The sequence below is a fragment of the Pedobacter ginsengisoli genome, from assembly GCF_002736205.1.
GTDB classification, from domain to species: domain Bacteria; phylum Bacteroidota; class Bacteroidia; order Sphingobacteriales; family Sphingobacteriaceae; genus Pedobacter; species Pedobacter ginsengisoli_A.
Genome location: NZ_CP024091.1, coordinates 5,305,292 through 5,362,962, shown reverse-complemented (window position 1 = coordinate 5,362,962; position 57,671 = coordinate 5,305,292). Strand labels below are relative to the sequence as shown.

39 protein-coding genes and 2 pseudogenes (2 of these 41 running past the window's edge) are annotated in these 57,671 nt (G+C 40.3%); 17 read left to right on the top strand and 24 right to left on the bottom strand.

The window, feature by feature from the left end; genetic code table 11:
- The 10 genes from CPT03_RS22705 to CPT03_RS22660 form a co-directional block, all read left to right on the top strand.
- Nucleotides 1-840: the 3' portion of a hypothetical protein gene (locus CPT03_RS22705; RefSeq protein ID WP_099440947.1), read on the top strand. It extends 111 nt beyond the left edge of the window; the window shows 840 of its 951 coding nt (coding positions 112-951); its start codon lies off the left edge, out of view; its stop codon occupies nucleotides 838-840.
- 94 nt (nucleotides 841-934) lie between these two features.
- Nucleotides 935-2,395 carry a PP2C family protein-serine/threonine phosphatase gene (locus CPT03_RS22700; RefSeq protein WP_099440946.1) on the top strand — a complete coding sequence of 487 codons (1,461 nt, stop codon included), beginning with the start codon at nucleotides 935-937 and terminating at the stop codon, nucleotides 2,393-2,395.
- Between the two features lies 1 nt (nucleotide 2,396).
- Nucleotides 2,397-6,422 carry an FtsW/RodA/SpoVE family cell cycle protein gene (locus CPT03_RS22695; RefSeq protein ID WP_099440945.1) on the top strand — a complete coding sequence of 1,342 codons (4,026 nt, stop codon included), beginning with the start codon at nucleotides 2,397-2,399 and terminating at the stop codon, nucleotides 6,420-6,422.
- A gap of 21 nt (nucleotides 6,423-6,443) precedes the next feature.
- Complete coding sequence (locus CPT03_RS22690; protein WP_099440944.1) at nucleotides 6,444-7,232, top strand: FHA domain-containing protein; 789 nt, start codon at nucleotides 6,444-6,446, stop codon at nucleotides 7,230-7,232.
- An 11-nt stretch (nucleotides 7,233-7,243) separates the two neighbouring features.
- A complete protein-coding gene (locus CPT03_RS22685; protein WP_099440943.1) occupies nucleotides 7,244-8,536 on the top strand; it encodes a serine/threonine protein kinase in 1,293 nt (430 codons plus the stop codon).
- An 18-nt stretch (nucleotides 8,537-8,554) separates the two neighbouring features.
- Nucleotides 8,555-10,099: a serine/threonine protein kinase gene (locus CPT03_RS22680; RefSeq protein WP_099440942.1), complete on the top strand. Its 1,545-nt coding sequence runs from the start codon at nucleotides 8,555-8,557 to the stop codon at nucleotides 10,097-10,099.
- Between the two features lie 40 nt (nucleotides 10,100-10,139).
- Nucleotides 10,140-11,054 carry a LytTR family DNA-binding domain-containing protein gene (locus CPT03_RS22675; protein ID WP_099440941.1) on the top strand — a complete coding sequence of 305 codons (915 nt, stop codon included), beginning with the start codon at nucleotides 10,140-10,142 and terminating at the stop codon, nucleotides 11,052-11,054.
- A gap of 82 nt (nucleotides 11,055-11,136) precedes the next feature.
- Nucleotides 11,137-13,887, top strand: coding sequence for a TonB-dependent receptor domain-containing protein (locus tag CPT03_RS22670; RefSeq protein WP_099440940.1), 2,751 nt, complete (start codon nucleotides 11,137-11,139; stop codon nucleotides 13,885-13,887).
- 1 nt (nucleotide 13,888) lies between these two features.
- Entirely contained in the window at nucleotides 13,889-15,172 is a 1,284-nt protein-coding gene (locus CPT03_RS22665) for a parallel beta-helix domain-containing protein (RefSeq protein WP_157766512.1), read from the top strand.
- Between the two features lie 12 nt (nucleotides 15,173-15,184).
- Nucleotides 15,185-16,249, top strand: coding sequence for an SO2930 family diheme c-type cytochrome (locus CPT03_RS22660; protein WP_099440938.1), 1,065 nt, complete (start codon nucleotides 15,185-15,187; stop codon nucleotides 16,247-16,249).
- A 201-nt stretch (nucleotides 16,250-16,450) separates the two neighbouring features.
- On the opposite strand, the gene CPT03_RS23220 is transcribed toward CPT03_RS22660, so the two are convergent.
- The 3 genes and pseudogenes from CPT03_RS23220 to CPT03_RS23210 form a co-directional block, all read right to left on the bottom strand.
- The gene (locus tag CPT03_RS23220; RefSeq protein ID WP_245869927.1) at nucleotides 16,451-17,782 is read right to left on the bottom strand and encodes a hypothetical protein; all 1,332 of its coding nucleotides are present in this window, start codon (nucleotides 17,780-17,782) and stop codon (nucleotides 16,451-16,453) included.
- Nucleotides 17,783-17,864: 82 nt separating this feature from the next.
- Nucleotides 17,865-19,307 carry a glycoside hydrolase family 2 protein gene (locus tag CPT03_RS23215; protein WP_245869926.1) on the bottom strand — a complete coding sequence of 481 codons (1,443 nt, stop codon included), beginning with the start codon at nucleotides 19,305-19,307 and terminating at the stop codon, nucleotides 17,865-17,867.
- Between the two features lie 163 nt (nucleotides 19,308-19,470).
- Nucleotides 19,471-19,596, bottom strand: a pseudogene (locus CPT03_RS23210) (hypothetical protein); the annotation flags it as partial.
- Between the two features lie 59 nt (nucleotides 19,597-19,655).
- On the opposite strand from CPT03_RS23210, the gene CPT03_RS22650 reads away from it, so the two are divergent.
- On the top strand, nucleotides 19,656-20,108 hold the full coding sequence (locus CPT03_RS22650) for a DUF4143 domain-containing protein (protein WP_317044351.1): 453 nt from the start codon (nucleotides 19,656-19,658) through the stop codon (nucleotides 20,106-20,108).
- A gap of 21 nt (nucleotides 20,109-20,129) precedes the next feature.
- Here the strand turns inward: CPT03_RS22650 and CPT03_RS22645 are convergent, their stop codons facing one another.
- On the bottom strand, nucleotides 20,130-20,318 hold the full coding sequence (locus tag CPT03_RS22645) for a hypothetical protein (protein ID WP_099440937.1): 189 nt from the start codon (nucleotides 20,316-20,318) through the stop codon (nucleotides 20,130-20,132).
- A gap of 49 nt (nucleotides 20,319-20,367) precedes the next feature.
- Between CPT03_RS22645 and CPT03_RS23280 the strand changes: the two genes are divergently transcribed.
- Nucleotides 20,368-20,490 carry a hypothetical protein gene (locus tag CPT03_RS23280; RefSeq protein ID WP_262497709.1) on the top strand — a complete coding sequence of 41 codons (123 nt, stop codon included), beginning with the start codon at nucleotides 20,368-20,370 and terminating at the stop codon, nucleotides 20,488-20,490.
- Nucleotides 20,491-20,684: 194 nt separating this feature from the next.
- Here CPT03_RS23280 and CPT03_RS22640 read toward each other — a convergent pair whose 3' ends face one another.
- The 19 genes from CPT03_RS22640 to CPT03_RS22550 form a co-directional block, all read right to left on the bottom strand.
- On the bottom strand, nucleotides 20,685-21,497 hold the full coding sequence (locus tag CPT03_RS22640; protein WP_099440936.1) for a DUF4249 domain-containing protein: 813 nt from the start codon (nucleotides 21,495-21,497) through the stop codon (nucleotides 20,685-20,687).
- Between the two features lie 5 nt (nucleotides 21,498-21,502).
- The gene (locus CPT03_RS22635) at nucleotides 21,503-23,830 is read right to left on the bottom strand and encodes a TonB-dependent receptor (RefSeq protein ID WP_099440935.1); all 2,328 of its coding nucleotides are present in this window, start codon (nucleotides 23,828-23,830) and stop codon (nucleotides 21,503-21,505) included.
- Between the two features lie 168 nt (nucleotides 23,831-23,998).
- A complete protein-coding gene (locus CPT03_RS22630; protein ID WP_245869925.1) occupies nucleotides 23,999-25,147 on the bottom strand; it encodes an IS4 family transposase in 1,149 nt (382 codons plus the stop codon).
- A 240-nt stretch (nucleotides 25,148-25,387) separates the two neighbouring features.
- Nucleotides 25,388-26,260 carry a pirin family protein gene (locus tag CPT03_RS22625; RefSeq protein ID WP_099440933.1) on the bottom strand — a complete coding sequence of 291 codons (873 nt, stop codon included), beginning with the start codon at nucleotides 26,258-26,260 and terminating at the stop codon, nucleotides 25,388-25,390.
- A 96-nt stretch (nucleotides 26,261-26,356) separates the two neighbouring features.
- Nucleotides 26,357-26,920 carry an RbsD/FucU domain-containing protein gene (locus CPT03_RS22620; RefSeq protein WP_099440932.1) on the bottom strand — a complete coding sequence of 188 codons (564 nt, stop codon included), beginning with the start codon at nucleotides 26,918-26,920 and terminating at the stop codon, nucleotides 26,357-26,359.
- Between the two features lie 11 nt (nucleotides 26,921-26,931).
- The gene (locus CPT03_RS22615; protein WP_099440931.1) at nucleotides 26,932-29,652 is read right to left on the bottom strand and encodes a GH116 family glycosyl hydrolase; all 2,721 of its coding nucleotides are present in this window, start codon (nucleotides 29,650-29,652) and stop codon (nucleotides 26,932-26,934) included.
- A gap of 113 nt (nucleotides 29,653-29,765) precedes the next feature.
- Nucleotides 29,766-31,400, bottom strand: coding sequence for a RagB/SusD family nutrient uptake outer membrane protein (locus tag CPT03_RS22610; RefSeq protein WP_099440930.1), 1,635 nt, complete (start codon nucleotides 31,398-31,400; stop codon nucleotides 29,766-29,768).
- 4 nt (nucleotides 31,401-31,404) lie between these two features.
- Nucleotides 31,405-34,767: a TonB-dependent receptor gene (locus CPT03_RS22605; protein ID WP_216641578.1), complete on the bottom strand. Its 3,363-nt coding sequence runs from the start codon at nucleotides 34,765-34,767 to the stop codon at nucleotides 31,405-31,407.
- Nucleotides 34,768-34,938: 171 nt separating this feature from the next.
- On the bottom strand, nucleotides 34,939-36,099 hold the full coding sequence (locus CPT03_RS22600; RefSeq protein ID WP_099440929.1) for a FecR family protein: 1,161 nt from the start codon (nucleotides 36,097-36,099) through the stop codon (nucleotides 34,939-34,941).
- A gap of 66 nt (nucleotides 36,100-36,165) precedes the next feature.
- The gene (locus tag CPT03_RS22595; RefSeq protein ID WP_099440928.1) at nucleotides 36,166-36,756 is read right to left on the bottom strand and encodes an RNA polymerase sigma factor; all 591 of its coding nucleotides are present in this window, start codon (nucleotides 36,754-36,756) and stop codon (nucleotides 36,166-36,168) included.
- 96 nt (nucleotides 36,757-36,852) lie between these two features.
- Entirely contained in the window at nucleotides 36,853-38,220 is a 1,368-nt protein-coding gene (locus tag CPT03_RS22590; protein ID WP_245869924.1) for an aldehyde dehydrogenase family protein, read from the bottom strand.
- Entirely contained in the window at nucleotides 38,217-38,930 is a 714-nt protein-coding gene (locus CPT03_RS22585) for a gamma-glutamyl-gamma-aminobutyrate hydrolase family protein (RefSeq protein WP_099440927.1), read from the bottom strand. Before CPT03_RS22585 ends, CPT03_RS22590 begins: the two co-directional genes overlap by 4 nt.
- A gap of 12 nt (nucleotides 38,931-38,942) precedes the next feature.
- Nucleotides 38,943-40,091 carry an iron-containing alcohol dehydrogenase gene (locus CPT03_RS22580; protein WP_099440926.1) on the bottom strand — a complete coding sequence of 383 codons (1,149 nt, stop codon included), beginning with the start codon at nucleotides 40,089-40,091 and terminating at the stop codon, nucleotides 38,943-38,945.
- A 32-nt stretch (nucleotides 40,092-40,123) separates the two neighbouring features.
- The gene (locus tag CPT03_RS22575) at nucleotides 40,124-41,482 is read right to left on the bottom strand and encodes a glutamine synthetase family protein (protein WP_099440925.1); all 1,359 of its coding nucleotides are present in this window, start codon (nucleotides 41,480-41,482) and stop codon (nucleotides 40,124-40,126) included.
- Complete coding sequence (gene eat, locus CPT03_RS22570; RefSeq protein WP_099440924.1) at nucleotides 41,479-42,795, bottom strand: ethanolamine permease; 1,317 nt, start codon at nucleotides 42,793-42,795, stop codon at nucleotides 41,479-41,481. The genes CPT03_RS22575 and eat overlap by 4 nt, the downstream gene beginning before the upstream one ends.
- Nucleotides 42,796-42,836: 41 nt before the next feature.
- The gene (locus CPT03_RS22565; RefSeq protein ID WP_099440923.1) at nucleotides 42,837-44,393 is read right to left on the bottom strand and encodes a SusD/RagB family nutrient-binding outer membrane lipoprotein; all 1,557 of its coding nucleotides are present in this window, start codon (nucleotides 44,391-44,393) and stop codon (nucleotides 42,837-42,839) included.
- A gap of 38 nt (nucleotides 44,394-44,431) precedes the next feature.
- Nucleotides 44,432-47,803, bottom strand: coding sequence for a SusC/RagA family TonB-linked outer membrane protein (locus CPT03_RS22560; protein WP_099440922.1), 3,372 nt, complete (start codon nucleotides 47,801-47,803; stop codon nucleotides 44,432-44,434).
- Between the two features lie 189 nt (nucleotides 47,804-47,992).
- A complete protein-coding gene (locus CPT03_RS22555; protein WP_099440921.1) occupies nucleotides 47,993-49,129 on the bottom strand; it encodes a FecR family protein in 1,137 nt (378 codons plus the stop codon).
- Between the two features lie 74 nt (nucleotides 49,130-49,203).
- The gene (locus tag CPT03_RS22550) at nucleotides 49,204-49,797 is read right to left on the bottom strand and encodes an RNA polymerase sigma factor (protein ID WP_099440920.1); all 594 of its coding nucleotides are present in this window, start codon (nucleotides 49,795-49,797) and stop codon (nucleotides 49,204-49,206) included.
- 370 nt (nucleotides 49,798-50,167) lie between these two features.
- Between CPT03_RS22550 and CPT03_RS22545 the strand changes: the two genes are divergently transcribed.
- The 5 genes from CPT03_RS22545 (at nucleotide 50,168) to CPT03_RS22525 (ending at nucleotide 57,166) form a co-directional block, all read left to right on the top strand.
- Nucleotides 50,168-50,782, top strand: a complete 615-nt coding sequence (locus CPT03_RS22545) for a TetR/AcrR family transcriptional regulator (RefSeq protein ID WP_099440919.1) — start codon at nucleotides 50,168-50,170, stop codon at nucleotides 50,780-50,782.
- 128 nt (nucleotides 50,783-50,910) lie between these two features.
- Nucleotides 50,911-52,263, top strand: a complete 1,353-nt coding sequence (locus CPT03_RS22540) for a TolC family protein (protein WP_099440918.1) — start codon at nucleotides 50,911-50,913, stop codon at nucleotides 52,261-52,263.
- 22 nt (nucleotides 52,264-52,285) lie between these two features.
- Nucleotides 52,286-53,320 (top strand): efflux RND transporter periplasmic adaptor subunit, encoded by a 1,035-nt coding sequence (locus tag CPT03_RS22535; RefSeq protein WP_172954211.1) that lies wholly within the window; start codon nucleotides 52,286-52,288, stop codon nucleotides 53,318-53,320.
- Nucleotides 53,321-53,336: 16 nt separating this feature from the next.
- Nucleotides 53,337-56,387 (top strand): efflux RND transporter permease subunit, encoded by a 3,051-nt coding sequence (locus tag CPT03_RS22530; RefSeq protein WP_099440917.1) that lies wholly within the window; start codon nucleotides 53,337-53,339, stop codon nucleotides 56,385-56,387.
- Between the two features lie 107 nt (nucleotides 56,388-56,494).
- On the top strand, nucleotides 56,495-57,166 hold the full coding sequence (locus tag CPT03_RS22525) for a hypothetical protein (RefSeq protein ID WP_099440916.1): 672 nt from the start codon (nucleotides 56,495-56,497) through the stop codon (nucleotides 57,164-57,166).
- Between the two features lie 40 nt (nucleotides 57,167-57,206).
- On the opposite strand, the pseudogene CPT03_RS22520 reads toward CPT03_RS22525, so the two are convergent.
- Nucleotides 57,207-57,671 (bottom strand): annotated as a pseudogene (locus CPT03_RS22520) (APC family permease) (it continues 908 nt past the right edge of the window).

Sequence of the window (57,671 nt, the reverse complement as noted above, 5' to 3'; positions counted from 1 at the left end):
TATAAATATATTATTGAGGAATTTCGGAAATCAATATCAGAACTGTCATTTGCAGAACGTGTTGTTTTCTATCATGAGTTTATTATATGCCTCAATCCCGACGATTATCGTGAATTTATAGATAACAAAAAAGGTATTCTAGGTTTAATCTCCCAGGAGTCGGTCGACAACTTTTACGAAATATTAAACAAACAGGTTGCAGATGGCAAAAAAGTTGAACCCTCAAGTAATAAATGGGTATTCAGATTTGTATCTCACCCAGATTATAAACCAGGAGACATTAGTTTTATAGGAAAACTACTACCAGACAGCACTCAAAAAGAAGAAAACCTGAGGGTAACTTTTATACCACGACAAACCGGATTGGCTCAAACATTTGACATCAATAATGATATTTTAAAAGACTTTATCTTTTACAGTGAAGGTTATTATGAGATCCCCTATGTTGATATACAGAAGCCAGAGGAAAAGGCCATAAGTGATAGTCAAAGAGTTGTGCTGGCACGCTTTGAAACTACCATTCCGGATAAAGCTTACTCCGGACAAAAATTAGAATACCTGATGAAGGCTGACGATATTGTGGTTTCAGGAAATGAGGAGACCCGAGAGGATAATCACATTTTCAGAATCCCATCAGAGTGGGTAAACACCCCTCATCTTAAAATAAGGTATAACAGAGCTGAAGATAAATTCTACGTAGCTTCTTTTGGTGAAAAAACTATTTTAAACGAAAATCTGATTGAAAGAAGTGACATAACAGGCCCCAAATGGTCAGAACTACCGGTTAACTCACGACTTATACTAAATGGAATTATTGGCGTTAATATATTTAAATCCTAATATATGTCGCATGTATTATCTATAGCGTTATTCATTATATGCATCATTTTATTGATTGCACATTTTAGAGACATTAAAAATTCGCCCAAATAAAATGGATAGAAATTACTTTGGACTAACCGATACAGGAAAAGTAAGAGATAATAACGAGGATACCTTTATTGCCGAACCTACGACAGCAAATGATCTTGTTATTGCCTGTGTTATAGACGGGGTTGGGGGTTATTCTGGAGGTGAGATTGCTTCGGGGATTGCAAGACAATCAATTTTACAACACGTGAACAGTCAGCGCAAGGATTTGTCTTCGTTAATGAAGGATGCCATTATTGCTGCCGACGAACAGATTATGGCCGAAAAGCAAAAAGTAAAAGAACATGAAAACATGGCCTGTGTACTTACGCTTGCTGTTATTGATCTTCAAAAAAATCTGCTTTACTACGCGCATGTTGGCGATACCAGATTATATTTATTTCGCGATGGGTCATTAATTAAAATATCAAAAGACCAATCATTTGTGGGCTTCATGGAAGATAGTGGGCGACTAACTGAAGAACAGGCCATGAGCCACCCCAAGCGTAATGAAATTAATAAAGCCCTGGGGTTCGGAGCAAAAATAGCAGCACAGGATGATTATATAGAAACCGGCCAATCTCCTTTCCTTCCGGGTGATATGTTGCTGCTTTGCAGTGATGGCTTATCTGACATGGTTAACAGACAAGGAATTACAGGCATTCTAACCAAAAAAACAACCTTACAGGAAAAAGCAACTGAACTTATACAAGCTGCGAATAATAATGGTGGAAGAGATAACATTACGGTTGTTTTAGTTAAAAACGATAAGCAATCGCTGATACATGAAGCTACAAAACCGGTTGTAAAAACAGAAAGACCAAGACCGGTGGTTAACCATCAACCTAATATATTAACCACTACCAGCAAGGATGTTGCTGTACAAAAAGAGATTACCACGGTTGCTATCCCTGTTGTGCAGAAAAAAAGTAAAGGCTTGTTAATTCTGCTATCTGTATTATGCATTATTTTTCTGTCCTTTGCGCTGTATCTGCTTTGGCAAAACAATACCCGTTCCAATGCCATTAAGCAACAAAAGCTAGCAGCCATACAGCCAATTCGCAATGAGCAAGAGGCAAAACTTCAAGACACCATAAACAAACTGATTGGCAACACACTAATCATCTCAGATTCATTATTCAAATCACCAATTATCCTAAACGAGGATATACATTTCAATAAGGATACCCTTTTCATAATTGCAAAAACACCTATTGTCATCAGAAGTGATTCTGCATATAAAGGCGCTGCTGTTTCAATTAAACCTATCAGCAAGTATGTGTTTTTGGAGAACATTACCTTCGAGAATTTCCAGACTGCAATATTATCGCAAAACAATGTGTTACAGTTAAAAAATGTACAGTTCAACAATTGTGTAAATTCCATACAAGCTACGTATAACCTGCCCGCCAATAAGTATATACAGGGAAAAATACCAGCCAGTTCTTTTAAAACAGATTCATTACCAACCCCTGCAAGTCATTAGTATGGAGAGCAGAAAAATAGAACGCACTTTTATTATACTGATTACCATCGTATTAGGAACATTATTCTTTACACTTTTTAATACACTGCAACGTAATTTTGCCGATGTGGGTTCCCGCTTAGGCAATGGGACGATGATGGATCTGAATGCCAAAAACCCTGGTGAACGCATAAAAACCTTACTCGAAAAAGGCTATTACTTTGAAGACAAAAAAGATGTTAACCTGATAGCGCAGGCAGTTGCAAAGGGAGTTAAATCATTCAAGGAGCCGCTTGATAACGTTGGGGAACTAAATAAAAGTAAATTCTTTGTAGAGGCGGATTATGCTTTTGCCTCTGGAGGACAAAATTTCAAAAAAAGAGCTAGCGACTCGCGTGCATTACTTGGGTATACCGGAGACGACTCTTTGCGTTTTACCCAGGAAAGAAACCGGCCTCCTCAGTTACCTGCTCAAACCGACCTTAAACTAGGAGTCCATAGCATATCGGGTAAGATTATAGATACTGCCAATAAAGCTGTATCCGGCGTTCTGATAAAATTACAAATGATAGTTCCTCAGGACAGTGCTTATATTGATGATGAAGTAGAAGTAAAATCGGCAGGCTTAACATCATACGTAAGAACTGATGCCAACGGCAATTTCGCCTTCCTGAATTTACCAGAGGATAAAGCTTTTGAGCTGCTGCCGCTAAAACCCGGCTTCCAGTTCGGAAGATCTCAAGGTATACAAGAACTTCAAAAAGATGTTTCATTTACGTTCAAACAAACACAACACACTATCAGGCTCTTTTCGGCAAGAGATTTTAAGATCCTTAAGAAGGAAAAGTCTTTAATTGTACGTTCTCCTGACGAATTTAATAAGTGGTTCTGGATCATCACGGGAAGTTTCTTTGCGGGGTTTTTCTTACTGCATTTCCTGTTAAGCATTAAATTCCCTCGGGCAGACCAGCTGATTTTACCCATCATTATGCTAATGACAGGGTTTTCATTTATAGCCTTACTTAGCCTGCAAGATCCATTGAGAGACCGCTTTTTAGCCAAAGATACTCTTATTTTTTTCGGAATGGGGGTTTTCGCTATTGTTATACTAATGCTTATTAAATTCAGGAAATTTAATGTCGACTCCAGATTTTACCGGATGCTTGTACTTAATAAAAACTCAGGAAAAGCAAACGGATGGCAATGGGCCGGGCTGGCACTTGGGCTATTAGCCCTAACCATAGTTTTTGGAAGTGGCCCCGAAGGCAGTGGTGTAAAAGTAAACCTATTTGGCGTGCAGCCAAGCGAGATCGTAAAATATGCTATCATTTTATTCTTAGCAGGCTTTTTTGCCAGTAATGAACGCTTTATTACAGAATACCGAAGCTGGCAAAAAAGATGGTATTTCTTCTCATTTGCACTTGTTGCAATGGGCACTGCTATACTTATGTACCTGATCCTGGGCGATCTGGGTCCTGCAATGGTAGTGTGTTTTACATTTATCATTCTATTTTCTTTTTCGCGTGGCGATTTCATGATGATGCTCATTGCCATCATTACTTACACACTAACCGTCTGGTTTTTGAATATTTGGATCGCCAGTCTGGTTACTGTTATATTGATTGGACTAGCCATGCTGCTCAATAAAAAACAGACCAGCGAATCGGCAATAATGGTAATCATGATCATTGCAGGCTTCCTGCTGATAGACCAGATCCCTTATCTCGATAAGCTTATCCCGGGCCCCGTTAACCGGCTTACAGAGCGTAAATCTATCTGGCAGGATCCATGGAACAATGAAGTATACGGCGGCGATCAGGTAGCAAATGGTATCTGGGCTATGTCGGGCGGAGGTTTAACCGGCCAGGGTGTTGGCGAAGGCTTTGCTAAAACAATACCAGAGGCACATACCGACATGATACTGCCAGCCATAGGCGAAGAATTCGGGTGGACAGGCATTGTAAGTATATTCGTATTATTTCTCATTTTCCTTAACAGATCAATAATTATAGGTAGGCAAACAGGAACTCCTTTTCTATTTTATCTCTGTGCAGGCATCGGGATAAGTATGTTCGTGCAATTTCTGCTCATTGCAGGTGGCTCTACAGGCGCCCTACCCCTTTCGGGTGTTGCATTACCATTTATCAGCTATGGCGGATCTTCACTGGTTGCAAATATGATGGCGGCAGGTATTTTGCTTTCCGTTTCTTTAATCAGGGGAACTGATGTACAGATGGCGTTTATCACTAAACAGCAAGACAAGAATCTGGTTCCTGCACTTTTATCCGCCAGTATAGCGGTATTGCTTTTAACCATTACCATATCAAGATATATCGCTAATAATAAGAAATGGGTAGTACAGCCGTCACTTGTGGCCGACCGAAGTGGATCCCGGATGTTTAGCTACAACCCCCGCATTGCAATTCTAATGAACAAATTAGAAGCAGGTCAGCTATACGACAGAAAAGGAAGAGTTCTGGCTACCAGCAATCCTGATTATGTCAGAAAACAAGCAGACACATTAAAAACATCAGGTGTCAGCTACAACCTCGATTCCGCAATGCATAAACGGGTCGACAGATATTATCCCTTTGAAGAGCAAACTTTTTTCTGGGTAGGCGATGCAAATACAGGTGTATTTAACGGAAGTACAAACGGATACTTTGCTGAATATGAACATGCCGCAGAACTCAGAGGTTTCCACACACCTGTTACCTCTTTCAATACAAAAGCGAATAAATACAGGGAAGATCGCTTTCTGCCCAGAGGGGTAAAAGAGATGACTGTAAGTAAAAGGGATTATGCGGCCCTGGCCCCTTTACTGCTAGCCGGGATCAACAGCAGTGAGGTTGAATCTTTCAAAAAAAGAAACAGAGATGTTAAACTTACCATCGATGCCAGGTTACAATCAGCCATTCAGCATTCTGTTGCTCTGGATACTTCATTAACAAAAAGTAGGGTTTCAGTCGTGATCATGGAAGATTTAACCGGAGATGTATTGGCATCCTCGGTTTACCCCTTACCACCTATTAAAGATTGGGAGCTTCTAACCATGACTACCAACGATCAGAACAAGTTAGCCGGCTGGTATACCAACGCAGATCTTGGTTTTACATATGCAACACAGCCCGGTTCTACTGCAAAGGTTTTAACAGCAATGGCCGCCTTCAATAAATTAGGCATTAACGCAGCTAAAAGATCCTTTACGGTAAGTTCCTTTGAAAGGATCAGAACCAAAGGGATAGAACCCGACGAAACAGGGAACATTACGCTGGAACGGGCAATTGTAAACTCCAACAATGTTTATTTTATTAAATTAGCTAACGAAGAGCATTTACAGGAAGACATGGCCACTTTGTATATGAAAACGGGAATGTTCCTTAGAGGTGTTGGTGGTTATTACTTTGACAAAGACACCAGTAACGCAAAACAGGAGAATAAATGGATGAATCTTTGGCGTAAAACTGAGTTTAATACCAAACCGAAATACGATCCGTCAAATATTCGACGCACCCGGGCTAAAGGTATTTCCGGAATGGCCTGGGGCCAGGGCGAGCTGATAGCTACCCCTGCTTCTGTGGCAAGGTTAGTATCCGGAGTGGCCAATAAGGGAACTTTAGTTGCCAATCGTTATGTTTTAAAGATCAGCGATTCCACCACAAAAGTTAATCCGGGCATTAAACTGGCCAATGACCCGCAATATGCGGCTCTACTTACAGATTATATGCTTAAGCAAAGTGCCAATAAGCGGTACACCTTGGGCATTACAGTAGCGGGTAAAACAGGAACACCAGAAAGGATCTGGAAAAAAGAGCGGATTAATGACGGCTGGTATGTATTCTTTGCACCAAAAAAATCAGGTCCTGGTCATGTGGTTGTATGTATCCGTATAGAGTCTACCAAAGGCTCAAGCAGGGCCGTACAACTTGCCGGAAAACATGTTGTCCCAATATTATTGAACCTAGGTTACATTAAAGATTTTAAGCCACCGGTTGTTAAACCAGTAGCAAAAGAAAACATAGTAGTAAAAAAAGACAGCATCAACTAGTTTAAAGAAAGGATATAGAATATGTTTAGCCTATTTAGCAAAAATACCCCCGAAAAACCACAGGATGTTAAAGCCATCAGAGAAGCTATACTTGTTTTTATTAAACAGGAATTACAAAAAATGGAAGGCGGAGAAGGTAAACACATTAAAGGTTTTCAGCTTTACATAGCCTGTATGCCCGTTGAGAAATATATGTATGAATCCGCAGTATTTGCTGATGAAGAGCATCATTTCAAAAATGAGGTACAGCGAATAGCCGATGATTTTGCGATAGATCTTCCCAAAACCTGGACAATGGAAACTGCTTTTACTGATGAACTACCGCTGCAAGCTATTAAAATGCCTAATCTTGAAGTGGCTCTTTATATAAAAACACCTGAACATGCTGCGGTTCAAAAATCAGGAACAGCGTACATTAAAATTTTAAATGGCGAGGCCGAGCAGGCAGAATACACCATTAAGTCATCTGATGGCAAGATCAATATTGGTCGTGAAAAACAAGCACAGGACAGCGATGGATTTATCAGGGTTAACAATATAGCCTTTCCAGATGCCAGTGCCAATGAGTGCAACAAATACATAAGCAGGCAACATGCCCATATTGAATGGAGTAATGATGCCGAAGCTTTTATGCTGTTTGCTGATGATGGCGGCGTACCTCCGCGTAATAAAGTAAAAGTAAGATCTGTTAAGGAACATAATTCTGTAAAGCTTACCTTCACAGAACTGGGGCACGCGCTTCACGAAGGAGATCAGATAATATTAGGAGAATCAGCTGTTTTAGAATTCAGTTATCATCCTAATCAGTAATTTATAAACAAATGGCAAAAGTATTTACTATAACAGAAGGATTGGAAAATATGGGTGCATTGCGCACGGGTGGACAAGGGTCTGTATATAAAGGTAAAAGAATGGGTGCCATTCTTTCGGCTGTAAAACTATTGCCAACGCCTATACATGCAGAAAACACCGAAGACAAGAATTTCCGGGATTTCCAGAATGAGGTTGAAAAACTGAAGAAAGTTAATGAAGATCCAAGCCCGAATGTTGTCAAAATATTAAACTCAGGCCTAACAGAAAGTGGCTCTCTTCCCTTTATAGAAATGGAATATATAGAAGGACCAGATCTCGAAGATTTGCTAAAACCTCCACATAGTTCGATCTTTACTATAAGGGAAACGATAAAACTGGCAGACCACCTGGCCAATGCACTTGCCCACTGTCATAAAGTAGGGGTTAAACACGGTGATATTAAAAGTAACAATATCAAATTCAATACCGCTACAGGCAACTATATACTTCTTGATTTTGGTTTAGCCGTAATGTCTGATGAACAGCGTCGTTCCAGTTTGCGTCATGCAGGCGCCGTAGAGTTTATGGCTCCTGAACAGCATGACGGCAAGATGCTTTTCCAGTCCGATATTTATAGCTACGGCATTATTCTTTATGAACTTTTAGCCGGCACAGTTCCATTCCCTCTTATCAATAAAACAGAAACCTCGCGCAACATGGTTATGCTTTCGCACATCGAAAAGCAGATTCCTGATTTGATGGAACTCCGTAAAAACCGTTTACCTGCAGATTGGTCAGAAGAGAAAAAGGCCAGTGAAATGATGGTTCCTACCTGGCTGCTCCAGCTTATTGAAAAATGCCTGCAGAAAGATCCGGAGAACAGGTTCCATGACGGTGTGGGTTTATATGATGCTGTTAACAACAGCAAACAGGACATCCTGAATAAAGAGCAGGTTACAACGGTCATTAATGAACTGAAAGCCGAAAACGAAAGGTTAGCCAATCTGGTTCAGAAATATGAAAAGGGCGGTAAAGCAAGAACATTTATCACGGCCGGAATTATATTATTTGTTTGTTTAGCTACATTTGGTATAAATTTAGTCTTAAATCACCGTAAGGGTACTGAAACAGATAGCACTAACGTTGTAAATAAACCAATCCTGCCGATAAAGAAAAATGTAAAAACAGAACCTGAAAAGAAAGTTACACCAGTAACCCCAGATACCTTACAAACTGTTCCGGCGAGTAAAAAGGATACGGTAAAACCAAAAACAACTAAAAAAACAAAGGACGGATTGATTAATGATGTTCCTGAATTTTAATAAAATAACGAAGACACTATGAGCAAAGTATTTACCATAACAGAAGGATTAGAGAACATGGGGGCCTTACGTACAGGTGGGCAGGGTTCTGTTTACAAAGGTAAAAGAATGGGGGCAATCATTACTGCGGTAAAGATATTGCCAACCCCAATTCATACTGAAAATACGGACGATAGAAATTTCAGGAACTTCAAAAATGAGGTTGAAAAACTTAAAAAGGTAAATGAGGTGCCTAACCCGAATGTGGTTAAGATCCTTAATTCAGGACTTACAGAAAGTGGTTCTTTTCCATTTATCGAAATGGAGTACATCGAGGGCCCCGATCTGGAAGAACTGTTAAAGTCGCCTCACAACCCTATATTTACCATCAGGGAAACTATAAAACTGGCCGAACAACTGGCAAATGCCCTTACACATTGCCATAGGGTTGGGGTTAAACACGGCGATATAAAAAGTAATAATGTAAAATTCAATACCGCTACAGGCAATTATATCCTTCTTGATTTTGGCCTCGCAATCATGTCCGATGAGCAGCGCCGCAGCAGTGTACGGCATGCAGGAGCTGTTGAGTTTATGGCCCCGGAACAGCACGATGGTGAAATGTTCTTTCAAACCGATGTGTATAGCTATGGGGTAATATTGTATGAACTTCTGGCCGGAACGGTTCCTTTCCCATTGATCAACAAAGGAGAAACAGCCCGCAACTCGGTAATGCTGGCGCATATGGAGAAACAGGTACCTGATCTGTTAACCTTGCGAAGAGCCCAACTACCGGAAAACTGGTCGGATGATGTTAAAGCAAGGGAAATGAATGTTCCCCTATGGCTGCTCGAACTGATCAGAAAGTGTTTAGAGAAACGTCCGGAAAACAGATTTGCTAATGGAATGGCCCTGCAAGATGCAGTATTGCACTACAGCCATAGCAATGTGCCTGCTACCGAAGCAAAACCCGTGGCAGCTGCAGCAAGCATAATTGCAGCGCCAAATAATACTTCAGGCGTACGCATTTCAAAGCCTGTATTTACTTTAATGATCATAGCCATTTTAGGGCTTGGTGTGCTTTCAGCATATGCCTTCTTTTTTAAAGATCTTGAACCCAAAAAAGAGCTCGCTACTGATTCTTCAAGTGTTGTTCATCAGGATACCACCCACCTTACCGAAGAGGTAATTCCAGATACCACCGAAGAAATTAAACCCATCATTTTAGATACCACAGCACAGCAAACCAATCAGGATAGCTTAAAAAAAGAGTTTGAACGTCAAACTGCAGCAAATGCACCAAAGCCTACACCACCTCCTGTTACCCAACCTAAAGAAGGGCCTGAGGAGCCTGTTATATTTAGTGAAGGCAAAAAATACAGAATCCCCAAAACCACGCTTTATTTTCATGAATCACCTAATAATGATGCCCCAAGGCGTGGAATCTTAGGCTTGTGGGTTAAATCAAAATTTGAAGTAATTGATGAACAGGGCAACTTTATTTATGTAACGCTTACTGATAACGATGGACAGGTGACAAAAGGATGGTTAAAAAAGTCAGACTTGAAGGAAGTTCCACAATAAATACTTAAATTTCAATACCAAATATTAAGTATACTGTTGCATGGCAAGGACAACACCTCTTTCAGTAAATTATACTGTGCTCAAAAGCGCACTTGACCGTCCATTCCTTATACTCAACTCATCCGTAAATAAGACCATATTTATTGCTCTTGTTACTGTTATCAGCCTGCTTTTCATGTATACCTTTGTACCGTTTAACATCAATCGGTGGTACGAGGATGCGAGTAAACTCGATCTATTTAAAATCTTTAGCATCTTTTCCCTGGCCGGAACATTAACCCTTCTGTTTACACAGTTTGGACTATGGAAATTGCTACACATCAAACACCTTAGCTACGGACAATATTTCTTCTGGTTTCTAGGCGAAATAGTACTCTTAACCTTTGCCATAATGGGCTGCGACTGGGTGCTCAACAATCATCCGGAACTGTCAGTAAGTAATTATCTCGACACATTTAATTATACCATACTCATTGCCATCCCTCCCTATGTAATTTCATTATTAATTTTGTTTGGTGTACAACAAAATAAACTTGCGTACAACCTATCATTGGTTGCCACAGAGCATAAAGCACTTTCAGATAATCTTCTTATCGAAGATGAGAATGGAAAAATCATATTAACTCTTCATCCAAATAACGTTTTGTTCTTTAAATCTGAAGACAATTACGTTGATGTTCATTATCTGCTGGGTGGAGAAGTTAAAACAGAACTTATCCGTACCACATTAAAAAAGATTGAGTCTACCTGTAGTTATTCAGGTTTAATAAGGGTACACAGGTCATACACTATCAATATAAAAACCGTTTCATCTTCCAAGAAAACACATAAAGGTTATGTGCTTCAGTTTGATCCTTTGCCCGATCTGCAAATCCCGGTATCGGCATCCCATCAAAAACAATTTGAGCAATACCTTAACAATACAACTTCTACCCTCCCATCCACCCCATTATAGCCCCATTTCGTCCCAAACACGTTATAATCATTGTCTGCTGATGGTTTTGTAATCTATATTGCACTAACCAAAACCAAACACAATGAAAGTAACGAGACTATTTTTATTGATCCCTTTTCAGTTTTTACTTAGCAACCTAAACGCTCAGGTTATTAAGGGAACTATTAAAAACAACATCACAAATGAGGCCGCACCGGCGGTATCCATCCATGTCAAAAATTCTTCCGAAGGGACATATTCAGATGATAGGGGAAGGTTTCAACTCACCGTTAAAAAGAAACTGCCCGTTGTACTCATCTTTTCTTCCCTTGGTTTTGAAACCAAAGAGGTCGAGGTTCAAAGCACTACCACTCCGCTCGATGTTATCCTTAACCCAAACTCTATATTAGGGCAGGAAGTAGTGGTTTCGGCCAGCCGCGTGGTACAGAAAAAACTCTCCTCACCGGTAACCATCGAACAGCTTAGCAGTAAAGACATCAGCAATTCCCCTCAGCTAAACTATATGGATATGATCCAGGGCTTAAAAGGAGTTGATGTAACCGTCTCCAGTATTGGATTTACCAGTATTTCTACAAGAGGCTTTAACACCAGCGGAAACACCAATTTCACCCAGATTGTGGATGGAATGGACAATCAGGCACCCGGCCTTAATTTCCCTCTGGGTTCAGCCATTAGTTTAACTCAGCTTGATGTAGACAATATTGAGGTACTATCCGGAGCCTCATCCGCACTTTACGGTTCAAGAGGCTTAAACGGAACTATGGTAATGACCGGAAAAGATCCGTTTAAATATCAGGGTTTAAGTGTGCTTGTAACTCAGGGCGTAAACCATGTTAAAAGCAGTGGCAGTTATGACCCTGTGAGTGCATCACCATATTATGATTGGGCAATACGCTATGCAACAAAGATCAACGAAAAGCTGGCCTTTAAAATTAACTCTCAATATACCCAGGCAAACGACTGGGTGGCTACCGACAGCACTAATAAAAACGGCCCCGGCAACAGGTTTACCGACCCCAATTATAATGGTGTAAACTACTATGGCGGAGCAACCAATGCAGATATTAATCCGTTCTTAGAGGGAGCATTAGCAGGAGATCCTTCCCTGGCTCCCCTTATTGAACCTTTGCTTGCTAAGCCTAACTATGTGACCAGAACAGGCTATCCCGAATACGGATACCTCGATAACAAGGCAAAGTTATTCAAAGCAAATGCCGAACTAAGGTATAAAATAAGCCCAAAACTGGAAGCTATTATGTCCGGTACATATGGCACCGGAAACATTGTGTACACTAATGATACCCGCTATCAATTAAAAAGCTTTAAAGTAGGGCAATACAAGGCCGAACTGAAAAGCGACAACTGGTTTGTGCGTGCCTATACCACTACAGAAAACTCCGGAAGAACCATAATAGCAGGTCCTACAGCTCAGTACATTAATGAAGCATGGAAAACAAGTTACGACGGCGCTACCGGAGGCTGGTATCCGGAATACACCAGCGCCCTGCTTGCCTCACTTGCCGGTGGAGCCAGCTTAAACGACGCTCATTTAGCTGCCCGTGCATTTGCAGATCAGGGACGTACCCAATTAGGAACTCCACAGTTCAATGAACTTAAGGAAAAGATCTCCAATACGCCTATTTCCGAAGGCGGCACCTTATTTCTCGATCGCAGTAAACTTTACAATGCTGAGGCACAATATAACTTTACCGATGCAGTTAAGTTCATGAGTGTAATTGCCGGGGTAAACTGGCGCCTATACAGTTTGAACAGTAAAAATACGCTATTTCCAGATAAAGACAAACCAATTAATGTAAAAGAATACAGTGCCTATGTACAGCTGGCCAAAAAACTTGCCCAGGATCAGTTAACGCTCAGCACCTCTTTCCGGTACGATAAGAATACACTCTTCTCCTCCCCTAAAGTAACTTCCAGAGCTTCGGCAGTGTATGAGCCTGTTAAAGACAATTTTATTCGCTTTTCTTACCAAAATGCATACAGTTTCCCTTCAAACATACAGGCATTACAAAATACGCTTAACGGATACAACAGCTACTCATCTGGAGGTTCCTCTTTGTTACTGAACGACAACTATCATTTCAATGAATACCCACCATATACACTTGAAAGTGTTTCAGCTTATCAGCAATCGGGAGACGCCTCAGTGTTAAAGAAATTTGAATACAACGACATTAAACCACAATCTGTAAATGCCTTTGAACTTGGCTATGCAGCTTTAATTGGCAAAAGAGTAATGTTTGATGTGTTGGGCTATTTCTCTACATGGAAAAACTTTATCGGCTATGCCAATGTAGCAAACACTCCCGGAACCAGTGATGTAACTGCTTTTAAAGACCACAGCACTTATGTACAGTATAATATCGCTTTTAACGGCGGACAAACCGTAAATACCTATGGCTATGCTGCAAGCGTTAGTGTTGATCTGACACATAATTTTCTAGCAAAAGTCAACTACTTTTCAGACAACATTAAAAACAAAAACAACAGCCAGATAAACAACTTCAACACACCTCATTACCATATAAACATGGAATTTGGCAACAGTGGTTTCGGCAAAAAGCAGGAATGGTCATTTGGTACTACCCTTCGTTATAAACCAGGTTACTTTTATGTTGTTTCAGGCGGCTTAGCCGAGGGCAGGGTGCCAAGTTCAGCAGTAATAGATGCCCAGGTAAGCTATAAACTTATCAAGGCACGTTCCGGCATAAGGCTGGGTGCCACAAACATCACCAACAAATACTATTCAACCGGCGTTGCCAATCCTAATATTGGTGCCGTCTATTATATCACTTATGCATACAACATCCTTTAAAATGAAAACCATAGCATCATTAGTACTTGCTTTCTTTGTTACCATCACTTTGTTTTCCTGCAACGGAAACAAATCAGCCCAACAGGGGAACTATAAAACCGATTTAACATTTAAACCCGGGGAAGAGCAGAAAATAGCAGAAGCCTTTCTGTCTATAAAAGACAGTACCAGGATCCTATTAAAGCAAGGCACCTATAAATTCGACAACCTGAGTATCGCACAGGTAAATCACATTATGATTCAGGGCGAAGGACACGACAAAACCATTCTCGATTTTAAAGAACAAAGTCAGGGTGGCGAAGGCATCAGGGTAACAGATGTAAAAGATTTTGTAATTGATGGCATGACCATTCGCGATTCCAAAGGAGACCTCTTAAAGATCAATAAGAGCCGAAACGTAACCATTACCAACCTGCATGCGGTTTGGAGCAAAGCAGATTCGACCAGTGGCGGGTATGCCATCTATCCCGTTATGTGCAAAAATGTACTGATAGAAAACTGTTATACCGAGGGCTCATCAGATGCCGGTATCTATGTTGGTCAAACCGACAGCGCCGTTGTAAGAAAATGTAAGGCAGCCAAAAACGTTGCCGGCTGCGAAATCGAAAACACATCAAACGCCCAGGTTTACGACAATGAGTTTTACAACAATACTGCAGGCTTTCTTGTATTCGACTTACCTGATCTTTCTAAAAAAGGCGGGCATGTTAAAGCTTACAACAATTACATACACGACAATAATTTCAGGAATTTTGCAAAAGCGGGCAGCTTTGGTACCTCATGGGGTGTAGGCAATGCATCACCAGGCAGCGGAATTATAATACTGGCCGCATCAGACATCGAGATCTATAATAACCGTATTATCAACAACAACTCCTCTTCAATAACCATTGCTTCAGGCTTTGCTGTTGATGAAAAAGCCGGAGAGAAAATAAACAACAATTACTTTCCCATTTCTAAAAACATCAACATTCATAGCAATACTATCGAAATGGGACCTGCATTTCCCGAAGCTGCTTATGAGCACCGCATTGGTAAAATACTTGTAGCCGTTGAACAGCAGTTAAATGCTAGTGATCCGGCCAGAAAAACCAAGCGTATCCCCTTTATTATGTACGATGGTATTTCGAGTAATATCCTAACCAAGGGTACGGGAGCTAACCCAGATTCCATCTGTATAAAACAACCTGGCGACAACCTATTTGTAAATGCCGATTTTTTAAATATCAGCAATCCTAAAAACTGGAAACCCAACACAGACATTACCCCTTATATCTGCAAGTAAAAATTAATATCAATGCGTAAAACTTATCTTTTCGGGTTTATTCTCCTTTTTAGCGTTTCACTTTCCATTTTAAGCCAGCAGGGCTGTAAAAACAAAACCAGCCAAACCATACAAAACAATGGATTTGTGTTTAAGGAAAAGCTTTCTGATTATGGCTTTTTCAAAAACAAGCTGAAAGACCTTGTACCTAACGAAGGAGTTTTGCATTACGACATCAGTACCGCGCTCTTTACAGATTATGCCGTTAAAGACCGCTTTATTGTTTTACCAAAAGGGGCTGCAATTATGTATACTGCATCAGGGGCACTTAATTTTCCTGATTCAACAATCATTGTAAAAAACTTTGCCTACACCAATGTTAATCATCAAAAAATCATGATTGAAACCAGGTTGCTGGTTAAAGATCCTACCGACAAAAACTGGAAGGTGATGAATTACCTGTGGAATAAAGAACAAACAGATGCCATTAAACACATTACAGGTGCAAAAATCCCAATTACACTATTGGATAACGATGGCAATAAGCTTTTAACAAATTACCAGGTACCAAACACCAACGATTGCAAGCGCTGTCATATTAAAAATGATTTACTGATCCCAATAGGGCCAAAGGCTCGAAACCTCAACATAACCTTGCCAGGGCAGAGTACCAACCAACTTAAGGCATGGGCAGCCAGGGGAATTCTAAAAGGATTACCTGATACAGGATCAGTTGCACAACTGCCAAACTGGGCTGATGCCAAACACTATAGCCTGGAACAGCGCGCAAGAGCATACCTGGACATTAACTGCGCACATTGCCACACCAAAGGAGGCGATGCCTACAATACAGGCTTATTTTTAGAATATGAGCAAACTAACCCCAATCATTTAGGTATAAGAAAAGCACCTGTTTCTGCCGGTGGTGGGGCCGGTGGTCTGGATTACGACATCATACCTGGCGATGCCACACATTCTATTTTGGCTTATAGAATGGCAAGTACAGAGCCCGGAACAGCTATGCCTGAACTGGCACGAACACTGCCTCATAAAGAAGGGATAAAGCTGATCAGGGAATGGATAAATAGCTTAAAGTAAAAAAGAACAGCCGGAAAAATATCCGGCCGTTCTAACCTAATTCACAAACTCCCTAAATTGTGAATGCTGTGCACCCATCCAGGTTCACACAGCACTCAGCCTAAATTGTGTTAAACCAAATATGGTATGGCTAAGATCTGGGCTAACCATTTCCCGATCTTATATTAACTAACTATCCGCAGGGAAACAGAAAGATCTTTTTTACAATTTCTCTTTTAATGCCGCGTAGGTCTTTTTATAATCTTCATTATCAGGCGCCTTTTCAGTAAGCATTTTTGCCCAATCCAGCGCCTTACTTAATTCTGCTTTATCAGCACTATGCTCCAGTACAAAATTGGCATTGGTAAGCATGGTTGGCCGGTTATTCTTGTCTTCAAACTTCTCAGTATAATTCACAATTGCCGAAGCAAAAACCTTCCAATCCTTACCGTAATAATAAAAAAGCTTGGCTCTGGTTACTGTGCGGTCGGCGGTTACAGCATCATGTTTTTGCGTTACCGCAGCCGCTATTGCCTGCCAGTCCGGAACTTTATCTTCAGCCTTGGCGGCATCAACAAGAAGATTTATAATTGCATCTGCAATAGCTTTATCCTTTTGTTTTAGATTATCAGCATCAGTTGATTTTGGAGTTGTAGCCACAGCCTTACTTAAATCATCGATAGCATTTCCAGAAGCTCCCTTGTGTTGATCAACAGCACCCTGAAACATTGCGCGATCCTGTTCCGAAAGGTTATTCCCATACTTACTTAGGTAGACCGGCGCTGTTGCTACGTAGTTGGTCCAATCCTGATTGTTATAAAAATGCACTGTTTTGGCACGCAACAAAATCTCATCAGCCGGGGCACCATAGGGTTTTATTTTTGCTTCAATACCTGTCCAGTCTATCTTAGCAGGATCTGCCAGCATAGGTTCCATATCCCCTTTAAAGATCATATTCATCATATTTACGGTATATTGCCTATCTCCCAGTACTTTTTTAAATGCCGCCGGGTTCTCTACCATAAACTTAAACCCAGCATCCTTTGTACTTTTTGCAAATTGCGCTACAGATTGTACGTCCTGTTCACTTAAAGGGGTTTTTAACGTAGCTATGTAAGCATTGCCAGCCAGCACCGCACCCGGCTTATCGCCAGCTTGCGTAGCCATCATTGCCATCTTCTTTAAAAATGCTGCGTCTCTTTTAACATCTATATATTGTTGCAGCATGGTACTATAGGTCTGGGCAGGCTCTGTAAGATCTGCATCCTTAGCGGTAACATCCGGTATAGTTCCCATATCAGGATTCAGCTGGCTGTGGATTTTACGCAACTCCGCAAAAGGGATTTTAACCACTTCCCTGTCGTATGTCATCAATCCATTCTGTTCCCCTTCCACATCAAAAGGCTGGGTATAAATAGAACCGCTCATTCCATCAGCTTCAAACAGTTTTAAGTGCTGGTTCATGATGGTGTATTTTGCCTTTAAAGCAGCCGGTTTCTCCTGAATATAACCCCATGCCGATCCGGCCAGCCATTGGTGATCCGGGATAAACACACCAATACCACCAAACTCTCCTCATACCTGAGCTTTGCCATCCTGCTTTATGGAATTCATTGGATCCGGATAAGCGTGTACATCAGTCATATGTGCCGCCACATATGCAATTTGGAGCAGGAGAACGGAGTTGTTCATTTACATATAACAGTTCACCACTAGGTCCGTTTACAATTCTCGATGGGTCAGTAGTTTTAATCCATTTGGTCAGGCGTTCCTGATCGTATTGTCCCCATTTTTCGTTGAATAGCACCCAGGTTGTAATAGAAGGATAATTATGTAGTTGTAGCAAAATCTCTTTACTCCCTTTTTCAAAGGCTTCTTTTGAACCCTCAGGTACGCCCTGATTGGGGTTTACCATATCCTGCCATACCAGCATGCCCAGTTTATCAGCATGGTAATACCAGGGTGCAGGCTCAACCTTTATGTGTTTACGAATGGTGTTGAAACCCATGGCTTTGATAGCCTTAATATCAAAAGCCAGGGCTTCATCTGTTGGAGCGGTGTACAAACCTTCAGGCCAAAAACCCTGATCCAATGTCCCCAAATTATAATAAGGCTTGTTGTTCAGCATAATGCGGTCTATACCTTTGCTGTCTTTAGCAACCGAGGTTTTACGCATACCGAAATACGATTTTACCTCATCTATAACTGTATTTCCTTTTTTCAGTTTAACAGTCAGGTCATACAAATACGGGCTGGCCGGGCTCCATAGTTTTGCATTTTTTACAGGTAGTTGCAAATTCACACCGGTTGCTCCCTTTACAGTACTTATTACCTTTCCATCTGCCAAAACACTTACCTCTACGGTATAACCGGCAGCTCCATTAGCTGCAATGTTTAACAAGCCTTTATTAATATCAGGCGTCATATAAAGTGAAGAGATCGATGCAGCCGGAACCACTTCCATCCATACTGTTTGCCAGATCCCCGATGTTGGAGTATAATAGATATTTGCCGGATTTAGCACCTGTTTCCCATGTGGACCAACACCTTCTCCAGTTGGGTCAAACACCTTTACCACCATTTCATTGCTTCCCTCTTTAAGCGCCGGGGTAATGTCTAAACTGAACTCCGTATAACCACTTTCGTGCTTTCCTACCTGCTGGCCATTAATAAATACGGTAGCTTCATAATCAACAGCACCAAAATTCAGCTTTATCTTATCTCCTGATTTTGTTTCGGGCTTTTTAAAGGTCCGCTTATACCAAAGATTCTGATTTGGCTTCAGTTCTCTTTTAACGCCCGACAAAGCAGATTCTAATGGATAAGGAACCAGGATCTGTCCTTCATAGGCAGTTGGTTTATTGGCATTTTTAGCGGTTATCGCATAGTCCCATAATCCGTTCAGATTGGTCCATTTTTCGCGTACCATTTGTGGCCTTGGATATTCTTTTAAAGCATTTGTTGGTGATACATCTTTCGCCCATCGGCTTTGAATTGTTACCGGCTGCATTTTCCATCCCGTCTGCGCCTGCACCCCTATGGTAAGCATAAGGGCTGTTACCAAAATTAAGGTTTTCATACTATTTGGTTTCATAGTCGTTTTTATGTGTTAGTTTAATAAGTAGCAATTGCTGATGCAAAACTAGCCACCCTATCACAAATAAAATTGGACTTTAGCACCAAAAAATTGGATTCTAGCACACACTTCTTTGATATTTAGTACTCAGTACTTGAACTTTATACTAAAACACAGTTATCTCACCAACATACACCCCCGTACTTATAGCATTTCCTTCGGCACTTACATAATGCATCCAGCAATGTACCGTATCGTTCTTAAAGTCCTTAGGCATTTGCAGATTTATTTCCTTTGCTGATCTGGTAGTTGCGTTCTGAAAAGTAACAAATTGCTCTTTAGCCGGGTTATATTATATTTCAACTACAGCCTTATCATCAAAATTTTAATAAACGCCTCATAAAAAGTTCTAAGCTTTATTTTTATGATACGGGGTTACTTAATTACTTATTAGGTATCAGAACACCAGAAGATTTTGAACAAAACAGACTTAAGGGCAACCTTTTCGAAAATATGATCATTGCCGAATATCAGAAGAAAAACAATCATCAATATCTCCATCAGGATTATAATTTCTGGCAGGAAAGCAACGGTAGAGAAGTAGATTTATTAATAAAAACACACAATGGCTTTGATATTTTTGAAATCAAAGCAACTCACACAATTTCTTCCTCATTATTTAAAGAGTTGGATTATTTTGAAGAATTAACACCTGGACTATCAATCAAAAAGCACTTAATTTATGGTGGTGATGAAGATCAGAAACGTACTAAATATGATGTCATCAGCTGGAGGAATACTTAATTGTATTCTCCAGCCCATCTATCACTTCAAATGCTCCACCACTACAGCTAAAGACAAGCCAGTATACTCGCAAAACTCCTGCACTGTTAAAGGCACAAATTTTTGCTTATTTAACGACTTTTTGATGGCCATAATTAATCGATGCGCTGCCGTTTTCCCTTTACCCATTAAAACCTGCACATCCTTTGTGTAAATAAATAATCTCGACATTGGTATCTCCCTCTATTACTTATCCGTTTCGGCCGACACCAAATATGGAATGTTCCGTCTTGCGGCTGAAAAGAGGCTTATTTTGGAAACCGTAAGCATCCCGTTGAGTAATATCGCCGATGCCTGGGAAATGGAAGTAACCGATGGCAAACGATTGGTGGTGACCATATAGAGATGACAGGGAAGAATAGTGTGATTGCTAAGTCCAGCTTGAAGACAGCGTCGAGGCAGCATCGACATTCCTTCGGAAAAAGGTATCTGTTTTCCGAAGGAATCCTATCGCAGTTCTTAATTTGCCTTGATTCAGTCGAGACCCAAGTGCCAGCATGTACATATCGAGCACCATACAAAAAGGAGCTTAGCCCCTTACTTCACTACCATTTCCTTTTTACTAACCGTATGGGCACTAAAATATCCTAAAGCATTATTACTGATATTAGATGGCGGATTGCCAGGTGTTACACCACCCCCAGGGCCATTTTGCGATTGCTGACTTAGGGTATTCCAATAGATAAATACATTCTTATCAATACACTGCATTTCAACCTCAACCTTATCGCCTGTTTTTAACTGATTGTCATCGTTATTTTTGCCGGTAAAAAACATCACACTGGGTACATTGTTCCCATCGGTAAAACGGTCATTTTCTGCATAAACACTTCTAGATTGAGCACCATTCACTTTTAGCACAAACCGGTACTGATTGGCAACTCCGGCAGGATCTTTATAATGTACCTGTGCCTGCTTTTGCTTTTCGCTGCCAAAGTTAAACACCTTAACATCCAGCGAATCAATCTTTACGGAATCGGGCATGGTCGAGGTAGCCGTATAAAGCACATTATTTATATTTACTTTAAGGCTATATGTGCGACCCGGTTCTCCTTTGAACGGGCCAAAAGTATAGCTACCAGGTGTGCTTTCGGTAAAGATCCATGAACTACCCTGATCGTCGGTTACATTTACTACTGCACCTTTAACTGCAGGGTAATCGTTAGGTTCTGTATAAGCAACCGATTGGCTTATTTTAATGGTTTGCAACCCCAATTTATTAGTAATATTGCCTTCTATCACTAACTGATTTGGAGAAGTATTAAGCTCAACATCTATCACTTTTTCACACGAACATATGCTAAATGATACGGCAAGCAACAGACTTAAATATTTGATTTTTCTTAGCATCACTGTTAAAATTTAAAGTTATAAGTTACCGAAGGGATAATGCCGAAAAGACTGGTTTGTACGGCTTCAGTACGTGTTGGATCATTTTCTTTGTCGCGGAACTGGATAGAGTAAGGGTTTTTGCGGTTCAGAGCATTGTACACGCTAAATGTCCAGCTTGAGTGGAACTTCTTCGTTTCTTTAGCCTTTAGCGTTGCACCAATGTCCAAGCGCGAAGTATATGGCATTCTGTTCGCGTTTCTTTCTGTATAATAGTAAGTGGTAAGCCCGCCAACATTATATTTTCCGGCCGGGTAGGTTACGGCATTTCCGGTGCTGTAAATATAATTAGCAGATAACGACCAGCGACGGCTAAGGTTGTACATGGCCACCAAAGCCAGGTCGTGCGTGCGATCTTGCTTGGCGTTAAAATACTTGCCTTTATTAATTTCATCAAACTTGCGCTCGGTTTTCGAAAGGGTATAGCTTAGCCAGCCGGTAAGCTTACCTTTGGTTTTTTTACCATAAAGCTCTAACCCGTATGCCCTGCCCTTGCCATACAACAATTCCGATTCAACATCTTTATTGGCGGTTAGCTCAGCCGCATCCCTGTAGTCTATTTGGTTTTGCAACCACTTATAATACACCTCAGCAGAAAACTCATATACATTGCTTTCGCTGTTTTTGAAAAAGCCTAAAGCTACCTGGTCTGCAATTTCGGGTTTGATATTGTTGCTGCTCATTACATATTGATCTGTTGGTGAGCTGGTTCCTGAATTGCTAAGGATATGAATATTTTGGGTATTGCGGTTGTATGATGCCTTTATAGAATTTTGCTCATTTAAGGTATAACTTGCCGAAAGGCGCGGCTCCAGGTTAAAGTAGTTTTTAACAAAGTCGCCGCTTTTATAGGTTTTTGAAGAACTTACCTCTCCAGTGTTGTCGTAGGTATTTATTGTTCCGGGGCCAAGAAGTGAGAACTGGCTTAGCCTTAAGCCGTACAACACATTAAACTTATCGCTTAGAGTCCACTCATCTGATGCGTAAACGGCAAACTCCATTCCGTAACGATTCTCAATAGAAAGTGGGTTAAAAGCAGAACCGGCTGATGTTGTAATATCAGAAGGGGCAATTCTGTGGTGTGTGGCCTGCAATCCGAATCGCAGGATGTGATTATTGCTGTAATACTGCAAGTCTTCTTTAAAATTAAAATCTCTGATCAGGGATTTTACCTTGGCATTGCTGTTTTCATCCAGCAGTTCAATAGCGTAGCTGTATTTGTTAAAAATAAATGAGGTATTGGAAAACAACCTGTTGTTAAACACATGATTTAAGCGGATAGTGGCTGTAGTATTGCCCCAATCGTTGGCAAAAAGATCTTTAATACCAATATTATCCTGACCAAAATAGCCCGACAGATACAGGGTATTTTTATCATCGAACTTATAGTTTACCTTGGCATTAATGTCGTAAAAGTTTAATGTATTGTTCTTTAGCGCGGAATCGCCAGAGGCTTTTAGCAGCAGATCTACATAGGTGCGCCTGGCACTAAACATAAATGAGCTTTTGTTTTTAACTATTGGTCCCTCGGCTTTTATGCGTGATGCAATTAGGCCTATACCGCCTTCCAAACCATATTCTTTGTCATTACCGTCCTGCATTTTAACATCAAGTACAGATGACAACCTGCCTCCGTATTGCGATGGCATACCTCCTTTGTACAAGCTTACGTCTTTTATCGCATCGGCATTAAAGGTTGAAAAGAAGCCCAGCAGGTGAGATGAATTGTAAACTGTAGCTTCATCTAAAAGGATCAGGTTCTGATCAGATGCCCCACCGCGAACAAAAAAGCCGGTATTGCCTTCTCCACCCGCCTTTACACCGGGTAAAAGTTGTATGGTTTTTAAAACGTCTTTTTCGCCAAGCAATACGGGCACGTTGTCAAGATCAGCCATATTAATCTTATTAAGTCCCATTTGCGGGCTTTTTACGTTTTCATTTTTCCTTTCACTTGCACTGATCACTACTTCCTGCAGATCTGAAACAGTCGCAAGCTCTATGTTTATTTTTAAGGCTTTGTTTAAGGTAATTTTTTGGGTATTACTCTGGTAGCCGCTGTAACTTACTATGAGGCTATACTCGCCTTCAGCAGCAGTAATTGAATAAAATCCGTATGCATTTGTGGCAATACCTGAGTTTTGGGTAGCATTTTGCAGTTTAACCGTTGCTCCGATTAGTGTTTCTCCGGTTGAGGCATCCCTTACGGTACCGCTTATGGCATAACGTTGCTGTGCTGATGAAAGAAATGGTATTAAGGTAAAGGCAAATAATAAAGATAGGAAGAATGCTTTCATACTTTTTTGATAATTAACAGCAAAATTATCTTATTAGTATACTAAGGCATTCAAAAATTTGATGAAACGGACAAATTAAGTAATGAAGTGTTCAAAAACCCCATTGAATTGTAAAATAAAAAGGCCCGTTATGACGCACGAATGGTCGGAAGAAATTCCGGCCATTTTTTATGTTTTAAAAAATAGGCCTGGATCGCCGCCGCATTGAATAACAATCATGGCTATAGCCAGATCTCTAACCTCCATGGCAAAACGCCTTTTTGCTGTTTTATAGCCTTGATCATTCCCCTTTTTATAGATTAGTACCAGCATGCTGCTTATTAGTGTCATGTACAGCATCACCTGTAATCCGTTTTTATTAAGTGAAACCAGGTGACTTACGTTGAGTTCCTGTTTAAGAAAGCGGAAGAATACCTCAATGTCCCAACGACTTCGGTAAGCCTGCGCGATTTCTTTAGCGGGCAAATTGAAATCGTTTGTTAACAGCCAGTACTCCTTGCCTTGCTCTGCTTTGCTTTTGACGACAACCAGGCGAAAAGGACTTTCCACCAGTTCTTCTCTGTAATGTATATTTCCCCGTTGGTTGGCTATGGGTGTACCCGTATAAAGCCGTATGATGCTATCTTTTAGCAACATGGATTCGCCCATATCCATGTCTTGTTTTTCATCGATCAGTGATTCTATCAGCTCAAACTTCCTGTTCTCTTTTGCCCGGCAAATGAATGTTATGCCATCTTCACCAAAAGTTTTCATGGTTCTGGTAGATTGAAGACCTCTGTCTAACACATAAATATTCTGATGACCGGGTTCTTTTTTAACATGCGCCATGACGACTTCCGGCAGTGCATTGTCTTCATTTCCATACTTGGGATTGGTGAACACATGGACCAAACCGGGCAGCATACCATCGAAAGCAAGACTGTATTTAACCGCCTTTTTACTGCTGCCGGGATTGACTATACCTTCAGTTAACTTACCGGCGGTTTGACTCACTATCGTGCTGTCTACACGGATCAGGTTATACTGCTTTCTTTCTGTTAAAGTATAAGTCGCGGAAAAGCGCTCGTAAATGTATTCATAGATCTGCCGGAAATAATCAGGATCAACTTTGGACAGTCTTTCGGAAATAGAGCTTCTGCGTATCCTTTCATCCTCATCAAGATTGAAAAGCACTTTGAATACCGAATCATTGAACGTATCCTCAAGCGTTCGTTGGCTAAGCCTGTCATTCTCCAGAATGCCATAGAGCAGCAAATAAAACAGTTTGTTGCCATGCAGAACTTTCACGTAGTGATCGATCTTAGTCGTGAACGACAAGTTTGCTATCAAGGTTTCAGGAATGAAGCTTAAGAGATGTTTTACAGTGACTTTATGATCTTTGAAAATGGCCATATCTTATTGATTTACAGTATTTAATATACTTAAAATCAATAAGAAAAGAAAATAAATAATTGATAATCAGATAGTTAAATAAAAAAACAATTGTAAACAAAAAAGTCGGAAGAAATATTCTTCCGACCATCCGTGGTCATAACGGGCTTTTTTAGTTTATGACTTTTAATCTTCCAATACGCCAAATTTACCCATATTGAAATCAACAATCGCTTCTCTTATTTCGTCTTCTGTGTTCATTACAAATGGTCCGTAGCTTACAATTGGTTCATTCAAAGGCTCACCGCTTAACAGCAACACCACACTTTTCTGGTTCGCTTTGATATGAATTTCCTCTCCATTGTTTTCAAATAAAACAAAGCTATGTTCTCCGGCAATCTCACCATTCACTTCAACACTTCCGTTTACAACCAGCAAAGCTGTATTGTGACCGGCAGGAATGGTGGTGTTAGCCTCGCCACCTTCGTTTAATTTGATGTCGAACAGGTTTACCGGACTATAAGTCTCAGCAGGGCCTGCAACGCCATTAAAGTTTCCGGCAATTACATTTACCTCTCCGCCGTTATCTGCAAGCTGCACTTTACCCATACCATCTTTGGTCAACTCCTGATAATGCGGAGCTGTTGATTTATCTTTTTTAGGAAGGTTAACCCATAACTGAACCATTTCAAATGGCCCGCCTTTTTTAGAGAAAGCCTCTTCATGGTATTCTTTATGCAAGATTCCGTTACCGGCTGTCATCCATTGTACATCGCCAGCATTGATTATCCCGCTGCTTCCGGTGCTATCATGGTGAGCTACGCTTCCTTTATAAGCAATAGTTACTGTTTCGAAACCTTTGTGCGGGTGAACGCCAACACCTCTAAGGTGGTCTGAAGGTCCGAAATCGTACTCAGGATTAAAGTCCAATAGTAAAAACGGACTTATTCTCTCCTGTGGAATGCCTGCTCCCGGGATATAATTAAATACCCTGAACCCATCGCCAACCATATGTGGACGAGTAGAATTAATCACGATTTTTTCAATTAACTTTTTCATTTTTACTTCTCCTTTTTAATAGTATGATACAAAGTTATCCTAAATAAGCGGGCTGTAAATTGATCTAGGTTAAGAACTGCAGGCAAAATGATATGGCTATTGGCCGCTTAATGCATCGCGCAATTGCTTTTCCTTTTCGCCATTCCAGTAACCACAATCGAGCTGTAAAAATACGGAGGTATAGGGAATAGTTTCGTTCGTTTTAATTACCAGAACCTTAAAAAGTTTTGATTCAGTATCCAGTTTCCTGAATACTGAATCGTGGAGCATTGTTTGAACATTTTGATTGGCAAACAGGGCCTTTGATTCCTGTACGAAATGTTTAACCCCTTTAGCCTGATTTTCTGTAATAAAACCTAATTCCTTATCCTGGTAAATGATTGGTTTAACGTGGGAAGATGAATTGACTTGTGCAAGCACCTGTTTTAATACCGGCAACAGATCTTCATTGGCATAGATGTATTCCATCCCCGGCGCGTTTTGCTCCGGAAAGGCCTTATCAACCACAAGAATCCAATTCCTGTGGCCCAACATAGGCAATTTCTGATTGAACTGCTCTTTCCAGTTCAGATCTATACCTGCAGTATCGCCTTTTGTTTTGATTGCAGTTTGCTGGCATCCAAATAAGGCCAACATAGCTATAAACACTAATTTATTCATGCGTTATATGTTTATGAAAAGGTGATATTTAAACTTTCGTTGGTTTTAACATTAATCTTTTTATTGCTGGTAATGCGCAATTCGGTACCATTCTGTTTTAGCTGAACAGGGATACTTTGTGTTCCCAGCATTACCGAAACCGATTTTACAGCACCTGCACCTATTTTGTTAAAGGCCAGTTCCTGCAATTGCAGCTCTCCGTACTTTAAGTTTATGGTGTGTAACTGCTTCGCTCCAGCTTTTTTCTGGGTATAACTACCCCATCCGTTTGCTGAAGTGAAAGGTGCTTTAAAGTTCTCTGAATTCCAGGCTGGCGAGAATTTGATATAACCTTTAGGGCCATGATACTCAAACCCGCAGGCATTAATAAAGGTTCCGTAGCTTGCCATTGCCCTTGCATAGTGATCGCTGCATTCAATTTCATTAAATGGATTTCGTTTAGCGGCATGGTACCTGTCGTGAATAAACCGGGTCAGGATCAAACTTTCTTCTACCATACCTTCGGCCATTAAATGGGCTGCAACCTGATGCTCAAATCCGCTCATACATTCATGAAAGTAACCCAGCTGCCAGCTTACATTCTCTCCGAATGGTTTAGGCTCATTGTGCGGATTGGTGTTCATTACCATTCCACCCTCACCAGGTAAAGCATATGGCCTGCCACCTACATGGGTTTTAATATATGGCCCAACATCAGCAGTAAAGTTATATTTCCATAAAGCTTTTAGCGCGGCAATGGCTTTATCTTTACTCAGCACCCTCGGCAGTCCTACCTGAAATGCCCAGCTCTGGCCATATACCTGATCAATATGACAGGTATTATATGATCCCAGATTTTTACGGCCCTGAACCTTGTCTGGTCTGTGGATAAAGTACTCACCATTAAACAGTTCCTGTTCCATATTTTTACGTCCATTGGCTACGTAGGTCTGGCAGGTTTGGGCAAATGTGGCATCGTTCATTTCTTCTGCCATGGCCTGCCCTGCTCTGGCAGCAGCGATACAAAGGCCCACAATCCATGCAATTTCACCTTCCCATACTGCATCCAGGGTGTTTTCCATCGGGGTATCCGTCATCCCATCCCCATTCTTATCCTGATCTAACATGAACTGGACTGCCTTTTTAATTTTTGGCCAGTTGGTTTGTAAAAATGTATTGTCGCCACTCATCTGATGCTCACGGTAAAACCTGAGCACTGTACCAGCTTGTCCGTCAATTGCTGGCCTGCTTTCGTTTTCTGCACGGAATATAATGGCGCCACTGTCTTCCTTAAACCCAACACCAAGATCTACCCGATGTCTTAAGTCACGTTCCAGTTCAGGAAATATCCTGGCGACAGCCTGTGCATATTGCCATACATGGGTACAGGTTCCTGCACATGCTCCGACACCTTCCCAGCTCCAGAACCGGCCATCTGCAAAACGATAGGTATTTGCCGTTGCAAGTGTATCAATATTAATAAAAGTACGTTCCAGGAACCAGTATGGCAGTGTAGAGTCGTTCCATGTTGTGCTCCATAACTCGGTTGTTTTTGTCAGCTTTTCAAAATTCGATTGCAGGTAAGCACTCACTGCCCCGGCATCCTTAAACCGGGTAGCGTAATGAAATCCCTCTTGTGCATCCTTAACTATTTTCTTAAGGTTCACATTTGCATTGTTAAAATGCCAGCTGATTGAATAATCGGCTTTAAAAGATTTTCCGGGGCTAACAGTTTCTGCTATCTCAATTCCTCCAACCAGTTTTTCAGGTGCATCTGCAGTTGAAGAGCTTGTAGCCGCAGCTCCAAAATGCTTGCTTTTAACCGGCCACGGATCAAGGGCGGTATATGTTTTTCCCTTTGTTTTGTGTAAGGTAAAGCACATTGTACCGCTATCCTGTGCATTTTTCACATCATCGCTGACAGCCTCAAATGAAGAGAAGATGCTACTTGAATTTTCGACTGCCAACACCTCATTTTTCCTTTTTCCGGTTTTCACTTTTCCGGTTAGCTTATTCGCTCCGTTTTCCATCCAGCCTAAAACCGAAACATTTATACTGCTGTTGCTGGTATTTTTTACTTCTACACGCAAAATAGTTGCAGGCAAAGCCGAATTTTGTGCATCCAAAGGAATAAATGGTGAATACACCTCTAGGTATACTGCTACAGGAAAATCTTTACTGCTATATTTTATGGTAGCCATCGGGTAGGCTGGCTTAAACACAATCTCGTCCCAATGTTCCTCGCTTAATTCCTTAATAAAGGTTTTGCCATTAACCACTGCCTTAACCGCAAAGCCTTGCTCCAAAACACGCTTGTTATTAGCAATAGCCGGTTCAATATAGGCCGAGCCATCTCTGGCACGGATCTTTCTAACCTCTACGCCATCATTCCAGTTCACCGTTTTAGGCTCTATTCCCTCCTGTGCACCTTCAAAAGTCTCATTGTATATTTGCCACAACCAAAGTCGCCCATCGCCACCAACATACACCGTTCCAGCATGAAGACCACCCACTGGCATCCCGATATATTTAAATTCATTTTTGCTCTTAAAGTATGTTGTTTCTTCGCCTCGGTTGTAAAGTGTTTTAATCCACTGAGGGTCTATACCCTTGTTTTCGGGGATGTTATGAAGCGGATAATCTAATGCAAATATACTTTTACCCCATACCGGGAATTGCACCGCTGCAAGGCTAGCCGTAAACAAGCCTGCTTTTTTAATAAAATCTCTTCTGTTGGATGGTTTCTTGTGCATGTTAAAAATCTCTATTTCTGTTTAATCTTATACTTGGTTAGCGTTTACATTTAGTGGATTAACGATCCGAAAATGCTTTCGGATCGTTAAGATACAATGAAATTATCAGAGGCTTACCAACCTTTATTTTGTGGTAACAGGCTCTTATTTCTGTCTATTACAGATTGAGGAACCGGCCATATATAATTTTTGTTTACGTTAAATACTCTGTCCTGAGCTTTAAACATAGGTTTTGTCCAATCGCCTACAGGATCAGCAACATTACTGTTAATACCATAAGCAGGTTTGCTTAATACCAATTCGGCAGTTTTCCATCTAAGCAGGTCAAAATATCTTTTGTGTTCTGCTACGAATTCATGGCGACGTTCTTCCCTGATCGCATCCCTCATTTTAGCCTGATCGCCAAGCAATGCATCCACACCGGGAAGCCCTGCTCTTGCCCTCACCTTATTCATTGCCCAGGTAATTTTGGTATTTCCCGGATCTGATTCATTCAATGCTTCAGCAAGTATTAGCAATGTTTCAGAATAGCGATAGATCGGCCAGTTGGCCCAGTTTTCTCCGGGTTTAGGGTTTGTAGGATCATTAAATTTCAAATACATGTAGCCGGTTAAGCCTCCCCCTTCATTGTTCATCCTTTCGGGCATATTATAAGATGGATGTGGCTGATAAGGGGTAAAGGTTCCATTTGGCCTTAACACTGGAACACCCGGAAGCATAAAAGTCATTTTTAGCCTGGCATCTCTGTTCTCGTAAGGTTTGTTTAAATCGTAAAGAGCAGATGTTTTAATGGACTTTCCGTCGGTACATTCATACGAATCAATCAGATCTCTGGTTGGACAAAAACTTGCCCAGCCCTCGCCTGTTATACCTGTTCCGGTTGGAGAGGCCAATACCGCCAGGAACTGTGTAAATTTATCCTGAACATACTGATAGGCTAAAATTACTTCCTTATTGTTGTTGTTTGCTTCTTTTTTGAATAATGACGAATAATCATCTTCAAGATCATAACCCATTGTGGTTACATCATTGGCTGATTTTGCTGCTTCGGTCCATAATGCCGCATCGTTTTGTCCGTTGTGGAACTTTTTCATGCTGGCCATGTACAAATAAATATTAGCCCTTAGCATTAAAGCTGCTGCCTTGGTAATACGACCTTTATCTGCCGCTGCACCGTAAGTAGCAGGTAAACCTGCAATTGCAGTTTCTACGTTTTGCAGTGCATAATCAAGAACCTCTTGTTTTGGGCTGCGTGATAAATTCGATTCTTCCAGTGTAACCGGTTTTTCTTTAATCAGCGGCAGATCTCCGAACAGCTGCGCCATACGGAAATACCTCATTGCCAAAATAAACCTGGCCTCGGCATCAAATCTCTTTTTAAGATTTGCATCAATGGTCATCGTACTTAATTTATCGATAAAGTACAAAGCCCTGCGGATATTATCATATCGCCATTCTTCAGCAATGTAACCATCAGTTGCAGAATAGGTACCCATACTGATATATCCCATTCCTCCTTCGCCCCAGGCATTGGTCATAACTGAGTTGTCGCTGCTGCAATCTCTCCAGAAATCGCGGCTATCAGGTAAAGTAGCATACACGGCATTTAAGCCGGTTTGGGCATCATCTGCCGTTTTCCAATAGGTGGCATCAGAGGACTGATCAAGTGGTGAAGTGTCCAAAAATCCCTTTTTACAACTGCTGGCAACTAAGATCACAGCAAGCAGGTAAATATATTTTCTTTTCATCTCTTTAGAATTTAAGGTTTAACCCGAATGATAATGTTCTTGAAAGCGGATAATATCCTCCTTCGGGATCAAAACCAGTGTAGTTTGTTATGGTTGCCAGATTTTGAACAGATGTAAAAAGTCTGAGCGAGTTAAGTTTTAGTTTGCTCAATACAGATTGCGGCAATTGATAACCAAGCTGTATATTCTGTATTTTGATATAGTCAGCTTTTCTTAACCAATAGCTGGAATACTTGGTATCATTAGAAGTATTCTGGATCGACAACCGTGGGTAAGAAGCATTAGGATTTTCTGGAGTCCAGTTATCTAAAGCAAGTGGGCGGGCATTTTGCGAAAGGAAAAAGGCCCAGCCTTCGTAACCACTCATATACCTCATTCCATTTATTGCTCCGGTTACATTTGCTGAGAGATCAAAGTTTTTCCATCCAAAATTAAGGTTAGAACCAAATCTTATTACTACTTTGTCATTTAAAATCACCCTGCCTTTACCGTCAATAACCTTGTCGTTATTGGTATCCTGATATTTGATATTTCCCGGAAATACGTTAGGCCCCTGATTTGGGCTGTTTGCAATTTCCTCGGCACTTTGAAACAGGCCTATAGCTTTTAACCCATAAGGCAATTGATATTGCAAGCCAACATCGGTATAAGTGTCACCAATTTGCGGGCCTTTACCTGCAAGATCAACAACCTTGTTTTTAGAGAAAGAGGTATTGAAATCAAATCCCCAATTAAAATCGCCCGAATGATCTTTATAGTTTACCAGGAACTCCCAGCCTTTGCTATCCATTTTTAACAAATTGCTGAATGGTGCAGGCAAGCCAAATTCGGCACTTACCGGAGGGTTGTTTAAGATGTTATCTCTTTTGTTCATGAAGTAATCTACACTGATGGCTATTTTCTGACCCAATAGGGACATATCTATACCAATATCAGTTTGTTTAGACTCTTCCCAGCTTATCCCTCTGTTAACAGATACGCCATTATATGCACCCGGAACGGTAACCCCATTAAATCCATAAATGATTGGGCGGTAGGTTAACACCTCGGCTGTTGGATACAAACCAACTTTTTCGGCATCTCCCAATATACCCCATGAACCGCGAAGCTTTAAGCTGCTAACCCATGGCAGGTTAAAGAAAGATTCTTTATGAATATTCCATCCGGCAGAAAAAGAAGGGAAATAGCCCCATTTGTGCCCCTTGGCAAAACGCGAAGAACCATCGGCACGGATATTTGCCTGCAACAGATATTTCCCATCGTAATCATAGTTCAATCGTCCAAAGTAAGACCTGATGGCCACATCAGAAGCTGTACCAGTGTTTTGCATATTGGTTGATGATCCTGTATTTAAAACATCGATGTTCCCAAAAGGCAGGTTATCACGAAATGCACTAAAGCTGTTGTTGTACACATATTCCTGAGAATAACCGGCCAAAGCTTTAAATGAATGCTTGTTTAGGCTATAGCCATAATCGGCAGTTGCCTGAAAAACATTTCTGTAGTTGCTTGAAAAACTTTCGGTTAAGCCTGTTACCAGGTTTTTCTTTGCAGCTATTTCTCCCTTATCATCATACAAATTGTAGGCAAGTAACCTATCGGTAGTACGCTGATCTGTTGAAGTGCGGGCATATGAGCCTTTAATGTTTAAGTTTTCTATTGGTGTATAGATCAAATCGGCTACTCCAAACAGTTCTTTGTACTTGGCATTGTTATATCCGCCCTGATTTAAGCCGGCTATGGTATTGCCCACCATAGAAGAACCTATGCCATATTGGCCCTGTGAAGTATAAATAGGGCTGATAGGTGCAGCACGGGCAGCCTGCGACTGCCATGCATCTGTTCCACCCTGAGGTTGCAGGATATAAGTTTGGGTGTACTGCAGGTTTGTAGCAAGTCTAAGTTTATCGGAGATTTTAATATTTACATCAGGACGAAAAACGTACTTGTTGTAATTGTTATTTGGCAGGGTTCCATCCTGATAATCGTAAGAACCGGAAACGCGATAGGTAATATTTTCGGTTCCGCCGGAAATTGCGATGTTATTGGTGTTAATAATGGTATTGTTTTTATAAATTTCTTTATACCATTTGTTGTCGGCATATTTTCCCGCAGCCAGATCTTCAAGTCCTTTACTGCCGTAAAGCGGTTGCTTTCCATCATTTACAAGAGCCTGATCCCATAGTTTCATATAATCTGCCGAGCCTACAAAATCGAGCATAAATTGCGGTTTTTGTACACCTACACTACTGTTAACCTCAACCATAGGTTTTCCGGTTTTGTTCCCTTTTTTTGTGGTAACCAATAAAACACCATTGGCAGCCCTGGAACCATATATTGAAGCTGATGCCGCATCTTTTAACACAGAGATACTCTCGACATCGTTAGGATTTAAGGTATAAATATTGCCTGGAAAACCATCAATCAATACTAAAACACCCGAACTGCCGCCTATTGTAGAGGTACCACGGATGTTTAGAGAGGCGCCAGAGCCTACTGCTCCTGAACCTTTTGAGATGTTTAATCCGGGAACTGTTCCGGCAAGTAATTCCTGAACATTGGTAACAGGTCTGGAAGTAAGTGATTTTTCAACATTTACTACCCCTACTGCTCCGGTAAGGTCAGCTTTCTTTTGTGTACCAAAACCAACCACTACCAGCTCGCCCAACATTGCGGCTTCTTCGTTAAGCGCAATATTGATGTCGGTGTTTTGCCCATCTGTAATGGTGATGTCTTTTGACTGAGAGGTGTAGCCAATGTAATGCCAGGTAATTTTGTATGCACCCGGTTTTAAATTACCGAAAGTATAATTACCGGCTTCATCAGATGTTTTAGTGAAACTGGCACCTTCGCCATCAAGTTTAATAGTTACCCCTGCCATTGGCAGCCCTGTTTTGCCTTCTGTAACCTTTCCCTTCAAAAAACCCACTGCCACCATATAAGTGGTTCTGATTGAAATAGCGGGTTTGATGACTACTGTTTTGTCGACAATAGTATAAGTAATTGGCTGACCTGCAAAACATTGTTTAAGTACTTCTTCCAGAGAAGCATTGTTAGCCACAACATTTATACGTTTGGTACCCTCAAGCACATCATCGCCATACAGAAACTGATAGCCACTTTGCTTTCCAATTTGTTTAAATACCTCTTTTAAAGCCTTGTTTTTCGCCGACAAAGTAATTCTCTGGGCATTGGCAGCAATGCCCATTTGAATAAACAAGGTGACTAAGAAAACAAAGGTTAATTTGGCACGCATAATTATTTTCCTTGTTAATGGTTGGTTAAATACTACCCTGATAGCTCCAGGATAATATTGTTGATGCATAAGCATAGTTAACTTATACCTCAATAAAGTATAAAATTTCATACATTTGGTTAGGTTAGTTTTTCCTGAATCGTTTTTTCCGGCTGGAATTCTGAAACGATTCAAATAATTTGATTTTGTTTAGTTGCAATGATCAAAATGAAAACCCCTACTTTACCGGGAGTGTTATCAGCGCTTCCGGTATTTTAAGGTCCATTTGATAATAAGTATGGCTTATGGCATAACTATTATTCTCCTTTCTTTAATTTTAAAATGAACCAGATTTGTTAATTCAAGCATGTTTAATACCTGTGTTACATTTGCATAGCGGGAAATGGTTCCTGTAAATTCTTTACCCGAAATACCTCCCTTATATTCAATATCTACATTGTACCATCTGGATATCTGACGCATAATACCTTCAAGCGGCATGCTGTTAAAAGTAAACCTGTTGTTTTTCCAGGCCATTACTTCTTCCAGATCGGCCTTTTCAACTTTTAGCTCTGTGGCCACAACAGACTGTTCGCCAGGTTTTAATATCACATTACGTTTTCCTGTTCCTGTTTGTGCCAGCACCCTAACAGATCCTTCAAGTAAAGTTGTTTTAAGGCTGGTTTCATCAGCATAGTTGTTAATGTTAAAATGAGTTCCCAACACTTCGATTACCTGTTTTTCACTACTCACTCTAAATGGCATTTTCTTGTTTTTTGCAACCTCAAAATAGGCCTCGCCGGTTACTAAGCTGACATTTCTTTGTTTACCTGCAAAGCGGATTGGGAAACGTACTGTGGTTGCCGCATTTAGCCAGATACTGGTTCCATCGGGCAAGGTTACCTGATATTGTCCGCCATTTGGGGTGGAAATGGTATTGTAAGACAAATCATCTCCTAAAAGGTATTCGCGTGCCGGGTTATAGGCCAGCTGGCCATCTTTTGTTTTCCGGATTACTACCCCAAACTGATTGGCCAGCACTCCGCTATCTACTTCATTCAATATGATCTGCTCTCCGTTGCTTAAAGTTAGTGTAGCTTTATTACCGCCAGGATTAATTCCGATAGCGCGATTTTGTTTTACTACCTGCTCAGTTTTATTGATTTTATTTTGAGGGTAAAAGTACAATACAAGCCCTACAGTAATTAGTACTGCTGCCACAGCTGCTATGTTTCTGTAAAGGTTTAATGTTTTTTTCTTTTTAGGGGTATGATTAGGATTTACCTGTGCTGATATTACTTTCCACATTGCATCTTTGGCATGTATTGGATCGGTAATATTTTCGGGAAGTTTACGGTTTAAGACCTCGTCCATATAAAACCGCTCAATAAGTGTCCTTTCTTTTGAAGTACAGGTTCCTGCTAAATACCGGTCTATAAGTTGTTCTACACTATCTTTGTTCATGAGGGCTTGGTCTTAATTTTAGTAAAGACACCTGCCAAAGCCTGAGGGAGTAGGAGAAAATGAAAATTATTTATTTAAATACCAGGTAACCATAATTAGCAGTGTTGCAGGAACGGTAAGACGTAAACGAAGTATGCGGATGGCATTGGCTACCTGTTTCTTAACCGTTTTATCTGAAATGCCAAGCTGGTCGGCAATTTCACGGTGCGACAGGTATTCTTTTCGGCTATATTCAAAAACCTCTCTCATTTTTTGAGGGAGGTTTTTGATTTCAGCTTCTATCGCTGCTGCCAGTTCTCGTTCATTAATCTGATCGATAACAGAATCGTTATTAGTAGCGGCATATGCACCAAGAGCTTCAATAAATTTATCGCTGGTTTTACGTTTGCGAATCGTATTCAAAACTTTATGCCTGCCTGTGATGTAAAGGTAGCCCAGCAGATTGGTCTTAACATCCAGTTCTGCTGATTTTGCCCAGAGGCTCATAAAGAGATCCTGAACAACATCCTGAGCTTCGGCTTCATCCTTAAGCATCTTCAGACAATGCCCATAAAGGATACCCCAGTACCTATTGTAAATTTCTGAAAATGCATTATGGTCTCCGGCTTTTACAAGCTGGATCAGCTGATAATCAGAAAATTCACTATTTAGATTCATTGAAGCACTCCCTATTTGGCCTATCAATTAAAGATAAATACTTTATATGACAGAATTTGGAATATGCCAAAATCGCTTAATATTATGGCAAAATCCTCAACTTCTCAAATGCCAGGCCTTAGGCTTGGTAAACGCACGCAGCCCCTGATGTGATAAGGTAGCTCCGATACCTGAATGTTTTCTGCCACTCCATGGCACACCCGCACTTACCCTATCGCAGCAATTCCAATATCCTGTACCGGAATCAATTTGCGAAAGAATACGTTCAGCTCTGTTCCTGTTATCAGAATAAACCGACGCGGTAAGCCCGTAGCTGGTATCCTTCATTTTCTCTAATGCTTCCTGATCATCTGCTACTTTCATAATTCCAATGATGGGGCCAAAACTTTCCTCCTGCATCACTTTCATATCGTTGGTTACATTGGTTAAAACTGTAGGTTCAAAATAATATCCTTTACCGTCTTTTTGTTTGCCACCTTGCAATAAAGCAGCGCCCTTTGCCAAAGCGTCTTCAACCTGATGCTTCAGTAAGCCTATTTGCTCTTTTCTGGTTAAGGCACCAATATACACCTCATCTTCTGTAGGCAGTCCCGATTTCCAGGAGTTCACTTCTTTTACAAAGGCAGCTACGTAAGCATCGTATACATTTTGATGTACGTAAATACGTTCTACGGCACAGCAGCTTTGCCCATTGTTATAGAAAGCACCATCGGCTGTGCCGGCAGCTACTGCTTTAATATCTTTTACATCATCTGCTACATACAACGGATCTTTGCCGCCAAGCTCCAGCTGGCAAGGAACCATTTTTTTGGCTACTCTTTCGTAAATGTGTTTCCCTGTTTTATAGGATCCGGTAAAGAAATATCCGTCGAAATCCATATCCAGCAAATGTTCTCCTGTTTGTTTAGCACCAATGGCTATTTGAAATACGTTTTCGGGCACACCTGCTTTTTTAAGCAAACGCTCAATTTCCAATCCGGTTAAGGATGCATATTCCGAAGGTTTATACATTACGGCATTTCCGGCAAGTAAAGCAGGTACAAATACGTTTACTCCTACCAGGTAAGGATAGTTCCATGCCGATATGTTACAAATTACACCAAGCGGATCGTAAGAGATTTTCTCCTTCAGCTCATCAGTATCAGTCACCAGTTCATCTGAAAGGTATTTCTCAGCATTGTTCAGCATCCATTGAATCCTTACCCTTGCGCCGTTAAGCTCATTGCGTGACTGCTGCAACGGCTTGCCAACCTCGGAAGTAAGTATTGCTGCAAGCTTCTCCTTTTCAAGATCGAGCAGGTCGTAAAATTTATGAACAACCGAAATACGTTCTGATAAGGGTTGCTGCGCCCAATGTTGCTGACCGGCTTTAAGCAATGCGTATTTCTTATCTAACGATGGTCTGTCGTTTTCTATTAATATGGTAATAATTTCTTCGGTAGCCGGATTTACAACATTCATCATTTATGATTTTTTACTGCTTCAATAAATTGTTCTTTAACTTTTTGAGAGAGTGGATTTGATTCTTTCTCCTTCATTCTTTCGGGATGCCATTGCACACCTATCATAAAAGCTTTATCGGTTTTATCTTTAAATTCTAGGGCCTCGATAATGCCATCGTCAGTAGCCGAATAGGCGCTAACCATTAAATTATCGCCCAGGTAAGCTGGATTAATTCCCTGATGATGGGCACTGTTTACCCATCCTTGTTCTACGCCAGTTACACTATAAAGCAGGCTGTCTTTTATAACATCTACACCGTGGACTTTGTCTTCAGTCCCTTTTTTATGGATCTGGTTTGTCGGCTCGCCATTGTCTTCAAATACTTTGCCCCCTTCCAGGATGTTAACATACTGCATCCCACGGCAAATTCCCAGAAGAGGTACCTGATGGGCTTGTGAATAGCTATAAATCTGTGATTCAAACTGATCTCTTTCAGGTAAAAATACATCCGGTTTATGTGGATAATCCTCTGCACCGCCATACAATTCAGGTACAACATCTATACCTCCGGTTAGTACAAAGCCATCGCATTGCTGAAAATCATCGGTATTGCCCTTTTCGAAGGAAAGCTCAATAAGCTCAATTTCATCACCCAGCTCTTGTGGAGTAAACCAATTCCAATAGTTCTGGAAATTAGTCTCGGTATAGCTTATCCCAATCTTTTTTTTCATGTACGCTATTATTTAAAGTGCCTTTAAATACAATTGTTTAAAATCTTCGCGACTAACAGGCTTAGGATTATTTGGGTGGGCAAAATCGGCAACTGCCAGATCAGCAAGCGTTTCAATATGCTCCGGTTTTACACCAATATCTCTTAAATGGTGCGGGATATTTACTCTTGTATTCAAATCAAAAAGGTACTTTACTACAGCTTCGCCTGTTTCCTCTTTTAACTCAAGGGTTCTTGCTATTCTGCGAAATTTATCTTCAAAACCGGCAATATTAAATTCCATGCCATAAGGGATATTTACTGCATTGGCAAGGCCGTGATGTGTATCAAGCAACGACGAAAGCGGATGGGCAAGGGAGTGCACCACACCCAATCCTTTTTGAAAGGCAATAGCACCCATCATAGAGGCCATTAGCATTTTACTTCTGCTTTCAATATCCGGATTATTTGTAGCCTTTTCCAGCGAATCTTTGATCAACGAAATACCCTCAAGGGCTATCCCATCGCATAGGGGATGCGGATTTTTTGCAAGGAATGCTTCCATATTATGGGTAAGTGCATCCATGCCTGTTGCTGCGGTAATAAATGGTGGTAAATCCATAGTAAGCACCGGATCTGCAAATACGATTTGTGCCATCAGTTTTGGAGAGAACAGGATCTTTTTTTGATGTGTTTCATCATCAGCAATGATAGCACTTCTGCCTACTTCGCTGCCTGTTCCGGAAGTAGTTGGGATAGTAATAAAATGAGGTACATCATTGGTTACATATACATCACCACCAATCAGATCATCGTATTTAAACAGGTCTTCACGGTGATTTACCCTCAATACAATTGCCCTGGCCACATCAAGTGCTGCACCACCACCAATACCTATAATGCTGTCTCTAGAGGTATTGTCCCATACATCGCCACCTTTGTAAACATCGCTTTTTACAGGGTTTTTGTGGATATCACTAAATACTTCGACGGAAATGTTATGAGCCTGAAGGTCGGCAACAATAGCTTTAAAAAAAGGCAGCGAAGCTATAGTTGGATCGGTAACAATCATTGGCCGTTTTAATCCGTTCTTTTGCAGATAGGCTGGCAATTCTTTAATCGCCCCTGCCCCGAAACGGATTGTAGTAGGAAAATTATACTGATATACTTTATCGAATGTCATATGATGTGATTGATATTAATTAATGCAAGGGATTAGATAATTTCAAAATAGCGCTTAAGTTCCCAATCTGTTACTACTTTGGCATATTGCTTCCATTCCCACTCTCTTGTTAACGTAAAATGTTCTACAAAATGATCGCCAAATAACTCTTTTGCTACCGCCGACTGCTTCATTTTTTGGGTAGCTTCATAAAGATTCGCCGGCAATATTCCATTAGAAAGATCGCGGTAACCATTTCCCTCTGTAGCTTCCTTTTCAAGTTTCATTTTATTTTTAACTCCATATAGCCCCGCAGCAAGACAGGCAGATAAAGCCAGATACGGGTTAGTATCAGAACCTACAACTCTGGTTTCTAAACGGGTGGCTTTTGAATTGCATGGCAATGCCCTTAAGGCAACCGTTCTGTTATCAATACCCCAGGTTAAGGTAGTTGGCGCCCAGGCCCCTTCAACCAAACGCTTATAACTGTTTATAGTTGGCGCCACCATTGGCAATATTTGCGGCAAACAATGTAATTGCCCGGCGATATAGCTTTTCATCAGATCACTCATTTTATGAGGATCTTTTTCGTTATAAAATAAATTCTGCTTAGAATCCTTATCCCATAAACTCTGGTGTACATGTCCGCTGCAGCCCGGCAGATTCTCGGTGATCTTGGCCATAAAAGTAGCCAACACACCATGTTTATAAGCTATTTCCTTTACCGCAGTTTTAAATAGTACAGCCTGATCTGCAGCCTGCAAAACAGGGGCGTATTTAATTGCTGCTTCATAAACTCCCGGCCCGGTTTCGGTATGCAGCCCCTCTATTGGCACTCCGAATTTGCTGAGCAGATCAAAAAGATCTGTCATGTATTCATTTTTTAAGGTACTGCGTAAAATGGAATAACCGAACATCCCAGGAGTTAAGGGTGTAAGGTTTTGATATCCTTTTTGATGGGCTGTTTCTGGCGTTTCCGCAAAATTAAACCACTCAAATTCCTGTGAAAAATAGGGCGAAAAGCCACTCTCTGTGGTATCGGCTAATACCTTACGCAGCAATTGCCGGGGGCAGGTATATCCGGGTTTTTCATTATCGTCAACAAAATCGCCCAGAAAAAAGGGAATATCGTTTTCCCATGGTATTTTACGAAAAGTGCTCAGATCAAGCTTTACCGAAGCATCCGGATATCCGGTATGCCAGCCTGTAAATTTCACATTGTCGTATGCTACATCTCCCATATCCCAGCCAAAAGTAACATCGCAAAATCCTAATCTTCCTTCGGCAACTGAAACAAACTTTTCGGCCGAGATGTACTTGCCTCTTAAAACGCCATCAATATCTGTAACTGCTAGCTTTACTTTTCCTGACGGGTGCTGTTTTACATATGCTAATATTTCTTGTGTTGTCATGCATGAGATGGTTTAAAAATTCTGTACAGCAAAAAGGTTACGATCAATATAGAGAAATAAATAAGTCCAAGTTTAAAATTGAAAATGAACATTGCAATAATAGATACTGTTGCAATAATGAGTGAGATGATTGGAAATACCGGGTAAAATGGAGCCCGAAAAGGCCTTGGCAGATCAGGTTCCTGTTTCCTTAGAATAACTATGGAGATCATGGAAATGATATACAATGTAAGTGCCCCAAAAACGGAAACTATAATGATCTCGGATGTTTTGCCGGAAAGCAAAGCCAGAATACCGATAACCATATTTCCTATTAATGCATTTGCAGGTGTATGGAAACGTGGTGATATTTTACCCAGAAACGAAGGGATGTTGTGTACCCTGCCCATTTCGTATGTTGACCTGCCTGCCGCAAGTATAAGGCCATGAAAAGAAGCTACCAATCCGAATAAACCTACTGTAATAAGCAAGTGGTACATAAGGTGATTGCTGCCTGTTATTTTTGCAAGGGCCAAAGGAAGCGGAGAATCTGATGTTTCTCCGCTTATTCCATTTTTATAAACTATTGCTTCCCAGCCAGCAATACCTGTGGCGGCAACAAATATTAATATGCACAATATTGCCAGCGTAAAGATGGCCCATCCAAAACCTTTGCTGATGTCTTTTTGCGGGTTCTTGGTTTCTTCGGCCACATTGGCAATTCCTTCAATACCTAAAAAGAACCATATGGCAAAAGGAATAGCTGCAAAAACACCTCCCCATCCATTGGGCATTGCATTGTGGGTAAGGTTTGCAACCTCGAACTTTGGTAATGCAATGCCTGAAAACAAAAGCAATTCTCCAACTGCCAGCACCGTAATGATCACTTCAAAAGACGCCGCAGCTTTTACACCATATACATTAAGCCCGGTAAACACGAAGTAAATAGCAATAGCACTTGTTAGTATGGGCACCTGCGGAAAAAATGCATTGAAATAAGCACCAATTGCAAATGCAATAGCCGGCGGTGCAAGTATAAACTCAACAATTTGGGCAATACCGGCTATAAAGCCGATATTTTTGCCCATTGCTTTATTTGCATAATCAAATACTCCACCTGCCTTTGGTATAGCACATGCAAGCTCCGCGTAGCTAAATGTGAAAGTAACATACATTACCATTATAGCGATGGTAGCTATTGCCATACCTGCTGTGCCCCCTTTTTCGAGGCCGAGGTTCCATCCAAAATACATACCTGAAATGACATACCCTACTCCAAGCCCCCAGAGCATAAACGGGGTGAGTGTTTTTTTTAAACCTTTGTTTTCTGCCATTTGATGATTTCGGTTACATGATTATAAATATAAGATAATTACTACTTTAACAACCACATTTGCTGATTTGTATTATCATTACCTCCGTATTGAGATTGAACAGCTGCATCAAGGTTGTCTGAATTATAACTCAACTCATTAGATGGATATAACCAGCGTAACGGAAAGTTTGTAGATGGTGTATTTAAATTTGTTGTACTGTTTAAAGTAAATACAGGATATCCGGTTCTCCGGTTTTCGAACCAAGATTGATATTTACCTCCCTGTAAGAAATTGGCCAGATATTTTTGCGTGATGATCTGCTTAATCTGCTCCTCAGTTGACCCTGCAAGCGCAACTCCTGGCTTAGCCGGGAAGGCAAGTATATAAGCTGCATCCATTTTCATGTTGTGGTGATAATCGGCCAGATCAGGTGTATTTATTGCAACTGCGTTCATAGAATTTGTAATACCATCAGCGTAATAAACCTGTGCTGCTGTTCCTGTAATCCATCCGCGTACAGCAGCCTCTGCAAGCGCAAATTGCATATCCCAGCAACTAAATACACTAACCGGCTCAGCATTTACCAGCTGCACATAACGATTATTAAGGTCGGCATAATCTTTACCTACTCTTCTTGTTTGCAAGGCTGAAAAGGCATCAGAAGGTTCTACACCCGGATAAGCGTTATAATCAGACTGCGACACCCCTGCAGTAATTTTAACCGGCGAAGGCTTAGCATAGTAAAACAACCTCCTGTCGTCGGTAGCTTTTAAAGGTGCTAGCAAAGTGTTTGTGAGCATGGTATAGTTCGATTTCACAAATGAGTTACCAGAACCAGCCGGCACATCAGACCATGGGTAATTCTGACCAGCAGTATTGTTATAAACAAGTGCAAAATTATCTCTGTAATCGCGCATCAGCGGACGGTTTGCAACAATATCTTTGAAACGGTCAATAACCTTAAGATCTGCATCTGCTGTTTTTTTATAAAGATTAATTAGCACATGCAGCTCAAAACTATTGGTAAGCCTTCTCCACTTGTCGACGTTACCGGCATAGATAGGGTCACCTTCAAAGTTTGCACCTGTTGCAAACAACTGGTTTGCCTGATCAAGCTCATTCAGAATTCCCATAAAAACTGCTTTTTGAGTATCATATTTAGGCTGCAGTACATTAGTTTCTCCTTTTACGGCTTCTGCATAGGGGATATCTCCTACCTGCATTGTAGCCATAAAGAATTGCCATGCACGGATAAAATGTCCTAATCCCTGATATGATTTTTTAAGTGCATCGCTTGTAGCATAGTTTTCCATTGATGGAATATTCCGCAATAATGTAATGCGATCAAAATCGGTACGTCCGAGTCTGTTGTATTGAAAGCCTTCTTGCCCCTCGCCCCAGGTTAGGTATTTGCCCAATAAAAAGGGCTGCATAAATCCTTTTGTAGAGCTGATGTCGCCACGGGTAATGTTTAGAATCATGCCTGTTGCCAGCATGGCCGAATTTACCTGGGTTGTTTCATTTGGATTGGTATTGATGTCTTCAAACTTTTTACAACCGTTTGTTAGCATTGCCAGTAAAGGCAAAATCAACATATATTTTATAATTCTTTTCATCTTGATTTAAGTTATTTATAAACGTAAAAGCTGCCTTACTAGAATCCTACCTTAAGATTGAAACCAATCATTCGTGATGAAGGAGAGTTCAGGTTCTCATCATCCAAGTCAGGGTCTGAAAATTTAAAGTCGGTTAACAGCAGTAAATTCTGACCTGTAACTGAAAATGATGCGCTCCGGGCACCGATTTTATTAGCCAGCTTTGCAGGGAAATTATACCCGAGTGAAACTTCACGAAGTTTGATGAAGGTTTCTTTTTGAATACCCATATCACCCCCTCTAAAAGATTGTGCAAAATCCTGATAACCTACTTGTACGTCGTTTGCTGCGTATTGTCTAGTATCGCTGGTAATGTTTCCATATTTGTCAAACTGCACTTCTCCAGACACGACTTTAACACCTTTACCTACATAGTTATTCAAACCGTTTACTACCTGGTCATAACGATATTGGTTGTCGGAATCAGGGTTAGTGCCCGTATCCCACATTTTATCATATAGGTAGTTATACATTAGTCCGCCAATACGTCCGTCTACATTTACCCCCAGATTCCAGTTTTTGTATCTGAAATTGTTAATAAAGCCTATGCTAAAGTCTGGTTCTCCATAACCGTATTTTTTATCATAATCACTTTCAACAGGAAATCCGTTATTAAAGATTACGTTTCCGCTTGGGTCCCTTAACCAGTAAGAACTAAGGTAGGTATCCAGTCTTTGGCCCTTTTTAACCCATGGATTATCGGCCGATAAAACAGGATCCAGATCAACATAATAGCGATGTTGATTAGACCAGTTTACCGTACTTTTCCACTCAAAATCTTCATTTCTTATTACAGAACCATCTACAGAGATTTCAAGACCTCTTCTGGCATATGTTTCTGCAGTGTTTACCAATATAGTTGAAAAGCCTGATGAACCCGGAATTGGAGTATTTACCTGCCTGTTGTAATAATACTTATCATAATAAGCCACATCGAAATGTAATCGTTTGCCTAACAAGTAACCCGCTGCACCAATTTCCCAGGTCCGTTGTGTACTTGGTAATAAACTCTCACCGATCAACTTTGAGGGATAACTGGCAGAGTTTAGTGTATTCCATGCAGAAGTGGTAGTAGAAAATGTTTTATTAATAGCAAAGGGATCAAAAGCATTTTTAAAGAGCGTCCATGATCCACGCACCTTAAACATATCAACAACAGCAGGCATTTTTACCAGCTCTGATACAACCACACTTGACCCTAAAGATGGATAAAAGTAAGATCTTGATGATTCTGGCTGAGCTGAATTCCAGTCGTTCCTGCCCGTAGCATCAAAGAAAATTGCATCGTTCCAGCTTACAGATGCCCGGCCGTAAAGACTGTTAATTTGCTGAGACCAATTTCTTCCAGGGGTAATTGTTACCGGCTCAACTGAACCTTTCAGAGAAAAATACCTAGGAGAAATTAATCCATTTTTAGTGGTAGCGGTAAAGCCATCATCTTTAAAATAATAAAGTGTACCACCGGCTAACCCCTCAAATGCCCATTTGCTAACTTTCTTATTAAAAGTAAGGATCAAATCGTTATTGGTAGAGAAACCTCTTGAATCACTTGTTTCATACATTCCTCTTGCATTCCATCCGCCACGTGTAGAGAAAATATTAGCTGTAGGGTTTTGTTTGGTATTTGTATTATTATAGTTATCATAACCTGACCGCAGCATCAGGTTAAAATCATTGTTGAACTTATAATTGGCAGTGACATTTGCATTTACTTTATTTTTGACCTCACCGTTAAGCTTTTCGTAAGCAATTAAGTATGGGTTATCATACCAATTGGTATACATCCAGTTCTGTGTTTTGTTAGGAACTACCCAGTAGTCTTTATAATCACGAATATCGTACTCTGTACCCGTCCACATGATAAGCTGGTATAAATACCCCTGATTTCCATATCCGCTACCCCACATTTGAGGCGTAGAACCACGACTAACACCAAAACGTCCCTCTACCCTAAAATGATCATTAACTATGATCTCACCACCAGAAGTAAGGTTCAGGAGATTAAGTTTCTGATTTGGAAACTGGCCTTTCTGGAAAATATGGTTTACCCCAATCCTGAAACTTCCATTCTCATTACTCTGTGCCAAAGAAATGTTATTACTGGCTATAATACCGGTATTCATAAAATTCTTCAGGTTATCCTTTCCTACCGATACTAAGGGGCGTCCATCTTCAAATTGTTTGGTTTCCGGGTTCCAATCTCTGGCTGTATTTCCTGCATCCAGTTTTGGACCCCAAACATAATCGTTATCAATTTCACCATTTTGACCACGACCGTATGAACTTTGTACTTTCGGAATTGCCAGATAACCCAATTGAAACATAGTATTACTATTTACATCAATTGAGAACCCCTTGCCTGCTGCTCCTTTTTTAGTAGTGATCATCAAAACACCACCTTTAGCACGTGAGCCATATAAAGCAGAAGCAGTCGATCCCTTTAACACATCCATGCTTTCGATGTCATCGGTAGGCACATCACGTAAAGTCATGTTTGCATAAGGGACTCCATCAATAATTAACAATGCATCTTCACCTCTCAACTCTACTGTAGGTCTTGCGTTAAATTCCGTAGAATTCTTAATTACCAAACCTGAAACCCGACCGGTTAAGGAAGTACCCAAGTCAACTCCTTTTACAGTTTGCAGTTCTTTTCCCCCAACTCTTTGCACAGCATAACCTAAAGCCTTTTCCTGTCTTTTAACCCCAAGGGCAGTTACAATCACTTCAGAAAGGCCCTGTAATTCGGCTTCAAGTACAATATTTATACTGGTAACACCTGCCTTTACCAATACCTCTTTGGGTTGATAGCCCAGATATTTTACCACCAATACATCTCCGTCCTTCGCATCTATTGAAAATTCACCAGATATGTTTGCCGAAGTACCTTTAGAAGTGCCCTTAATCATAACAGTAGCACCTGATAACGGATTTCCATCGGTATCTGAAATTTTCCCCTTAATGTTTATTTGCGCCTCGGCAGTAACAATAACCGGTGCTGTTGAAATGGAATTTCTCTTAATTACAATGGTTTTGTTTATGATTTTATATGAAAACGGCCTGTTTTTAAATATCTGGTCCAGCGCTGTTTCCACACTTACATTCTTCAGCTCGATGCTGATTCTGCCTTCCTGTTTTATTAGTTTATTGTTATAAAAGAAGGTATAGCCACTTTGCTCTTTTATACTTTCGAACACATTATTTAGCGTAGTGTTTCTTTCGGAAAGTGTAATACTTTGCGAAAATCCCGTTGCGGAGACTTGAAGGCAACCTATGAAGATTAATAGTACAATTAGTTTCATTGCCAATAAATTCCTGGATGAGAATAACCACCTGAAAACAGGTGCTTTCCTACATTGATTTAAATTCATACTTTTGAATGTTTGGTTAATTCATTAATTATTTAACAAGGTATTTTTTGAGATCGACCGGAACTTTGTTCCATTTCTAACTTAAGAAGTGGATCTATCCGGATCCTGTTGCAACCAGGGTCCGGTATTTTCTTCTCAGTTATACGGGTTAGGTATTTATTTTTCCATACAATACTGGTTTTAAGTTGTTTATTTAGTTACAATTAGTTTTTTTCCTTCAATTTTAAAGTGGACACCTCCAAATTCTAATATCTTAAGCACTTCGGATAATTTTACGCTGCGTGGAATATCACCCATAAACTCATCATCATTATGGCTTAATTGATAGACTACATCCACATCATACCAGCGCGATAACTGGCGTAATACAGATTGCAAATCATCGCCCTCAAAATGGAAGTAACCCTTCTGCCAGGCCATTACCTGATCAATATTCGCTTTGCCTATTTTAAGGTTCCTTGTCTGATATTCAACACTAGCCTGCTCTCCTGGCTTAAGGAAACGAGAAGTCCCCTTATTGCCCCCACTAAGCAGCGAAACCTTTACGGAACCCTCGAGCAGGGTTGTTTTAACACTTGTTTCATCATCGTAAGAATTGATGTTAAAATGAGTTCCAAAAACTTCAACTTCCTGCTTATCCGTTACCACAATAAAAGGAAGTTTCTTATTCTTAAAAACTTCAAAATAAGCCTCTCCTTTTAACTCTACTTTACGGTTGCTTGCATTAGCAAAACTTGTTGGGAATTTTATAGATGATGCTGCATTTAACCAGACCTGGGTACCATCTGGTAAATTTACCTGATATTGCCCCCCTCTGGGTGTGGTAATGGTATTATATGCTATTTCTTTTTTTCCGCTTTCAACTACGGTATACACCAATTGCCCGCTGGTGTTTTTTGTAATGGCTACTCCGGCCTGCTTTGCAATCTGTCCATTGTCGGCATCTGTTAACGAAATTTCGGTACCATCGGCCAAAGTAAGCGTTGCCTTATCTCCACCGGGTTCTGCATCATGTTTTGCATAAACAGACTGTTTATTACCGTCAATTATATTGTGATTGAAATATGAATACAGCCCTACAGATAATACAACCAATACCACAGCAGCAGCCGTTAGTTTATACCACAACCGCTTCGTTTTAGTTTGCCTGTCATAATCCTCCTGATCACTTTCAGAAATATCCCCCTTTTTACTCATCGCTGCCAAAAGGTGGTCGTCCAGTTTACCTTCTTTGGTTAATTGCACAAATAATTCCAGCTCATCATCAGTGAGCTGTTTATTAATATACCGGTTAACAAGTATTTTGTAAAATTCGTTATCTTCCATAGCAAGGGCCTTTCAAATACTAAGACAATATTTGAAGCGCCGAGGGTAGCTGAAAAAAAAAATTTTTTTTGAACTTATTTTAAGAGCATAACCAAAATCACCCCTAAAGAAATACCTAGGTCCTTTTCGACCGCCGTTCTAAGAATTTTCATAGAAGCAACCATATGGTTTTTTACGGCATTTCGGGAAATGCCAAGTGCCGTTGCCACTTCATCATAACTTTTACCCTGCTCTCTGCACAGTTTAAAAATTTCTCTACTGCGTGGCGACAGTTGTGCTAAGGCATTATGCAGATAATCGTAATACTCTTTACTCAAAAGTTCATCTTCTGTACAATTTCGCTCTTCAACAAAGCTGTTTACTACCTCCGACATAGCAACTTCAGAACGAAAGGCTTTTTTAAGACTATTTAAAGTATGGTTACGGGCAACTATATATAGGTAAGCTTTTAATGATTGAACATCTGCCAGCTTTGACCTGCATTGCCAGATTTTTATGAATATTTCCTGAGTAAGATCTTCCGAAAGGTCGGCAGAATGAACAAACTTTTTAACAAAACCCAAAATCCCGGCACTATACCTCTCATAGAATTCTGCAAAAGCATACTCGTCTCCAAAGACTAATTTAGTCCTGAGTTCCTGATCAGAAAGTAGAGAATATGTGGTCATGGTTTGGCTTGCGAAACTAATTTACCAAAAATAAATTAATGTTACACAAATGTTACCTAATTAAAAAACCTTTATATTTTACTAGAAATAGATTTCCTGTCTGCTAAAACCATCAGATAACATCCTGAGAAGTAATTATTTAAAATTTATTTTCAAATAAAGAAACTTTTTAACAATATCATACGTTATAGTAGTGGTTTGTTTGGTTTAGGTTGATCTGTGGTGGATCAACCATCTTAAAACAGGGATAGCTGCATAAGCTTATCCCTGTTCCTTTTTAAAGCCATACCATTCGGATTCGATAAATTCTATATATTTTTTGTATTTACTGAACAGTGTTTAGTATATTTGCAGCGGTTAGTATTTTACTATGTCAATAAAGGATAGAAAAGAAAGAGACAAGCTAGACAGGCGAAAGTTGATTATTGAATCAGCTACAAAACTCTTTTTGGAACAAGGTTATGAAAAAACCTCTATCCGTAATATAGCCGACGATATTGAATACAGCCCTGCAACTATCTATCTGTATTTTAAAGAGAAAGACGAAATATTTTATGTAATTCATGAACAAGGTTTCGATCTCTTAAATAAAGAATTTGTAAACCATAATCAGATTAAAGATCCATTTGAGCGACTGGCTGAACTTGGAAAAATATACTTGAATTTTGCAGTGACAAATCCAGACTATTATGATCTTATGTTTATAATGAGGGCTCCTTTAACGGAAATTAAATGCCATAGCAAGTGGGAAGCCGGAGACAATAGCTTTCAATATCTTCTTCAAACAGTTACTGAATGCCTGGAGCAAAAACTAATTGTAGCAGGTGATCCTCTAATAGTTTCCATGGCTGTATGGTCCTATGTTCATGGCCTTGTTTCCTTATTTATTAGAGAAAGGCTACAATCAGTAGACATTGAAGCTGAGCAAAACCCTAATCTTCTTATCCAGTCATTAGAATATTTTTTAAAAACACTTAAAGTCTAAAAAAATTTACAGCAACATAAACAGTGTTTAGTAAATAACCGTCGATCATTATTCCCTTCAAAAATTGTAACAAATCAAAAAAAATCAATTCTAATAAACAGTGTTCATTTTATAAACAACGATACATCATGAATAGAAAAACAGCCTTAAAATCGTTACTGCTATTAATCCTGGGGTGTTGGCTTCCCTTCTGGGCTTTCTCTCAAAGCCATCTTCAGGGTTATATAGACGAAGCGCTCAAAAACAATCTGGGAATACAGAAACAGGACTTTGCTTTGCAACGAAGCCTGTATGCCTTAAAAGAAGCAAAAGGATTATTCCTTCCGGATGTAGAACTAAACACCTCTTATCTTACATCCGGAGGTGGGCGTAAAATCGAAATCCCTATTGGGGATCTCCTGAATCCGGTATATAGCACTTTAAATAATTTAACGGGATCAGGTAAGTTTCCGCAGGTTGATAATGTGAGCCAGACTTTCAACCCTAATAATTATTACGATGCCAAAGTTCATACAACCCTGCCTCTATACAATGCAGAGATCATATACAACAGCCGCATTAAAAAAGAGCAGATCACGATGCAGCAGATAGAACTAAGGTTATATAAACGGGAACTTATAAAACAGGTTAAACTTGCTTATTACGGCTATGAACAATCGCTGCAGGCCATAAGGATTTTTGAAAACGGGATTGTATTGGCAAAGGAAAACCTTCGGATAAATCAATCGATGGTTAAAAATGGAAAAGCAATAAGAACTGTAGTGGCCCGTTCAGAAAATGAACTTACCAGTCTCGAAACCCAGCTCGAAGATGCCAGGGCTGAATCCCTGAATGCCGCTGGCTATTTCAATTTTCTGCTCAACAAGCCGCTCAATAGCCCTGTTGAAACCAGTCATAATGAGAATATGATTATTAAGCCCGACTCAGTTTTACATTCAAGTAAAAGAGAGGAACTGGCCGCTCTTGAATCTTTAAACCAGATCAACACCCTCTCTGTAAAATTAACCAGATCTACCCTACTTCCCAAGCTATCTACATTCATAGACTTAGGTGCACAGGGTGATTTTTTAAAAGTTAATAAGGATGCTCCATACTATCTTTTTGGTGTTACACTATCCTGGCAGATATTTAATGGCAACAGAAATAAAAACAAAACTCAGCAGGCACTTCTCGATTTAAAATCTACCGAAATACAAACAGAACAGGCATCACAGCAACTGGAGCTTGAGGTGATTACCGCTCAAAATAAATTGAACGCGGCACTCCAGGCTTTTAAAGCATCAGTTAGTCAGACAGCCCTATCGCTCCAATACTACAAGGATGAGCAGCGCCTTTACAAAGAAGGTCAGGCACTTTACCTTGAATTATTGGATGCACAGACCAGGCTGATAAACGACCAGCTGAAGCAAAGCATTGCATATCTGAATATGCTAACCAGAAATACCGAACTGGAAAGAGCAAAAGCAAGCTATATTCTTTAACCATCATTTAATCTAAAACAAAATGAAACATATAAATTCACTACCATTATTCATATTTCTTGGCCTGGCCATAATTGGCTGTAGTGAGCCAAAACCAGTACAAAAAACCGACGATGCCATTCCGGTAAAACTAATTTCATCTAATGCCCTTACAGAAAATGAACCTGTAGAAACCTCAGGGCTATTATCGTCAGAACAACAGAGTAACCTTTCTTTTAAAACAGGGGGAATCATAAACCGCATTTTTGTTAAGGAAGGTGATCATGTAAATAACGGGCAGGTACTAGCCTCACTAAACATGACTGAAGTAAACGCTCAGTTAAACCAAGCTGAAGAGGGTTTTAACAAGGCAAAAAGAGATGCTCAAAGGACTGCCAATTTGTTTAAGGATAGCGTAAGTACCAGAGAACAGCTGGAAAATACTCAAACTGCTTTGGTAATTGCCAAAAAGAGCCTCGATATCGCTAGGTTTAATGCCACTCAATCAACCATACGCGCAAACACAAGCGGCGTTGTGCTTAAAAAACTTGCAAATGAAGGAGAACAGGTAGCTGGAGGAACCCCAATTCTCTATATAAGCAGTGTCTCAACCAAAGACTGGATAGTAAAATGTGGCATTACTGACAAAGACAGATCAAGGATTAGCGGGAATGAGAAAGTTGACCTGAACTTTGATGTGTTCCCACAAACCATAACGGGTGTAGTAAAATCTCTGGCACAAGGCACTGATGCAGCTTCAGGTTTATACCAGGCCGAAATAAGGCTCAATCCTACTTACGCCAGGTTAATTTCAGGACTTTTTGCCAAAGTAAAAATCTACCCTTTTGGCAAAACAGATCTGCTGTCAGTTCCGGTTGATGCTTTAGTAGAAGGCAAAAATGACAGTGCTTATGTATACACCTCTGTAAACAACAGGGCTGTAAAAAAGGCCGTAAAGGTGGCTTATCTGAAAAATGACAAGGCCTTTATCTCCGCAGGCATAGTGCCCACCGATCAGATAATAAGAGAAGGATCAGCCTATCTTACCAATGGAGCTCCTATTAAAATAATCAGATAATCTAAATTATTTCAAAATGAAATTACCTGAATTTGCAGTAAAAAATTACCAGTTCACGCTGATCGTTTTTGTGGCGGTACTGGCGCTGGGCATATACTCCCTGTTTACCATGCCAAGAAGTGAGGACCCCGAAACCCATCCTCCACAATTTACAGTTGTGGTGGTTTATCCGGGAACTAATCCTAAGGATATGGAACAGCTGGTTGTTGACCCTATGGAAAAAAAGATCCATGAGCTTGACGATATAAAACATATCACTACCGACATAAGTGATGGCCTTGCAGTGATGCAGATCATTTATAAATATAGCTCAAACCCTGACGATAAATATCAGGAAGTAGTAAGAGAAATAAACAGTTTAAGAAGCGAATTACCTGCCGATATTGCGGATATACGCATCAATAAACAGATCCCATCCGACGTTAGCATTTACCAGTTTGCTTTAGTTAGTGAAAACACATCGAATGCCACGCTTAAAAAATATTCAAAGGAACTAAAAGAGCGCCTGGAAAAGATACAGGCTCTAAAAAAAGTAGCTTACGCAGGTGTTCCTGAACATCAGGTAAACATCAGGCTTAACATCCAAAAAATAGCTAATGAAAAGCTTACCCAGAACAACGTTATTGCTGCCTTACAAAGTGAGAATGTAAACATTCCTGGTGGTAACATTAGTATGGGCAACAGAAAATTGAACATTAAAACCAGTGGTAATTTTTCGAGCATAGACGAAGTTAAGAACACGGTAATTTATAGCGCCCAAGGGAAAGTGGTTTACCTGAAAGACGTTGCTGATGTTTCGTTAGGTTATGAAGATGAAACACATATTACCCGCCTAAATGGCTATAGGAGCAGTTTTATAAATGCAAGTTTAAAAGACAAAGAGAACATTATTTCGGTGCAGGAAAAAGTTGAGCAATTGATAACTGCCTTTAAAAAGGATTTGCCTGCCGGCATAGACCTTGTAAAAGTTTTTGATCAGGCCAAGAGTGTTGATGTCCGGCTCTCACATTTTACAAGAGATTTTGGCATCGCCATTCTATTGGTACTTATTACCCTGCTGCCTCTGGGCACAAGAGCATCCGTTGTTGTGATGATCTCGATTCCTTTATCTCTTGCAATTGGCCTTACCCTAATGAATGTACTAGGCTATAACATCAATCAGTTAAGCATTGTTGGGATGATTGTAGCACTCGGTATCCTGGTAGATGACAGCATTGTGGTTGTCGAAAATATAGAGCGGTACCTGCGTATGGGTTATGGTAAAGTAGAGGCTTCCATAAAGGCTACCTCTCAAATCGGCATTGCTGTTATTGGCTGTACTGTACTCCTTATTTTTGCCTTTTTGCCTATCGTTTTTCTGCCCGAAGCAGCCGGAGACTTCATAAGAAGCTTGCCCCTTTCTGTAATCACTACAATATTTGCCTCAATGCTGGTATCACTTACTGTAGTGCCATTTTTAGCAAGTATCATTTTAAAACCACACCAGAGCGAAGAAGGAAATTTTCTGCTCAGGGCAATGAAAAAAGGAATACACGGCACCTATGGAACTGTGCTTAACAAAGCACTTAAGAAACCCGTAATTACGTTACTTATTATTGGTGGAATCTTTGTGGCCTCTCTTGCGTTAGTTCCGGTAATAGGAAGCAGTTTGTTCCCAAAATCTGAAAAACCAATGTTTCTGATAGATATTGAAACACCGGAGGGAACAAATTTAAGTACCACAAATAAGGTGACCAGATATGTGGAATCTGTATTGAAAAAAGTGCCTGAGATCAGTTCATTCTCCACAAATGTTGGCAAAGGGAATCCAAGGATCTATTACAACGTAATACCAAAAAATGAAAGTGAGAATTATGCGCAGATATTTGTTCAGGTAGAAGGGTTAGAAACCAGGGAAAAAGTTGCGGTAATTGAAAAAGTAAGAAAGGAGCTTCATGGATATCCGGGTGCAAACATTAAGGTTAAGGACTTTGAACAAGGCCCACCTGTTGATGCTCCACTTGCCTATCGCATTTATGCCGATGACCTGGATGGCCTTCGTAAAACTGCATTTGATATTGCTTCGCTGATCAGCAAGGTCGATGGCACCATTTACGTAAACAATCCGCTGCTGGTGAAACCTACAGACCTTAAGGTTACAATAAATAAAGAAAAGGCCGCTTTACTGGGGGTAGCTTCTGCAGATATAGACCGTACAGTTCGATTAGGCGCAGCAGGATTAAATGTAGCAACCTACCGCGAAGATTCAGGAAAAGCAGATAACTATAATGTAAACGTTTCTATTCCAAGAAACAATGACCTTCAGGACATTAGTATGTTCGACAGGCTATATGTTCCCTCGGCCTCTGGCATAAATATACCGCTAAAAAATGTTGCAACTATTGGCTTTGAGAGTTCGCCAAACCAGATCAGGCACTACGACAAAGATAGGTATGTAACGATCTCTGCTTTTGTAAAACCGGGATATAATGTACAGCGCATGGATGAGGAAATCACCGAAAAGCTGAACAAGTTTAAATTCCCTAAAGGATTCTCTTTTAAAGTTGCAGGAGAGAAAGAAAGTAAAGAAGAAAGCTTTGGTAATCTTGGTGTTATCCTTATTGTTACCGTTTTCGGTTTTTTAGGCGTCTTGATACTGGAGTTCAAAACCTTTAAAAGTATACTTATTGTATTGTCGGTTATTCCCCTTGGGATAGTTGGAGGGTTAATCATGTTGTTCTTTGCCGGCGAAACACTTTCGTTTACAGCTACAATAGGCTTTATTGCTTTAGTAGGTATAGAGGTTAAAAACTCTTTATTAGTTGTGGATTTTACAAATCAGCTGCGGGCACAGGGAAAGGGTATTGAAGAAGCCATTATTGAAGCGGGAGAAATCAGGTTTGTACCCATACTTCTAACATCGCTAACAGCTATCGGCGGGCTATTGCCCCTGGTTATAGAATATAGTGAGTTGTATTCTCCGCTTGCTTTGGTGCTTATTGGCGGTCTGATTAGTTCCACCCTACTGTCTAGATTGGTAACTCCGGTAATGTATAAACTTTTACCCCCTAAAATTGCTATGGACTAAAATATAATGAATTTTAACTCAAAAAAAAATACCCACTAGTGGGTATTTTTTTTAACTAGCTTTAGGGTTTAATTTGTCATGGATAATTTTCACAAATTAACTTTATTATGAAATTAAAATCTTTATTAGCAGCCTCACTGTTTTTAGTTGCACCTTTTGCAATTAAAGCTCAAACCGTCCAAATTTCAGCATCAGAAGCCGATGCAAAAATTATTGTAGATGGTCAAATCTTAGGTACGGGAAACGCCAAAATCAAAGTTCCCAAAAACTCTTGTGTTAATGTTAAAGTCCAGAAGTCGGGATTTTTGCGGTACGAACAAACCTTCTGTAATAAAAAAGGAATGGCCGAACCACCAAAAAAACAATTCTTTGACATGAAGAAAGATGACGCTGAAGAAGCCTCAATAAAGACCGATCAGGCCAACATTGATTTTTCCATTGAAATCAACAAAAGTCAGGATGTAAGCGAGGTATGGAAACGTGCAAATCAAATCGTAACTGATTACTTTGATGCTATTGAAGTTGCGGATAAGGAAACATCTTACTTACGTACCTCATGGAGTATTCAAAGCTTTCAGCAAAACACCATCAGAACACGATTAATTATTAAGCTATCTAAAAGCGAGCCACTTACTTATAAGGTTAAACTTGTAAGTGAATATTCAGGAGCTCCTTTAACAAGCGTAAAAGCTGATGAGCAGTTCCATGACTGGGATCGTGTATTAAGAAAATATCAAAATGTGATCTCTGATTTCACTACCCGCTTAGGAAATCAGTAAATATAAAGGGCCACATCAAAAATGATGTGGCCCTTTATATTTACTCTGTTTTTTCTACTTTTTTCGTAAAATAATATATCGGTATCCCGATTAGCATGATTAAAACACCCCACCCACAGGTATCTGTTTTGTAAACTAAAAGTGCAATGCTCAGTGCTGATGCTACTATGATGTATAACATAGGTAGCACCGGATAGCCAAAAGCACGGTATGGACGCTCAGCATCCGGCATTTTTCTTCTTAAAATAAATATTCCATAAATGGTAAGGATATAAAATATCAGAACAATAATTACTACAAAATCTAAAAGCGCACCATACCTACCAGTTAAACATAGTGCAGAAGCCCATACTCCCTGTACCCATAAGGCCCAGCCCGGTACATCCGCATTATTTAAAACTGCTGCCTTTTTAAAGAACAGGCCATCTTTTGCCATTGTATAATAAACCCTTGCACCGGCCATAATTAAACCATTGTTACATGCAAACGTTGAGATCATGATCAT

What these genes read in the sequence shown, in the direction of transcription:
- CPT03_RS22700 (WP_099440946.1), top strand. Translation starts at nt 935, where the DNA reads ATGGATAGAAATTACTTTGGACTAACCGATACAGGAAAAGTAAGAGAT.
- CPT03_RS22695 (WP_099440945.1), top strand. Translation starts at nt 2,397, where the DNA reads ATGGAGAGCAGAAAAATAGAACGCACTTTTATTATACTGATTACCATC.
- CPT03_RS22690 (WP_099440944.1), top strand. Translation starts at nt 6,444, where the DNA reads ATGTTTAGCCTATTTAGCAAAAATACCCCCGAAAAACCACAGGATGTT.
- CPT03_RS22685 (WP_099440943.1), top strand. Translation starts at nt 7,244, where the DNA reads ATGGCAAAAGTATTTACTATAACAGAAGGATTGGAAAATATGGGTGCA.
- CPT03_RS22680 (WP_099440942.1), top strand. Translation starts at nt 8,555, where the DNA reads ATGAGCAAAGTATTTACCATAACAGAAGGATTAGAGAACATGGGGGCC.
- CPT03_RS22675 (WP_099440941.1), top strand. Translation starts at nt 10,140, where the DNA reads ATGGCAAGGACAACACCTCTTTCAGTAAATTATACTGTGCTCAAAAGC.
- CPT03_RS22670 (WP_099440940.1), top strand. Translation starts at nt 11,137, where the DNA reads ATGAAAGTAACGAGACTATTTTTATTGATCCCTTTTCAGTTTTTACTT.
- CPT03_RS22665 (WP_157766512.1), top strand. Translation starts at nt 13,889, where the DNA reads ATGAAAACCATAGCATCATTAGTACTTGCTTTCTTTGTTACCATCACT.
- CPT03_RS22660 (WP_099440938.1), top strand. Translation starts at nt 15,185, where the DNA reads ATGCGTAAAACTTATCTTTTCGGGTTTATTCTCCTTTTTAGCGTTTCA.
- CPT03_RS23215 (WP_245869926.1), bottom strand. Translation starts at nt 19,307, where the DNA reads ATGAAAACCTTAATTTTGGTAACAGCCCTTATGCTTACCATAGGGGTG.
- CPT03_RS22645 (WP_099440937.1), bottom strand. Translation starts at nt 20,318, where the DNA reads ATGTCGAGATTATTTATTTACACAAAGGATGTGCAGGTTTTAATGGGT.
- CPT03_RS23280 (WP_262497709.1), top strand. Translation starts at nt 20,368, where the DNA reads ATGTTCCGTCTTGCGGCTGAAAAGAGGCTTATTTTGGAAACCGTAAGC.
- CPT03_RS22640 (WP_099440936.1), bottom strand. Translation starts at nt 21,497, where the DNA reads ATGCTAAGAAAAATCAAATATTTAAGTCTGTTGCTTGCCGTATCATTT.
- CPT03_RS22635 (WP_099440935.1), bottom strand. Translation starts at nt 23,830, where the DNA reads ATGAAAGCATTCTTCCTATCTTTATTATTTGCCTTTACCTTAATACCA.
- CPT03_RS22625 (WP_099440933.1), bottom strand. Translation starts at nt 26,260, where the DNA reads ATGAAAAAGTTAATTGAAAAAATCGTGATTAATTCTACTCGTCCACAT.
- CPT03_RS22620 (WP_099440932.1), bottom strand. Translation starts at nt 26,920, where the DNA reads ATGAATAAATTAGTGTTTATAGCTATGTTGGCCTTATTTGGATGCCAG.
- CPT03_RS22615 (WP_099440931.1), bottom strand. Translation starts at nt 29,652, where the DNA reads ATGCACAAGAAACCATCCAACAGAAGAGATTTTATTAAAAAAGCAGGC.
- CPT03_RS22610 (WP_099440930.1), bottom strand. Translation starts at nt 31,400, where the DNA reads ATGAAAAGAAAATATATTTACCTGCTTGCTGTGATCTTAGTTGCCAGC.
- CPT03_RS22605 (WP_216641578.1), bottom strand. Translation starts at nt 34,767, where the DNA reads ATGAAATTTTATACTTTATTGAGGTATAAGTTAACTATGCTTATGCAT.
- CPT03_RS22600 (WP_099440929.1), bottom strand. Translation starts at nt 36,099, where the DNA reads ATGAACAAAGATAGTGTAGAACAACTTATAGACCGGTATTTAGCAGGA.
- CPT03_RS22595 (WP_099440928.1), bottom strand. Translation starts at nt 36,756, where the DNA reads ATGAATCTAAATAGTGAATTTTCTGATTATCAGCTGATCCAGCTTGTA.
- CPT03_RS22590 (WP_245869924.1), bottom strand. Translation starts at nt 38,220, where the DNA reads ATGATGAATGTTGTAAATCCGGCTACCGAAGAAATTATTACCATATTA.
- CPT03_RS22585 (WP_099440927.1), bottom strand. Translation starts at nt 38,930, where the DNA reads ATGAAAAAAAAGATTGGGATAAGCTATACCGAGACTAATTTCCAGAAC.
- CPT03_RS22580 (WP_099440926.1), bottom strand. Translation starts at nt 40,091, where the DNA reads ATGACATTCGATAAAGTATATCAGTATAATTTTCCTACTACAATCCGT.
- CPT03_RS22575 (WP_099440925.1), bottom strand. Translation starts at nt 41,482, where the DNA reads ATGACAACACAAGAAATATTAGCATATGTAAAACAGCACCCGTCAGGA.
- eat (WP_099440924.1), bottom strand. Translation starts at nt 42,795, where the DNA reads ATGGCAGAAAACAAAGGTTTAAAAAAAACACTCACCCCGTTTATGCTC.
- CPT03_RS22565 (WP_099440923.1), bottom strand. Translation starts at nt 44,393, where the DNA reads ATGAAAAGAATTATAAAATATATGTTGATTTTGCCTTTACTGGCAATG.
- CPT03_RS22560 (WP_099440922.1), bottom strand. Translation starts at nt 47,803, where the DNA reads ATGAATTTAAATCAATGTAGGAAAGCACCTGTTTTCAGGTGGTTATTC.
- CPT03_RS22555 (WP_099440921.1), bottom strand. Translation starts at nt 49,129, where the DNA reads ATGGAAGATAACGAATTTTACAAAATACTTGTTAACCGGTATATTAAT.
- CPT03_RS22550 (WP_099440920.1), bottom strand. Translation starts at nt 49,797, where the DNA reads ATGACCACATATTCTCTACTTTCTGATCAGGAACTCAGGACTAAATTA.
- CPT03_RS22545 (WP_099440919.1), top strand. Translation starts at nt 50,168, where the DNA reads ATGTCAATAAAGGATAGAAAAGAAAGAGACAAGCTAGACAGGCGAAAG.
- CPT03_RS22540 (WP_099440918.1), top strand. Translation starts at nt 50,911, where the DNA reads ATGAATAGAAAAACAGCCTTAAAATCGTTACTGCTATTAATCCTGGGG.
- CPT03_RS22535 (WP_172954211.1), top strand. Translation starts at nt 52,286, where the DNA reads ATGAAACATATAAATTCACTACCATTATTCATATTTCTTGGCCTGGCC.
- CPT03_RS22530 (WP_099440917.1), top strand. Translation starts at nt 53,337, where the DNA reads ATGAAATTACCTGAATTTGCAGTAAAAAATTACCAGTTCACGCTGATC.
- CPT03_RS22525 (WP_099440916.1), top strand. Translation starts at nt 56,495, where the DNA reads ATGAAATTAAAATCTTTATTAGCAGCCTCACTGTTTTTAGTTGCACCT.